This window comes from Epilithonimonas sp., from assembly GCF_036780765.1.
Taxonomy (GTDB): domain Bacteria; phylum Bacteroidota; class Bacteroidia; order Flavobacteriales; family Weeksellaceae; genus Epilithonimonas.
Genome location: NZ_DAIQCG010000001.1, coordinates 503,298 through 560,968, shown reverse-complemented (window position 1 = coordinate 560,968; position 57,671 = coordinate 503,298). Strand labels below are relative to the sequence as shown.

Genomic DNA, 57,671 nt, shown 5'->3' with positions numbered 1-57,671 from the left:
TCCTAAGGATAACCAAGCATTCAATATTTCTGATCTTGCTTCTAGATGGCAAGGACAGTTTGGAGTTAGATATATTTTCTAATTTCAATTAATATTAATTATACTTCAAATCCCGGCAATCTGTCGGGATTTTTTTATCTTTGTCATTCTAAAATCTGAATATGGAAGTTTACAACATTCTTTTGCACGCACACAAAGGTTTCGCTTATCTGGAACTGGCGTTGGTTGCTGCATTTTTAATTCTTCTGCTCGTAACAATGTTTGGTTACAGCGGCAACATTTCAAAGGCTTTACGCAAAGTAACATTGTTTACAATGATCTTTTTTCACGTTCAGTTTTTGCTTGGAATCATTATGTTGATTACCAAAATTACAAAAGGTTTGGATATGGGCGCAGTAATGAAAAATGCTGACCTGAGATTCACTTATGTGGAACACCCATTCTCAATGTTGATCGCAGCAGTGCTAATGACTATCGTCAACAAAAAATTCAAAACCACTGACACCTTAACAATCCGATTGATGTCATTAGGATTAGTAGCAATCGCATTATTCGTGTTTGCATTTCCTTGGGCAAGAGTTTTCGGATAAATATTATTAACAATTTTAATTAATTTAAAACAATGAAAGTAGCTGTAGTAGGCGCAACCGGAATGGTTGGACAAGTTATGCTGAAAGTTTTGGAGGAGAGAAATCTTCCAATCACCGAATTAATTCCTGTAGCATCAGAGAGATCTGTTGGTAAGAAGATTAAGTTTAAGGACAAGGAATTCACTATCGTTAGCATGAACGACGCTATTGCAGCCAAACCCGAGATCGCTATTTTTTCAGCTGGCGGTGGAACTTCTTTGGAATTTGCACCTAAGTTTGCCGAAGTTGGAACAGTAGTGATCGATAACTCATCGGCTTGGAGAATGGATCCGACTAAGAAATTGGTTGTTCCTGAGATCAATGCAAATGTTTTGACAAAAGAAGACAAAATCATTGCTAATCCAAACTGTTCTACAATCCAGCTGGTAATGGTTCTTCATCCACTGAACCTAAAATATGATATCAAAAGAGTTGTAGTTTCTACGTATCAATCCGTTACAGGAACTGGTAAAGCGGCCGTAGATCAATTGAATGCTGAAATAGCTGGCGAAAATCCTGAGAAAGTTTATCCTTACCAAATCTTCAAAAATGCATTGCCACATTGCGATGTTTTTGCGGATGACGATTACACCAAAGAGGAAATTAAATTGATGAAAGAGCCTAAGAAAATCCTAGGCGACGATACTTTCAATTTGACTGCAACTGCAGTAAGAGTTCCGGTACAAGGTGGACATTCTGAAAGTGTTAATATCGAATTCGAAAATGAATTTGATCTTGATGAAGTAAGAAAAATTCTTTCTGAAACTCCAGGCGTTGTTCTTCAGGACAATGTTAAAAATAACGAATATCCAATGCCTTTATATTCTGAAGGAAAAGACGACGTTTTTGTAGGAAGAATCAGACGAGATCTCTCACAGCCAAAAACGCTTAATCTCTGGATTGTGGCAGACAATCTCCGAAAGGGTGCTGCTACCAACGCCGTTCAGATTGCGGAATACTTAGTAGCAAACAACTTAGTATAAACTAACAAAATCTAAAGAATCTTCGAAATTTCGAAGATTCTTTTTTTAGTAATGAAAACAATAAATAAAAAAACAAATTCCAATATTGCTTTTCAGAAGTGGATCGCCGCTGTCGGTATTATTCTTTTCATTGGAAAATTAGTTGCCTGGAAATTGACTAATTCTGATGCTGTTTTCTCCGATGCAATGGAAAGCATCGTGAATGTCATCAGTGCATTTTTGGGACTCTCCGCTTTATACCTTGCCGCAAAACCAAAAGATGAAAATCATCCTTATGGGCACGGAAAAGTCGAATTTGTAACATCTGCCATTGAAGGTTCTTTAATCAGCATTGCCGGAGTAATGATCATCTATGAAGGAACCAACAGTTTGATTTCTGGAAAAGTTCTTAGTAAATTGGATTTAGGAATTTGGATTATTGCAGCAACTGCGATTGTTAATTATATCATTGGTTATATCTCGGTTCAGAAAGGAAAAAGAGAGAATTCCATTGTATTGATTTCTTCTGGGAAACATCTTCAGTCCGATACTATTACAACTTTGGGTGTTGTGGTCAGTTTGGTCTTGGTTTATTTTACAAAAATTGTTTGGATTGATTCTGTTGTAGCATTATTTTTCGGATTCTATATCATGGTTATTGGATACAAAATCATTAGAAAATCTTTGAGCGGAATAATGGATGAAGCCGATCCGGAGATGCTGGAAAGATTGGCTAATTTCCTTAACGAAAACAGGAAACCGGAATGGATTGATGTACATAATATGAAGATTCAGCAATTTGGAAGCCGACTTCATATAGATGCACACATCACTTTGCCCTGGTATTTCGAGTTAAGAACAGCTCACGATGAGATGGAAAGCGTTATAAAATTAATTGCAAAAAATACGGATAGAACAGTGGAATTCAATTTTCATATGGATGATTGCAAACCAACTTCTTGCGCTATTTGTCAGGTTGAAAACTGCCCCGTTCGCCAGCAAGCATTTACAAAAAAGATAGAATGGAACGGTGAGAATATTTCGCAGCCAGATAAACACACGCAGGAAAACTAATTCAGAATCATCTTTTTTCTGTAATAAAAAATCGGAATAATGAGAATCAGCGTTAATGGCTGAATGACAAATCTTCTCACATAAAAAGAAAAAAGATATCCGAATCGGAACTCATCATTGATACAATACAAGTAGATCGGAAAAGTAATGGCAAAAACAAGAAGTATTAATACCAATGCTTGCTTTGTCCAATGTTTATTTTGGAAGATAGAATGAATGATTATCAAAGAAAAAAAAGTGTTCAAGCCGAATCTGAAAAGATAGCTGAAAAATAGTTTTCCCCACACGAATTCTGGAAAAATCTCATTTGGATTAGCTGTTTTGAAGAAACGCAAAAAAGGATCATAGAACAATTTATCTTCTAATCCGCGTATTCCGATTAATCCTAAAACGCCTGTTAAAACCAAAACCCAACTAAGGATCTTCGGCAATTTTATGGATTGCAAAAGTGAAGTTTGTACAATCATTTTTACAAAAATTTAAATTCTTTGATAGATGAATAGCATTATGAAATTCTCAATCCAAAAGTTTGAAAAACACAAAGCCGTTATTTACTGACGAGAGTAAATAATTCTATAAAACGAAGTATTGAATATTAGAATCAGTTTGATTCTGTAAAGTGGTATAGAAAATCCCAGATTGGGTAATAAATTTTTTTTTCATTGTTTCTCGTGTGTTAGACGACAAAATTACAAAATAAATTTGCTTAATTGCTAATAATCAACAATTAAAGTGAAAAAAAATTAAAATTCTGAAATAATAACTAAGATTTATCGTCTTTTTTCAAAGCAAAAAACTGAATCCAGATTAACCAAAGAATAACCACACCGCCATAGATGATCGCCGGAAAAAGATAATTGTGGCCAATTCTCTCGTATTGAGGATATTTTAAGAAAATGATATTAAGTAAAACGATTCTGGAAACATTAAGAATATGAAGTAAAATGATTCCTCCAATAGAAAACAGAAATGTTTTAGTCCCTTTGTAAAATGCAAAAATAAAAGCGGAGAAAAGAATTGCGACCGAGAAAACATTACAACCTTCCACCATTCTTGTTGTGAACTTCCCAGATGTTTGAAACAACACACTATGCAGTTTCATACTATCCACCAAAACAGTTGGAAAACCTAAAACATTTTGCAGAGAAGCAACTTGTTTTGCTACCCATCTAGTAAAAGGATCTACCACTTCGTTTTCATAAGAGTTAAGATAAAATTGATAGAGCAATACCAGAACGATATAGATAACAACGAATCTTAGCAGAATTTTCAGAACTGGTAAAAAATCTTTCATCTGTGGGTGTTTATTTTTAAGGTCGATCAAAATCACACTTTCTTTTTATAAAATTCTCAGACTGTGATTTTAATGCGTAAAATTACAATTTTTAGCGAATCAAAATCTATTATTAATTAACTTTGTTCTATGCAGGAACATCAGGATTTTTTCAAAGAATTTTTGGGTAAAAACCCAGATTCTTTTATTACACTTCCACAAAGTGGTTCATCCAGAATCAATTATATCGGGAGTTTTGAAGAAAAGAAATATGTAATTACTTATAATGAGAATATTCGGGAGAATGAAGCTTTTTTTTATTTTTCTGAGTTGTTTCAAAGCCTAAATCTTAATACGCCGAAGATTTTTAAAATTAATTTTGATAGAGATTTATATGTTCAGGAATTTTTGGGAAACAAAACTCTTTCGGAAGTTATTGCTGAGGAAGGAACTTCTGCCCGAGTAAAAAGTCTGGTCAAAAAAAGTCTGGAGAAGTTGTTTGAACTACAGACCAAAACTTTGGGAAAAGTAGATTTCAAACAGAGTTTTGAGTACGAAATTTATGACGATTTACCGATTACACACGATCTTTATTACTTCAAGAATTTCTTAATTGATATTCTTGAAATTGATTATCACAAATCGACTTTGTTGAAGGAATTCAAAACTATTTCTGAGATAATACAAAAATTGGAACCTAAAACCTTGATGATTCGGGATTTTCAATCCAGAAATATTTTGGTGGATGAAAATGATGAGGTTTTCTTTATCGATTATCAATCGGCGATGGAAGGGCCTGTGACTTATGATGTGATTTCTTTTCTCTATCAGGCTAAAGCTAATTTACCCCATGACTTTAAAGAAGAAATGCTCGAGTACTATTTATCTTTCTGGGAAAAGGATTCTGACAAAGAAGCTTTGAAACAATCTTTTGAATGGATGAAAATGATGCGTTTTCTGCAGGTTTTAGGTGCTTATGGATTCCGAGGTTTGATACAAAGAAAAAAACATTTTTTGGCAAGCTTACTTCAAGGAATTGAGAATATTTATGACTTGAATCAAAACTGGAATGAGATCGCTCTGCAGTTTCCGGAATTATATTTTATCATTCTAAAGTTGAAGAGTAAAGAAATGCAAGCTAAGATTGAGGAATTGATTAATGATTAATTATCTTGTCAATGCAATATTGTCATTAGCTGTCGAGATTCCTAAGGAATGACAAAACTGTTTTAATTGACAAATGTTGTTTGGATGACAAAATCCCTAGCCCCGATTGCAGTGGAAATCCTTTTTTGCAAGGACTTAGGGTCTATTGATGTGGAAACTGTCTGCAAAAAAGATTGCAACGGAAAGCGGGAAATAGCTCCTAAGCATTTTTTAAGATTACTTCGTTCGCAATGGCCTATAAATAAAAAAACCTCAGAATTGCGTCTGAGGTTTTTTCTGAATATTTTCAGTCTCTCTAATTATTTAATACACTTAATGCGTTTTCTTTTACAACTCGCTTAGCGAATCTGAATTTTGGGCCCCAGTAGTTATCGTCTAGTGAAGAAACCATCACACCTTTGGATGTTGCGGCGTGGATGAACTTCACTTCGCCTTCTGGTGTTACATCTTCCACGATTCCTACGTGTGAAATTCTGCTGCCTTTGTGTGAGAAAAATACCAAATCTCCTTTCTGAAGTTCTGCTTTTTCTACAGAATCGCCTTCATTGGATTGTTGAGCTGCTACTCTTGGAAGGTCCACCCCAGCTGCTGCGCCAAAAACTGACAATACAAAAGCTGAACAATCTATTCCGCTTCTGGAAGTTCCTCCGTACCTGTATGGTGTTCCGAGATAACTTTCAGCTTCGGATAAGATATTGTCAATCGTCTTGCTGTGTCTGATTGCATTTTCTATCGCTGACCTTTTGATAACATCGTTTGTATTGGCAATAGATGCTAATACTTGTTGTCCTTTGTTGTTTGATTTGTTAGTTACGGGTTTTACGTTTACATCCAAAGATGCAAATTTGGCATCAGTTTTGTATGTTTGATTGTTAGAAACCACATAGTTAGAAACACAAGACTGAAGTGTGAAAAACGTGGTCACAAATAAGATATAAACTAGAACTCTTTTCTTCATATATATTTAATTATTTGTGTTAAACTTTAGGTTGGTATTTTGTGATTGCATAGCAAAAATAGCCATTACCGTTTAAAGGGTCTGTCTAATCAAATTGACAGCTCTTGAGTTTAACACATTTTAACAGTCTTTTTAAGAATGTTAAAAAAAAACAAACCGCAAAGCCTTTATTTAGACTTTGCGGTTTTATTTTTTATTAAGATTCTTTAACTTTTTAGAAATTGTCTATCTTGTAAATAACAATTCTCTATATTTTGTCATTGGCCAAAGTTCATCATCAACCATCATTTCCAAAGCATCAGAAGCCTCTCTAATGTTCTCAAATAACGGGATTACTTTGTTGCAATATTCTTCAGCTTGTTTCTGACTTCCTGCTGTATTTTTAGCCTTTTCTTTAGCAGTTAATAATGAATCAACACCCACTTTGATTTGAGAAACATTTCCAGAGATATTAGTAATCAAATCCAATTGTTCTTTTGCCAAAGTTTTGAATTCTTTATCTCCAAAGATTTCTTTCAAACCTTTCACGTTCTCAATCAATCTGTTTTGATAATTAAGCGCTGCAGGAATGATATGGTTTCTTGCGATGTCAGCTAAAACTCTAGCTTCGATATCAATTACAGTAGAATATTTTTCCAACTTAATTTCATTTCTAGCTTCAAACTCTCTGTGGGAATAGATTCCTAGTTCTTCATAAAGCTCAACGAATTTTTGGTCTAATTCTTTTTTAAGCGCTTCTGGAGTTGTCTTCAAGTTATTAAGACCTCTTTTCTTAGCTTCTTTCGCCCAATCGTCAGAATATCCATCACCTTCGAACATAATATTCTTGGACTGCTTGATATATTCTCTAAGGATATTGAAAATAGCTTCGTCTTTCTTAAGCCCTTTTTCAATTAAAGCATCTACTTCAACCTTGAAAGTTCTTAATTGTTTTGCAGCAATTACGTTCATTACAGTCATTACTTCAGCACAATTTGCAGAAGAACCAACCGCTCTGATTTCGAATTTGTTTCCGGTGAAAGCGAACGGAGAAGTTCTGTTTCTATCAGTATTATCTAAAAGAATTTCAGGAATTTTCCCAACAACATTTAGTTTCAATTCTGTTTTTTCTTCAGGAGATAGTTTTCCGTCCGTTACTTTTTCTAATTCTTCCAAAACTCCGAACAATTGACTTCCGATGAACGCAGAAATAATTGCTGGTGGCGCTTCGTTAGCTCCCAATCTGTGGTCGTTGCTTGCAGATGCAATTGATGATCTTAACAAATCAGCATAATCGTGAACTGCTTTCAAAGTATTAACAAAGAAAGTCAAGAATTGTAGGTTTTTCTTTGGATTTTTTCCAGGGCTCAAAAGGTTTTCACCCGTGTCAGTTCCAAGAGACCAGTTGTTATGTTTTCCACTTCCGTTAACTCCGGCAAATGGTTTTTCGTGAAATAAAATATGGAAGTGATGCTTATGAGCAATTCTCGCCATAATATCCATTAATAATGAATTGTGGTCAACCGCAACGTTTGCTTCTTCAAACATTGGAGCCAACTCGAATTGGTTAGGCGCAACCTCATTGTGACGAGTTGTTACAGGAATTCCCAACTTCATACATTCGATTTCCAATTCCTTCATATAGTTCATCACTCTTGTAGGAATCGAACCGAAATAGTGATCATCCAACTGCTGTCCTTTTGCCGGAGAATGTCCTAACAAAGTTTTTCCAGTCATAACCAAATCCGGACGAGATTGATACAAAGCCGTATCTACCAAAAAATATTCTTGCTCCCATCCTAATGTTGGAGAAACCTTAGTTACATTCTTATCGAAATAAGACTTCATTACATCTGTAGCCGCTTCGTCAACCGCATTCAACGCTCTTAATAAAGGTGTTTTATTATCTAATGCTTCTCCTGTATAAGAAATGAAAATTGAAGGAATACAAAGTGTTGTTCCCATAATAAAAGCTGGAGAAGTCGGATCCCAAGCTGTATAACCTCTTGCTTCAAAAGTATTTCTGATTCCGCCATTTGGGAAAGAAGAAGCATCCGGCTCTTGCTGAATCAACATTCCACCACTGAATCTCTCAATCGCTCTACCTCCTTCTATTGGCGTGAAGAAAGAATCGTGTTTTTCTGCAGTTGCGCCTGTCAACGGCTGAAACCAGTGTGTGTAATGCGTCACACCTTTTGACAAAGCCCAATCTTTCATAGCCACCGCCACCTGATCTGCAATATGTCTCTGGATTTTTGTTCCTTTTTTAATCGCATCCAAAATGGAATTGAAAGCTTCTTTTGTTAAATATTCTCTCATTGTTTCTTCAGAGAATACGTTTTGACAAAACAATTCGGATAGTTTTGCAGGAACTTCTACGAAATTATCTTTTCTGTAATTTCTGAAAGGAAGCTCGGCTAAGGCTTTAAATCTTAATGTTGACATAAAAATGTGTTATTTTAAACAGGGCAAATTTACAAAAAATACAATTCAAAATAATATGACCCCTTAAAAATTAACGCTATTTATATTTAATTCCAAATCATTAATTAAAATAACCCCAAATTTTAGTGCACTATAGAATTCATCTAACCAAATTTCATATTTAATAAATATTATCAAAATATGAAGAAAAATTTATTTTCCCTTTTATTTTAGAATATTAAAAGGAAAGTTTAACTTTAAAAACTAATACCAATCAATAACCCAAGACTCAACAAAAGACAACAAGTCACTGAAATCCAATTAATTAAATAAAACATTATGATTTAAAATGAATTTCATAACTTTGCAGACTTTTACAAAAATTTTAATATATGGCAAATTCAAGAGCAAGAGAAACCACAGAAGCTATCGAAAGATTATATGTCTCAATGAGACACTTATTCTACAGAGGATTTTTCAAACCTTCAGGAGTTTCCGGTGAGTCATTAAGAAAACTCTTAATGGTTATCAATCCGGAAATCTACGGAAGTATGAGCATTCCTAATAAGATAGAGCTGGATGGTTTGCTTTATGTTCTTGACCGTCTTCCGGAAGGTATTGAGGAATGTTCTTTTATTCACTTAACCTCAGATGAAGGTTTTGACAAAGGAAGTTTTGAACCAATCGTTCCAAAGAAAAGACGTAGAAACTGCTACAGAATCGATGAACATCAGATGAACATCGAGGTTCTTTTGGGTCGTTCTGAGATTTATGATATTTTGACTCACTTAACTTTCCTTTATCTTGAAGCTGACAAAATCAGAAATATCGGTTTTGATTTAACTGATGGAGGAAGACCTAGACGCACTTGGAAAATCATCGAAGAAGTTGCAAAAGGAGAAAAAAAATACAGTAGAAAAGAAAAAGAAGTTGCATTGATTCATCTTTCTTCTTTCCTAGGAAGAACTTTTGATGAAACTCTAAATGCTTATAACAACTTCGGTGACGATAAAAACCCGGATCGTTTGTTCAAAATCATCTACTGGATGGGACAAATAAGTTTCGAGGATTGGAAAGAAGTGAGAGAAAGAGAAATCCATTTCTCAGCAATTCTTCAAGAGAGAGTTGGACATCATCTTTTTGGAGAAAGATGGGCCAACAAAATCAAAAAAGTTCTTGTTGAAAATGACCTTCATATGCGACCACTTCACATCATCAGCGCGAATATGCACTCGGTGAAAAATATGGTTTTCGCTAATGACGCTCTTAATAAAAAAGGAACCAAAGAAGTTGATTACAAATTATTCGCTGACATCAGTAACAAGAAAGACCTTCAGGAAAAAGTTCTTGACCACGCCTTGAAAGAAGGAATGATTTACATCGATGATAACAGCGGAAGTAATATCGACGTTCAAATCATCGACCTTGCTAAAACCGAACTTAAAAATACTGTTTTTGCTGATCAAAAGTATAAAGGAGACGATGTAATTTTGGTTTTCGATTATGCTTTCGGAGAACAAGCTTTCGAAGTAATGGACGAATTACTAAGACCTTATGAAGTGAACGGCGAAGTTTATATGATGAAAGTTAAATCGGTTTCAATAATGGGAAAAGCCGGAATCTTAACCGGAGGAAAAGGCGATATTATGATTCCAACGTCTCATATTTTTGAAGGAACAGCCGATAATTATGTTTTTGACAATGCTTTAAAAGCAACTGATTTTGTTGATGACGAGGTTAAATCTTATGAAGGTCCAATGGTTACCGTTTTAGGAACATCATTGCAGAATAAAGATATTTTATCTTACTTTATGACAACTTCTTGGAAAGCTATCGGACTGGAAATGGAAGGTGCTCATTATCAAAAAGCGATTCAGGTAGCGAGCAAAATCCGTCATCATATTTCTCCAGATTTGTTTGTAATGTATGCTTATTACGCTTCTGATAATCCATTAGAAACAGGAAGTACATTATCTTCCGGTGGACTTGGACTGACCGGAGTTAAACCAACTTATATGATTACGCATAAAATCATCGAGAAAATTCTTGAGAAGAAATAAAAATTGAAAGCCTCCTATTTGGAGGCTTTTTTTATATAAAATTCGCAATCGTGTAAATCAGCAAACCAACCAATCCACCAACCAAAGTTCCGTTGATTCTTATGAATTGTAAATCTTTTCCGACTTCCAATTCTAATTTTCTACTGAGTTCATTGCCCTCCCAATTTCCGACAGTTGTACTAATCAATTCCCCAAAATTCTGCGTATTTTTCAGAATGTATTTATATGCTGTTAATCTAACCCAATTATCAATTCGGTTTTGGAAATGTTCATCATTTTGAAGATTAGAAACAAATTCGTCGATGTTTTTTTTAACATAAGATTTTAATTTAGAATCTTCTTCTGATAATTCTTTAATTAAAGAAGATTTCACAGATTGCCAAATGTCAGATGAATATTGTTTTAGTTTGTCACTATGAAGAAAATCAGATTTTATAGAATCAAATTCTGTTTCCCATTTTGGTTCATCCTTCAGTTCTTGGGAAAAATCCAGAATTTTATTTGTGATTTCTGCTCGTAATGGATGATTAAGATCCTCTTGAACCTCCAAAAAATAATCACTTAAACCTTTCGTTATTTTTTCTGCAATTTTATTATCAACAGATTTTGGAATCAAAAAGAAACTCTCTTTTCCGACCTTTTCAGAAACCAATTCTTGATTTTCCAGAATATAATTTTTGATTTGAGAACTTAGATTCGTAATGATTTTCTGATGGTCATTTTTATTAAGGAGATATTCGATTCCGTTTCCGATAACTGAATTTAATTTGATGGACTCTGTCATTTCCTCCGCTTTATTTGAAATAAATTTCACGACAGATTCATCATCTAACTTATTCAGAATATCCTTAAGAATTGATGACAGTTCATTAATCAAAATATTTTGATTTTTATCTTTAGAAAGCCAATCCCCAACATAAACCGAAACTTTTAGTTTTTGAATGTAAGGTCGAATATTCTGAGGAGAAAGAAAGTTATCAACCACAAAACTTCCGAGATTATCACCAATCTTTTCTTTAGAATTTTCTATCAAATTAGTATGTGGGATTTTTAGTCCCAAAGGATAATTAAACAAAGCAGTAACCGCAAACCAGTCTGCCAAAGCACCAACCATTGCCGCTTCCGAAAAAGCCCGGATATAACCAATCCAATGAGAATGATTTTGTTTTTGAAGAACCGTCATCATTATGAAAGTAACAGCCATCAGAATAAATAATCCTGTTGCAAGAGTTTTGTAACGTTTGAGCTGTTGTTTTTTCAGTTCATCATTCATAAATCAAGAAAATCGAAAATCATTCCAAACAAAATTATTAATATTTGATTAAATTAGATACTTTTACACAAAGTTTTCTGATGTTTAGAAAAGTAATCAATATAGTTTTACTCATAATTGCCGGCGCAATTCTCCTTATTTATATTACTGATTATAATTATCTTTTTCGTGGAATAAAATTGACTTACCTAAGAGGAGAAAGTAGTTCTACAATTAATGATGGAAAATATTTCCCTTCCAATACCATTTCTAAAGGCATTGCCAAACCCTGGAAAACAGACATCAATTACAATCGAAAATCTTTATCAAAAGAATTACAAGATCACTTAGAAAAAACTAAATCTGTTTCTTTTTTAGTTATTAAAAACGGGAAAATTCTACAGGAAAAATATTGGGACTCATATAACAAAACTACCGCTAGCAATTCTTTTTCGATGGCAAAAACAGTCACAGTTTTACTTTTGGGAAAGGCAATTGACGATGGTAGAATCATAAATTCGAATCAAAAATTTTCCGATTTCTACCCAGATTTTTCCAAAAAAGAATTTGGAAATAATCTGACATTAGAAAATCTCGCATCTATGGAAGCCGGTTTGGACTGGAAAGAAGACTATAAAAATCCTTTTCTTCCAAATGCTGCTGCATATTATGGATTTTCATTGGCAGATGTTGTCTTTAATAAAAAACTAATAACGATGCCTGGCGAAAAATTCGAATATCAGAGTGGAGCAACACAGCTTTTAGGTTTTGCTGTTGGGAGATCTGTCGGGATACCCTTGGCTTCTTACGCTTCCAGCAAACTTTGGAAACCTCTTGGTATGGAACAAAATGCAGAATGGTCAACAGACGATCTTGGAATTGAAAAATCGTTTTGCTGCATACAATCTAATGCGCGAGATTTTGCTAAACTGGGCTCCTTGCTTCTTAATCGAGGAAAATTTGAAAATATCCCATTGATTAATGAAAGCTTTGTGAATAAAATGATAAATCCGTCTGAACATTCTAATGGTGTTTACGGAATGGGAATTTGGATTAATAATGATTCCAAAATTCATCATTATTATATGCACGGACTCTATGGTCAATACGTTATTATGATTCCAGAATATGATATGATTGTCGTAAGACTAGGCAACGAAGAAGCTCCTGAAAAAGATTCCAAAAACAGACCGAAAGAAGTGGAATTTTATGTCAACGAAGCTTTAAAATTCGCAGAGAAAAATTAATCTGCGTCGTAGTCCAACAAAGCAAAAACGCTTAATAGTGTACTGTTTTTCAGTTTCTGTTCAGCTTCTTTAATATATTGTGCTTCATTGTTAGCAGGAACATAGATTTCGTAAAAATTTTTATTTCTAATCACAAATAACGTCGAGCCAATAATCATTGTCAAAATATCTTCAGACTTTGGTGCATTGTGAAAAACGCCGGATACAATTCCCCTTTTGATAATCTCTTCCAATCTGCTGACACAAGTTTGGTAAAACTCCAAAAGATCATCTTTCACATTATCCAGAGTACGCATCTCCTGAGTCACAAAACCGTGAAAATAACTGTATTTGAATAACAAAGAAATCACATAATTCACGATTTCTTTCATCTGCATCTCCGGTTTTCCTTCTTTTATAGTCTGTGCAAACTCAGAAAAACTCTCCTTTGTCCTTTGCACACGGTACTGATAAAGATAAGACATCATCTTTTCCTTGGAACCAAAATAATAAGAAATCATCGCAACATTGATTCCCGCTTTGGTACAAATATCCCGCACAGACGTTCCGTCAAAACCTTTTTTAGCAATCAGTTCCTCCGCAACATCCAGAATTTTTGTTTGTTTATCAGTAAATTTTTTCCTCATTCTTTATGAAAGATTTAATGTAAAATTAAACTAATTTTCATCAAAAACAATAGTTATCGATTACAGAATTTAACAAAATTTAACTTTTTATGATTCGCATAATAATTTAGGCAGCTTTATCCGTCCTCCGTTCCCGCTGTTTAGCAAATTGCCAATGCTTTTCCCAAGTCCAATTTGCAAAACGAGCTCCACTCAGGCCGGGCTGCGAGCAATTCATCGTTCAAAAAAATTCATTAATTTCATATCTTTGACTATGGATTTTTTGGATTTTCATCATCACAAACAAAATAAAACCGGGATTTATAACTTGAATCTCAACGAAGAGATTCCACAAGGTAATTTTTCGGTTGGTTTGCATCCAAAAGATATTTCAGAAAACTGGAAATCCGATTTCGAAAAAATCAAAGAAATTTCTTTATCAAAAAACTGCCTTGCTATCGGCGAATGTGGTTTAGACGGATTAATTAACATCGATGAAAATCTTCAAAACGAAATCTTTCAAAATCATATTTCTTGGGCAGAAGAAATCAAGAAGCCAATTATCATCCATTGCGTTCGTAGGTTTTCGCAGATTTTACATTATAAAAAAACTAAAGTTCCATTGGTAATTCACGGTTTCAATAAAAAAGAAAATATTGGAAAAGAGCTTTTGGAAGCGGGGTTTTATCTCAGTTTTGGAAAAGCAGGTTTAGAAAACTTATCTTTGCAAAAATTGATTAAAGATTTTCCCATCCAAAAGATGTTTTTGGAAACTGATGATGCAGATTTTGACATTGCAGAATTATATGAAAAAGTTTCAGAAATCAAATCCATTTCTTTGGAAAACCTGAAAAACCAAATGTGGGAGAATCTTGAAAATGTTGTTAATTATGGATAAATTTTGGTTAGAACGCACCGAATTACTGATAAAAGATGAAGGCATTGAAAAACTGCAAAACGCTAAGGTTTTAGTTGTTGGGTTAGGCGGTGTTGGTTCTTTTGCAGCAGAATTTTTGGCAAGAGCAGGAATCGGAAAAATGATTATTGCTGATGGCGATGTTGTTGACATAACCAATATTAACCGACAATTACCAGCGCTTCATTCTACAGTTGGACAACATAAAGTAGAGTTGGTTGGAGACCGATTAATGGATATCAATCCCAATCTTGAGCTTACAAAAATCAATGAGTTTTTGGAGCCGGAAAGAATGGAAGAATTAATCAAGTCAGAAAAATTCGATTACGTTTTGGACTGCATCGATTCTTTGACCCCGAAAATAGCATTAATGATAACTTGCCGCAGAAACAAAGTCAAATTAGTTTCATCTATGGGAGCTGGTGGAAAGACTGACCCAAGCAAAGTAATGGTTCGCGATCTGCATAAAACAAGAGATTGTCTATTGGCAAGACAAGTAAGAAAACGTTTGAAAAAAGAGAAAATCAACAAAGGTTTCCGTTGCGTTTTCTCAACAGAAGTACAAGATGAAAACAGCTTGAAAATGACTGATGGAAGTAATTTTAAGAGATCTTTCTATGGAACAATCAGTTTCATTCCTGCACTTTTTGGCTTATATGCTGCTGCAGAAGTTATCAATCATTTAACTGGAAGACAATAAATTTTGGATACAAACAGCTACCCTTCTCACGAAAAACTGAAAAAAAAATACGAGATAGATTTGCTTTTTGCTAAAGGGAAGTGGCTTTCTGTAGATAACATCAGAATTATTCATCTAAAATCTTCGGATAAACTTACGATTGATAATCATAAAATAGGTGTTTCTGTTTCAAAGAAATTTTTCAAAAGAGCTGTTGACAGAAACCGCATAAAGCGCTTGTTAAGAGAATCTTATCGACTAAACAAATCTGCTTATATCAATGCTTTTGGAGACCAATCTATCGCAATGCTTTTTTGGGCATCTAAGGAATTGCCCGAAAGTTTTTCAGTAGTTGAAAAACAGTTTCTTAATCTTTGTAAGAAAAGAACTGGATAAACATTTCTATTTAATTTGTAATTTTATTCTCAAAGAAATTACAAATGGAACATATTTTACCTTACCTTCTGAGCACTTTTATCGGAATTGGATTAGCTGCCGCTTCTGGTTTTCGAGTCTTTCTACCTCTATTTGCGGTTAGCCTTTCATCTTATCTTGGATGGATTCCGATGAGTGATAATTTCGAATGGCTTTCTGGATTACCAACTCTTATCACAACTGGCGTTGCAACAGTTATTGAGATTTTGGCTTATTATATTCCTGTTGTTGATAATTTTTTGGATACGCTTTCTATTCCGTTGGCAACTATTGCAGGATCTATACTTTTCGCAAGTCAGTTTATGGAGTTGGGAACATTTCCCCAGTGGGCTTTGGCATTGATTGCCGGAGGAGGAACTGCTGCTACAATTGCTTCTGGATTTGCCGGAACACGAGCCGCTTCTACAGCTACAACTGCAGGAATAGGCAATAATGTTGTCGCAACCACAGAAACTGCCGGAGCTGGATTGATGTCTGTTCTTTCTATTTTTCTTCCCGTTATTGCTTTTATACTGGCAATTGTATTGATTATTGCAGTCTTGTTTTTTGGTCGGAAACTTTGGAGGAAGATGAAGACGCAGAATTCTGGAATATTCTAAAATAAAAAATCCCGCTAATGCGGGATTTTTTATTTTTAATGGATGTAATCTGATTATTAGTTTACAACAATATCGTCAATTTGAACTGTAGTCGTTACACCTGGGTTTACACCCTCATATTTGAACACAATAAATCCATTTCCAGTAACACTCGCAGGGATATTATAAGTTCCTGCAGGAGCTAATGTTCCATATCCAGAAGCTGGTGTTTTAGGCACAGTGAAGTTAGAAGTGATATCAGTCAACGTTGCTGTTGAAATATCAGAACCAGCTGTGTAATTTGTAGTAGTATATACTTTCAAAGCATCTCCGTTATAGAAACCAACATTAACTTTAAATGCAAATGAATTAGCCGCTGTAAAATCAACTGGGACAATAAAGTATGTATGAATAATTCCTGGAGCTGGAGCCGCATTTGCTGATAGCTGAATATACTTATTACTATTAAAAGATCTAATTTCCCAATATCTACTACCAAGTTCAGCATAGTTTATATACTTAGGGAAATTATTAAAATATGGCGCTGCAGCATTAGCAGGATAACTTTCAAAATTTTCCGTAAAAGATCCTAAGAATTTAATATCACTTCCTCCTACGATACCCGTTGCGAATCTCTCTTTAGTAAAATTAATATCATTTAAACTTCTGATCAACATTTGGAATCCAGAATTATATCTACTTACAACAAAGGTTAATTCTCCTGATTCTTTAGGTAATAATTTTGATCCAAAAGTGGAAAATCCAGAGTTTCTAATAAGTGATGTTTCACCTGTTTTGTCTATTATAGCTCTATCAGTATCTTGACCAACACCTGCAATATAATTGATAAAAGTTGTTGGCTGAGGTAACACTAACTCTTTAGCAAACTGAACATTATCTACAGATACTAGAGTATTCAAATACTTTTCTGCACTAGCATCCTTAAGTGATGGTAGTTTTGTTGGTACCAAAGTAGCAATATCCATTCTATTATTTCCGTTACAAACACCTGCAAGATATCTTGTCAAAAGGATACTTGGGATTCTTCCAATAGCATAAGTTGGGTCAATAGAACCAATTTTTCTAGTACCTCTATCCCATCCTAAAACAAGACCGTTAGCCTTGATACGGATATGCGCTCCTACTGGAAAATCTGCATAATTAGAAGCTTTATCAACTTCTAATGACAATCCTACAGTTGGATTTTCTGCTTTATCTTGAAAAGAAATTGTTTTATAAAAGTTACCATTTTCGTCCGATGATACAATATAAGCATCAAAAATTATAGGAGCTCCATCTGCCGGAATTTTGTAAGTACCTGATGTAGGTGCTAAAGCAGCAAAAGCAGCCATTGTGGTTGTAGGTTCATCAAATCTGTTATTGCAAAGAATCTCTGGAGCGTTCCAGTCATCATCTTTAACACAAGAAGTATAGGTCATCGCAACGATTGCAGAAAAGACCAAAGTTTTGATTGTTGTATATGTTTTCATTATTATAATTTTTAAAATCTAACTTGTAAATTAACGAAATAAGAACGCCCTTGTGTATACCAATATTTAGGAGCGAATAATGTTTGGCTTCTGTTAAAATCTTCTTGGAAGCCATCAAATTTAACGTTTCTTGTCTGCTCAAAACCTCCAGTAATATACTTAGTATTATCAAAGATATTATTTACAGATGCAGAGATTAACAAATAATATTTACCAAACATCCAAGACTTACCTACGTTTGCATTGATAAAATAAGCAGCAGGTAATTTGTTTGGCGCCAGTAATCTTCTGAGTTCATCTGGAGTAGCACTCGCATAAGGTGTTCCTGAGTTACTATTTTGTACAAAACTTTGAGATCTTAATAGTGCCGATGGATCTAAATAATTGTTGTCTAAATAATTCCAGTTAGCACCAAACCACCAATATTTTGGAGAATTATATCTAAAACCAGCAGAGAAAGCCATTTGTGGTGTTCCTCCTTGTTTATAATTCTTAAGGTCAGATTTACCAAACTGCACAAAAGATTGTCCGTTTCCGAAAACTCCAATTGCATCAGAAGCAAAATAAACATCTGGATTGTTACGGTAAGTATACTCACCATAACTAGCTACACCTTGTAGGGATAATGTAGGTAATACTTTGAAATCAACGCCAAGTTCTGCGCCCATATTTCTCTTCTCTACATTAGACATTACCTGTGTTACAAAAGCACTCTGAATGTATTGTCCACCTGTATTAGTATCTGTAGTTCCTCCACTTGCAGAATTATCAATTTGGATACCGTCTGCAAAGAATCTCTGTACACTTGTTTCATTTTGAGTATCAATTAAAAATACTGATGCTCTTATTTTGAACAATGGAGAATTAATCACATAACTCAAGTCATTAGCATTGATAACTGTATTTTTAATATTTGGTGCAACAGAAGAATTAAGTCTTGGGTTGATGAATAAATCTTCTAAATATGGTGCTTGGGAAAAGAATGAACCATTATAAACCAAGAAGTTTCTCCCGTTTATTTTATAGATAATCTGTCCTTTCAAACCAAAATTCCAGAAGTCATAATCTTTGCTTTTTCCAAATGAATCAGCATAAAGATAGTGCTTGAATAATCCTTCTCTGCTAGATGTTGAATAGCCTGCAAGTGCAGAAACAAAAACATCAAATTTGCCTTCTGAAAACTTAAGTCCTGGATTAACTTTTACCTCTTGTCTTCTGAAGATATAGTTATAAAGTAATCTGTCACCAACTTTTTTAGCAACATCTGTTTCTCCTTCATTATATAAAGCTGATGTTCCAGGGTTATTAGTTGCCGCAAACGGATCTTTGTTGAATACAAAATCAGCTCCTAACAAATCATTAACTTCTCTGTAAAGCTCTGATCTATAGTTCTGATAAGAGACATTCAACATAAATTTTGTCTTATCCGTAAAGTTGTAAGTATAATGCGTTGCAGCATTCCAGATTTTATCATCACTTACATCATTTACTAGATAATACAATGCTCTGTTACCTGTTACTCCATATTGTGTTACAGGAGACTGTCCCATATTGGCAGCATATAATCTGTTCCAATTGATTTGAGTTACATTTGGGTCTCCATTTTGCCAAGCAGTACGAGATGCCTGATAAGCATCTCCTGCCGCTAGATAAGTTCCAGAATTTGGATCCCATGTGAAAGCATCTTCATTCAATGATCCGAAATAACTTGGTAGATTTCTGTAATATGTAGGAGAAGGGTTTGGTACACTTTGCCAATCTAGCCTAGATCCTTTATCTTTTCCAAATTGATAAGATAATGATGTCCATAAGTTTGATTTCTTATTAATTTTCCAAAAATCCTGTAATTGGAAAACTGGTTGGAAACCTTTTCTTACTCTTTCACTTCTTTTTTCTCCATCTTGCCATCCCCAATAAGAATTATAATGCACACCTCTGTAGTCATAAACTTCTTGAGTACTTGGACTTGCGGTAGATCTTCTGTATGGAGAAGCAAAAGCATTGAAAGTCATTGTGTGACTATCGCTGAATTTTTTCTCAACACCTAGATAAGTTCCATAAGCATCATAGAAAGTTCCTTCTTGGATGCCTTCTTCAGCCCATCTTTTAGCTCCCATCAAAGTGAAAGCCCAGCCACTCTTAGACATTCCAGAAGAATATCTTAAAGAAACTCTTTGTCTGTAATTTCTGTTTGTAATAGAATAAACTGCTTGGAAACCTTTTCTGTACTCGCTAGCTCTGGTATTTTTGTAAATAACACCAGTTGCTCCACCAAATGCATATTCTGAAGGAGAATGGTTAGCAGCGATTTCTGGATATCTTACAATCTCATTCAGACCTCCCCAGTTTGAGAAATCCACATTACCATTATCAGATTTTACCATAGAAACTCCATTCAACATGTTTTCTGAAGTTCTACCATCTACACCTCTAGGTCTGAACCAATAAGCTCCCAAGTCAAAACTTGCAATTCTATTGAAAACATCCTGAGAAGACTGTAAAAGACCAACTGTAGAAGATTGTCCGCTATTTTCATCATCACCAGTATCAAGGATTGCAAGACCTTGATCTGCTCCTGTCAATGTAGAATAAAGGGTAATAACCCCCAAGTCTTTTCTTTTTTCAGTAGTAATATCAAATTCCAAAGTTTTTGTCTCGAAATTTGACTTTGATACCACAATTTGATAATGCCCGGTCTTCAAATCTACAAATTGGAAATAACCAATTTTGTCTGCCGTAACATCATTACCTTCTCCTTTTAGATCTACTCTTGCTTTTTCTACTGGTTTTCCATCAGCATCTTTCAGGTATGCAAAAACCGTAGTCTGTGCAAAATAAAATGACGCTGGAAGCACTGTAAACAAGGAGATTAATGATAATTTTTTAATCATAAATCAATTAGGTTTTGTTTGCTCTTTTTTCTAATATACAGTCCGTTAAACACGGAAGGCAAATGTATATAAATTTTTGATAATTATAACTTTTTAACATTTTTTTTATTTTAACAAATCATCAATTATTTAAAACATAATTATGAATTTTCAAAAACATCAAATTTTTATTTTGCAACTATTCAAAAAAAATTACTTTTGTAGCCTTACATTTTTTTATATATGAAAAATATTTTAAGCTTGATAGCTATCTTAAGTATTTCCTTATTATCTGCACAACAAAAAAGACAAGTTCGTGCGGCGACAGTTGGATTCTTAAACGTTGAAAACCTTTGGGATACCGTTCGTTCCGCAGATTATATAGATGGAACAAAAGATAGAAGCAACCCTGCATTTCACAGAAGCGTACCTTTGGATTCTATAAAATATCTGGAAGTTACAGAAAAAGATTACAAAGGTCCTTGGAATGATGAGTCACTTGTGGGAAAAAAAGTGGTAAGAATCCAAGGTGGTTCAGAAGAGTTCACTCCAAAAAGCAGTAAGAACTATACATATAAAGTATATAAACAAAAACTGGAAAATGCCGCAAAAGTAATTTCCGAAATGGGAAAATCTTACACCAATACAGCTCCTGTGGTTGTAGGTCTATTAGAAATTGAAAATAGACAAGTGGTTGAAGACCTTGTAAAAGAACCAGCTTTAGCTAAGTATGATTATGGTGTCATTCATTATAATGGATATGATTATAGAGGTATAGATCCTGCATTTATTTATCAGAAAAGAAGGTTTACTCCTAGCAAATCTTGGACTAAAGAAGTGAAAATTTTTGGTGAAAGTGGAAATAGAGAATATACAAGAGACATTCTTGTTGTTACTGGTTTTTTAGATAACGAAAAGGTAGCCTTTTTCTTAAATCACTGGCCATCTAGAAGAGGAGGAGAAGCTGTTTCTTTACCAAAAAGAAATCTTGCAGCCACTGTTCTTAGAAAAGAAATGGATAGTGTGAAAGCTTTGGATCCTTCTACAAAATTGTTTGCAATGGGAGATTTTAATGACGATCCTATAAGTCCTAGTCTTAAAAACTATCTAAAAGCTGTGGGTAACCCTAAAAATTTAACAGAAGAGAATCATTACCTTAACCTTATGTATCCTTTATATAAGAAAGGAATTGCATCGTTAGCTTATCAAGATGCTCCAAACTTGTTTGATCAGATTATTGTTTCTTCAAATCTTTATGCTCCTAGTAATGAGATTAGAAAAGATTATACAATATTTAAAACCGAAATATTTGCTCCCGCATATCTTGTAACCAAGGAAGGAAATTACAAAGGTTATCCTTTTAGATCCTGGGCTGGAGATCAATTCACAGGTGGTTATTCCGACCACTTCCCAGCATTTGTGATTTTGCAAAAAGATCCAACACCTTAAGAAAAATTCTATCATATATCAACCGTTTCAAAATTTGAAACGGTTTTTTGTTTATGATAGTTGAATTATTTGGGCAGCTTTATCCGCCTTCCGCTCCCAAACCTAACGAAGCGGTTCGACGTAGTCAATCTTTTTGCCATTGCGAACGAAGTGAAGCAATCTGTTGTACTTTTGTACCATCGCAATAACAAAAAGGATTTCCGCTCAAGTTGGGCTGCAAGCCATTCATCTGGTTATAAAATATGTTATAACTTTAAAGAAATCATTAAAAAATGAAAAACCTCATCGCCATATTAATTATTTCAGGATTTATCTGGTCTTGTTCCACAACCTCAAAACCATCGCCTGAAAATCAAAATCATTCTTTATCAACCCAGAAAAAGACAGATTCTGCGGATGAATGGGAAATCACCGTTTTCGATACCGAATATGAAACCTTTGTAACAACAAAAGCTCAACCAAAATCAATGTTCACGGAAAGTAGTTTAAAATCTCGAAATCAAATTCTTGTTATCGAATGGAACAGTAGGTTCTATTCAGGAATCAATCCGAATTTTTATGAAGTCGCCATAAATTATGACCAAAAAGAAAATTATGGCTTTGACTTCGAATACAGATTATATCAGTTCTTCGCTTATTGCAACTGGAAATACGGAATCCAATTTAATGGATTAAGAGGAGTCGATAAAACAAAATAAAAAAGACTGCAAAACTGCAGTCTTTAATTTTTATAGTTAAAGAGAAATTATGCAATTCCTTCTTCTTCTCCTTTTAGCTTTTCTGCATTTTCTGCCATTATCACAGCATCCATCATTTCCTGTATATCGCCGTTCATATAAGCATCCAGATTATACATAGATTTGTTGATTCTGTGGTCTGTAACCCTTCCCTGAGGATAATTATAAGTTTTGATTTTTGCAGAACGGTCACCTGTGGAAACCATTGTTTTTCTTTGTGCCGCAATATCACCAACCACTTCCTGAAGTTTGATGTCGTACAATTTTGCACGCAGCATTTCCATAGCTAACTCTCTGTTAGCCAACTGAGAACGGGCTTGCTGGCAAACTACAACCAATCCAGAAGGTTTGTGTGTTAACTGAACTTTAGTCTCAACTTTGTTTACGTTTTGTCCACCAGCACCTCCTGAACGAGAAGTCTGCATTTCTATATCAGCAGGATTGATTTCAACGTCCACTTCTTCAGCTTCCGGTAAAACGGCAATCGTGATTGCAGAAGTATGTACACGACCTTGAGATTCGGTTTCAGGAACACGCTGAACACGATGAACTCCAGACTCGAATTTCATAATTCCGTAAACGCTTTCCCCTTGAACTTTCATTATGAGTTCTTTATAACCTTTAGACGCTTCACTGGAATCGGTAACTTCGTGCTTCCAACCTCTTGTTTTGAAATACATCGTGTACATTCTGTACATATCCTCCACAAAAATAGCAGCTTCGTCTCCTCCAGTTCCAGAACGCATTTCCAGAATGATGTTTTTATCATCAGCGGGGTCTTTCGGAATTAGAAGGTATTTCAATTCTTCCTCAAAAGCAGGAAGTTTTTCCATAGCTTCATATTTTTCTTCCTTGGCCATTTCCACGAATTCTTTATCAGAACCGTCAGCAATGATTTCGTCAGATTCAGCAATTGTATCCAAGGCATTTTTATATTCATCAAAAACTTTCACGATTTTTCCCAAATCGCTGTATTCTTTGTTGAGTGTAGAGTATTTTTTTTGGTCAGAAATAACATCCGGCTGGATGATAAGGTCTGCAACCTCGTTATATCGTTGTTTTATCGCTTCCAGTTTCGGAATTAATGACTTAGACATAGGTAAATTTTAGTTTGCAAAGATACGGATTTAACTTTTAAGATGGAAGCGGGATGATGGATGATGGAAGTTTCCAAATTATATTCACCAAAGACTCTATCTATTATTAGTAATTTAATTATTCTCCTTATGAATCTTTTTTTGTCTTTGTGGTTAAAAACAGAAAAGTCCATTCCTTAAAGGATGGACTTTTTTATATATTGTTTCGCTTTGAGTGCAATCTCTCACGAAAAGAAAATTGCCAAATTAGTGGTGATGACCGTGAGAAACTGGTTTTTCTCCTGCAGGTCTTTGGTAGATAACTTCCACACCTTCTTGTTCATACAATTTTTTGTATCGTACTTTTTCCGGGTCAAAGTTTTTGTTGATTTTCCCAAAATATTCCGCAACACCTTCAGTTAACCAAAGTGGTACGATAAATCCGAAAAACATCAAAATACACCAGAATCCGCACAACATCATTGTGAAGAAATAAACGGTCCAAAGAAATTGGTAAAACGGCCAAAAAGCTGATAACATCATAATGCTATATATTTTGAGCAAAAATAGGACTTTTTCTTTTTAAGACAAAAGATAAAAGCTGATTTTTACTATTTATTTTAAATTTAAATTAACTAATGCGCAAGATTTGCGAAGAAATCATTGCCTTTATCATCTGTAATAATGAACGCAGGGAAATCTTTCACTTCGATTTTTCTTACTGCTTCCATTCCTAATTCTGGGAAATCTACCACCTCAACAGAAAGAATATTATCCTTTGCTAAAATTGCAGCGGGACCTCCGATAGAGCCTAAATAAAAACCTCCATATTTGTGGCAGGCATTGGTCACATCTGCTGTTCTGTTACCTTTCGCAAGCATAATCATACTTCCGCCGTGACTTTGGAACTCATCTACATATACATCCATTCTTCCTGCCGTTGTTGGCCCGAAACTTCCTGAAGCCATTCCTTCCGGAGTTTTAGCCGGTCCTGCGTAATAAATGGGGTGGTTTTTAAAATATTCAGGCATTGGCTGTCCAGCATCCAATAATTCTTTAATCTTTGCGTGAGCAATATCTCTTGCAACAATCAAAGTTCCGGTCAACTTCAATCTTGTTTTGATGGGATATTTGGAAAGCTCGGCTAGAATTTCTGGCATTGGTTTATTCAGATCAATCTCAACCGCTTCTTCCAAATGAGGTGGCGTTGCAGGCAAAAATCTTTTTGGATCTTGTTCTAATTGCTCCAGAAAAATACCTTCTTTCGTAATTTTTCCTTTGATATTTCGGTCTGCTGAACAGGAAACGCCCATTCCAACCGGACAAGAAGCGGCGTGACGCGGTAATCTGATTACTCTGACGTCGTGTGTTAAATATTTTCCGCCAAACTGTGCTCCAATTGCACTTTCCTGGCAGATTTTCTGAACTTTTGCTTCCCATTCCAAATCTCTGAAAGCCTGTCCAGCTTCATTTCCTTCGGTCGGAAGATTATCATAATATTTCGCTGATGCTTTTTTAACGGCTGCTAAGTTAGCCTCTGCAGAAGTTCCACCAATCACCAAAGCCAAGTGATAAGGAGGACAGGCAGCTGTTCCCAAATCTGAAATTTTCTCTTTGATAAATTCTTCAAGAGATTTTTCATTCAGTAAAGATTTTGTTTTTTGATAAAGGAATGTTTTGTTGGCAGAACCTCCTCCTTTTGTTAGGAATAGGAATTCGTAGTAATCTCCTTTTTTAGCATAAATATCAATCTGCGCCGGAAGATTTGAACCCGAGTTTTTCTCATCAAACATCGTCAAAGGAACCACCTGAGAATATCTTAAGTTTCTTTTTTGATAAGTATTAAAAATCCCTTTGCTTAGATATTCAGCATCATCAACACCAGTGTAAACATTTTCTCCTTTTTTACCCATCACAATTGCTGTTCCTGTATCTTGACAAGACGGTAAAGCGCCTTCTACTGCAACCGCTGCATTTTGCAATAAGTTATAAGCCACAAATCTGTCGTTATCAGTCGCTTCAGGATCATCAATAATTCTTCTAAGACTTTCCAAATGTGAAGAACGGAGCATAAAAGAAACGTCTGCCATTGCTTCTTCCGCCAAAAGTTCGAGTCCTTTCGGATCGATGGTTAAAATTTCTCTGTCTCCTAATTTTTCAACTTTTACGAAGTCCGAAGTCAATTTTTTGTAAACCGTATCATCTTTTAGAATCGGATACGGATCCTGATATATGAAATCCATTATTTTATTTTAAAACCGCGTAAATTTACTCCGACCAGAAAAATATTTGCTAAAATCTGATGATAATCATTTGTTTTGCTCGTTATTTGTAATGGTTTTAAATAACTTTATACAATTATTATCTAAATAAAAATTATAATGAATTACAGAATAGAAAAAGACACGATGGGCGAAGTGCAAGTGCCTGCTGATAAATTTTGGGGTGCGCAAACAGAGCGCTCTAGAAATAATTTCAAAATCGGTCCGGAAGGAAGTATGCCTCGCGAAATCATCGATGCATTTGCTTACCTAAAAAAAGCGGCAGCTTATACCAATGCGGAATTGGGCGTTCTTTCTAATGAAAAAAGAGATGCAATCGGAAAAGTTTGCGACGAAATTCTTGCAGGAGAATTGTATGACCAATTTCCATTAGTGATTTGGCAAACCGGTTCGGGAACACAATCTAATATGAACGTTAACGAGGTTGTTGCCAATAAATCTCACGTAAACGGTGGAGGACAATTAGGCGAAAAAACGGAAGTTCATCCCAATGACGACGTCAACAAATCTCAGTCTTCCAACGATACTTATCCAACAGCGATGCATATTGCAGCTTATACTAAGGTTGTAAAAGACACGCTTCCAGCTTTGGAAAAATTGAGAAATACATTGGATGAAAAAGCGAAAAAATTCCAGAATATTGTAAAAATCGGCAGAACGCACCTTATGGATGCGACGCCTTTGACACTTGGACAAGAATTTTCCGGTTATGTTGCTCAATTGGATTATGCTAAGAAAGCAATTAATAATACGCTTGACCATTTGAAAGAGTTGGCTCTTGGTGGAACTGCGGTTGGAACTGGACTTAACACTCCAAAAGGCTATGATGTTGCGGTTGCTAAATATATTGCAGACTTCACAGGTCTTCCTTTTGTAACGGCTCCAAATAAATTCGAGGCTTTGGCAGCGCACGACGGAATTGTGGAAACTCACGGTGCGTTGAAACAATTGGCGGTTTCTCTTTATAAAATTGCTCAAGATGTTAGATTACTAGCTTCTGGTCCACGTTCTGGAATTGGCGAAATTCACATTCCAGAGAACGAACCTGGTTCTTCTATTATGCCCGGAAAAGTAAATCCTACACAAAACGAAGCTTTGACTATGGTTTGCGCTCAGGTTCTTGGAAATGATACGACTATTTCTTTTGCAGGAACGCAGGGAAATTATGAACTGAATGTTTTCAAACCTGTAATGGCGGCGAACTTCTTGCAATCTGCTCAATTGTTGGCTGATGCGATGATTTCTTTCAACGACCATTGCGCCGTTGGAATTGAGCCAAACAAACCGAGAATCAAAGAATTGGTTGACAAATCATTGATGTTGGTAACTGCGCTTAACACGCACATCGGTTACGAAAACGCAGCGAAAATTGCTAAAACAGCTCACAAAAATGGAACTACTTTGAAAGAAGAAGCGGTTAATCTTGGATTATTGACTGCTGAACAGTTTGACGAGTGGGTGAAACCAGAGGATATGGTTGGAAGTCTTAAATAGATGATAGACTTTTAGACAAACGATAATAGACAGACTCCGAGGTAATGCTCGGAGTTTTTATTTTTATTAAATTTCGCTTATGAATATTGATACAATTCTGGACCAAATTTTCAAACTTCCAGAAAACTCTAAATCCGTTTTAAAGAATTTGATTTCAGAAATTGAGTTACCGAAAGACAGCATTATCATAAAATCCGGAAAAGTTGAGAAAACGATTTATTTTATTAAAAAAGGAATTGTAAGAGCTTTTGTTCCTCAGGAAAGTCAGAATTTGACATTTTGGTTTGGGAAAGAAGGCGACGTGGTTTTGCCGATGAAAAGTTATGTTGATAATCATCAGAATTATGAAAACATTCAGCTTTTGGAAGATTGTGTTTTGTACCAATTGAAAATAAATGATTTGCGAAAACTATTTGAAACAGATATCAATATCGCGAATTGGGGAAGGAAACTAGCAGAGAAAGAATTGGTAAAAACGGAAGAACTATTCATTTCCAGACAGTTCAGAACAGCTAGTCAACGTTATGAAGAGCTTTTGACAAAACAACCCGAGATTATTCAGCGAGTTCAATTGGGTTACATCGCTTCTTATTTAGGAATTACTCAAGTTAGTCTGAGCAGAATCCGAAGTGAAATTTGATTATTTTTTTAACATTTGTAAAAAAATCCTTAGCATCCAATTCGGAAATTTGCATTATTAAAATTGATAAATAAATGAACTGGATTTTTTTAATTCTTGGCGGTCTTTTTGAAGTTGGATTCACATCTTGTTTAGGAAAAGCCAAAGAAACATCAGGAACCGAATCTTACCTTTGGTACGCAGGATTTGGAATATCATTAATTGCAAGTATGCTTCTGTTAATCAAAGCAACACAAACACTTCCGTTGGGAACAGCTTACGCAGTCTGGACGGGAATCGGAGCGGTGGGAACTGTTCTGGTTGGAATTTTTATCTTCAAAGAACCGGCAACATTCTGGCGATTATTTTTTATTTTCACTTTAATTGCTTCCATCGTTGGACTGAAAGCCGTTTCTTCACATTAATAAAAAAGCCTCAGAAATTCTGAGGCTTTATTTTCTGAGAAAATTCTCGCAGATTTCGCAAATTGAGCAGATGAAATTTTAAATAAGCATTATCTGCAACATCAGCGAGATATTAAATTCAACCAACCGAAACTTGGTCTGCAAAATATTGCTCCAAATCTCTCAGCGTTTCCGGTGAAGTTTGGATATCTCTTACCAATTCGCCTTTGTTGATGACTACAATTCTTTCGCAAACTTCTGTCGTGTGAGCCAAATCGTGGCTGGAAATTAGGAATGTAGAATCTGAGTTTTGTGACCAATCTCTGATGAGGTTTTTCAATTTAATTTGTGTTGAAGGGTCAAGATTCGCAAAAGGTTCATCCAAAATAATAATCGCAGGCGTTCCGATTAGCGCTCCGATAATTCCGACTTTTTTCATATTTCCTTTGGAAAGGTCGCGGATGTATTTTTTGGCATTCAGTATTTCTCCGTTGAAAAAATCGTTGAAGTTTTTCAGGAATTCGTCTACATTAGCTTTGCTTTGTCCTCTGAGTTCTCCTAAGAAATAAAAATATTCTTCCGGAGTCAAATAGCCAATCAGAAAAGTTTCATCGATAAACGCACCGACTTTATTTTTCCAATTTTCAGACTCGTTGACTTTCTCTCCGTCAATGGAAACAAATCCTGAACTTGGTTCTATCAAATCCAGAATCAAACTGAATAATGTGGTTTTTCCTGCACCGTTGTTCCCAACCAAACCAATGGTTTGACCTTTTTGGAAATCGAGGTTTTCTATGGATAAGACTTTTTTGGTTTCGTAAACTTTGGAAAGGTTATTTATTGTTATCATTTTTATAGATGTTAGAAGTGAGATTTTAGATGTTAGATTTAATTAACAGAGAATTGCACGCAGCCCGGCTTGAGCGGAAATCCTTTTTGTTTTTTGCAAAAAAAATAAAAAGATTGACTTCGTCGAACCACTTCGTTAGGTTTGGGAGCGGAAGATGGAAATAGCGGCCCAAATTATATTAATTTCCTTTGAATGCTTTGATGGTTGAGTATTTTTCTTTTTTGTACAACTTGACAATAAAATCGAAGAATTTTTCTCTTAGGAAAAAGCCAATCAATCCCAAAACGCCTAAACTTGCTACAGCTGCAGTTGTTCCGAAAAAATATTTTGAAACTCCGAAAACTGCCATTGGCAAAACCATTTGTGGCAAAAGAAGTAGGATATTTTTGAAACTGAAGTTATTTTTCTTTCCCAATGTTTTTCCTCTCGCATTGAGGTCAATCGGGTTTTTGTTAAATGCGCCGGACAACAAAACGACCTGAGAATTGACACCGACATTGTAAAGTCCAGCCGCCAAAAACGTGAAATACAAATCCCAACTCACGAATGCATAACCAACTGCCAAAATCATACTCACGGCCACAGCACTCACAATCATCCACCATTTGGCATTCAGATATTCTTTGTAAGGAACGTTCAGCGTCATCATCAGCGGATAATAGGAACTATCAAAAGAAGGAACTCTTTGCCCGAACAAAAACAGAAATCCACCAGTTACGAAAAGCCCCATAAATAGTTGCATATATGCGGTTTTGTAAGCGGGAGAACTGAACAAAAGCAATCCATAAAACAAGAATAGAAAACTTCCCAAAGCGATAGATTTTGCAGCCTTGCTTCGTTTTATCATTCGGATATCGTTGTTGATAAAAGTTCCAAGAACTCCATATTTATTCAGAAATTGGATGTTTTCTGTTTTGCCAACTTCCTGTTTCATTTCAAGACCTTTGTCAAGATAGAAATTATCGTAAATGAATTTTCTACAGAAACCATAAAGAAGACCAAATATCACAATAGGTATTGCAACCGAATACCAATGGTTATAAAACATCATAAAAAATTGTTCAGAAGCTGATGAAAGCGCAATAATATTGTAGTAATCCAATCCGCCTGCAAGAACCAAAAGTCCACCAATAACCCAAACGGCTAAATCTTTACCATTGAGAAGAATATTAATCAAGTTAATGCTAAAGCTCAGAATAATTACTGCCAAAATCCAAGAGAAACTGCCCAAAACTGAATAACCGTTATAAAGCAAAATTCCTAATAACGGCAGATAAATAAAAAGTCCACCCCAACTGAAAAATGACAGAAACGTCTTGCTAATCATATAATTGACGAGCGTAGTTTTCTTTATGTTCATCGTCAGGAAAGGTTTGATATTCTGTGTTGGCATTTGCTGGAAAAAATATCTCAGGAACAAATCTGCTATCAGCCAATAAATCATAAACTTGCTGATGAATGGCAATGGGTCGATATGCAATTCTTTTTTCGGAAAATAGTACGCTCCGAAAGCTATAAACACAAACATCGCCAGAAAATACAACATTCCCAAAAGCTGGAAAATCTTAACAACAATATTAGTCGCCAAAGAACTGGATCTGAAAAAACTTTTGAATTCTAATCTTATAAATCGTTGCAGCATAGAGATTTCTTTTTTTGTTAAATTTAATGAAATTTAGAATTTGCTAATGTTTATATCTATTAAGTTCGATATTACAGTGAAATGTTACAAATAATTTTGATTTACTAACATTATGTCCCGATAAATGTTAGTTGTTTTCTCATAACTAAAATTATTGAAAGTCATAAAAATTCTATCTTTGTACAATGGCACAGAAAGATACATTATCGAGTTTGATTCACGGTAATTTTGCAAAGGAACTCTCTATTTCAGATGGCAAAATGCCGCCCAATGCTTTGGATTTTGAAAGGATTGTAATCGGAACTTTTCTAATAGACAGAAAAGGGCTTGACCATTCCATCGATTTATTAACGCCTGATGTTTTTTACGACCCAAGGCATCAGACGATTTTCGCATCAATTTTAAAATTGTATGAGAGCAACTCTCCTATCGATTTGATGACGGTGATTCAGGATTTGAAAAAGAATGAAAAACTGAATCTTGCCGGGGGCGACCATTATATCATAGATTTGACAATGGGTGTAAGTTCTTCTGCCCATATAGAATATCACGTGCGTGTGATTTTGGAGAAGTTCATTCTTCGTTCATTGATTAATGTTTCTGCAAATGTTATCGAGAGTTCTTACAAAGAATCAACCGATGTTTTCGAATTGTTGGACAAAGCTGAACAATCTTTTTTTGAAATCACGAACGGAACCATCAAAAAAGGATTCGACACTGCCAATTCATTAGTAAAAGAAGCGATTGACAAAATCAAATCGTTAAAAGATAAAGAAGGTTTATCTGGTGTTCCTTCTGGATTTACAGCCCTTGATAAAGAAACCGGAGGTTGGCAAAACTCTGACCTCATCATTATTGCGGCAAGACCGGCGATGGGAAAAACAGCTTTTATCCTATCGATGGCAAGAAATATTTGCGTGGACCACAATATCCCAATGGCACTTTTCTCTCTGGAGATGGCATCGGTTCAGTTGATTACAAGGATGATTTCTTCTGAAACCGGAATTTCTTCTGAGAAATTAAGAAAAGGTCAAATGTCTGATGATGAGTGGCAAAGGCTCTTCACCAACGTTTCTGCATTAGAAAATGCGCCACTTTATATTGATGAAACACCTTCACTTTCGATATTCGATTTCCGAGCAAAGTGCCGAAGACTGGTCATGCAACACGGCGTGAAGATGATTATGGTCGATTATCTCCAACTGATGACCGCTAGCTCCGGAAAAGGTGGAGGAAACCGTGAGCAAGAGATTTCGATGATTTCTCGTTCCCTAAAAGCCATCGCAAAAGAATTGAACGTTCCTGTAATTGCACTATCTCAGCTTTCCAGAAGTGTGGAAACACGTCCAGGAAAAAGACCAATGCTTTCTGACCTTAGGGAATCCGGAGCAATTGAGCAGGATGCCGATATCGTATCTTTCATCTTCCGACCAGAATATTACAAAATCGCGGTTTGGGATAATGATGAGGATGGTGCCGAAACCAGTACAGAAAATCAAGCAGAGATTATCATCGCTAAACATAGAAATGGTGCAACGGCAGATGTTCGCTTAGCCTTCCATAAGAATATCGGTAAGTTTGCCGACCTTGGAACTAATTACGAATACACGCCTTCTAACTTCGGACAGAAAGATGAACCTTCTGGGTTTGATAGAATTACCATTACAAGTGACCCGCATTCAGCATTTGGATTGCCCAGTAACAATCAAGTTTCCGGCTCAGCGATGAATGATGACGATGATGATATGCCTTTCTAATTTTTTGGTTTGAGTTTAAAAGTCGAAATCTTTACAGACGGTGCGTGCAGTGGAAATCCCGGACCTGGCGGTTACGGAATACTGATGCGTGTACCCGAAAAAAAATATCAGAAAACCTATTCTAAAGGCTTTCGAAAAACCACCAACAACCGAATGGAACTGATGGCGGTGATTGTTGCCTTGGGAAATCTGAGAACGTCTGACAATGATGTGCATATCTATACGGATAGCAAATATGTTGCTGATGCCATTAATCAAAAATGGATTTTCGGATGGATAAAACGAGGCTGGAAAAACGTGAAAAACCCTGACCTTTGGAAAGCTTTCTACAAACTCTATCAGCTTCATCAACCCAAATTTCATTGGATCAAAGGTCACGCCGGTCATCCTGAAAATGAAATCTGTGACCAATTAGCTGTTGCTGCTTCTAAATCTGGAAACTTAGAAATCGATACTTTCTTTGAGAATCCGATTGAAGGCGCAATGTTTTAGGCGTTCCAAAAATCACGATCCAAACTTCTGTACTGTATCGCTTCCGAAATATGATCGCCTTGGATATTTTCTGAGTTTTCCAAATCGGCAATTGTTCTGGCAACCTTCAAAATCCTGTCATAAGCTCTTGCAGAAAGATTGAGCTTTAGCATTGCTGTTTTAAGTAATAATTGTGAATAATCATCCAGTTCGCAATGTTTTTCTATCTCTTTTGGACCCATCTGCGCATTATAATTGATGTCGAGATCTTTATATCTCTCAGTTTGCTTATTTCTTGCTCCAATCACTCTTTCACGGATCTTCAGACTGCTTTCACCTTTTCTTTTTTCAGCTAATTGTTCGTATTCAACCTTTGAAACTTCTATATGGATATCAATCCTGTCTAAAAGAGGTCCCGATAATTTGTTCATATACCGTTGCATTTCCAATGGCGAAGAAGTATTATTAGGATCATCTGGAAAATACCCGCTGGGACTAGGGTTCATACTCGCTACAAGCATAAAACTTGCTGGATATTCGATGGTAAATTTAGCTCGAGAAATTGTAACTACTCTATCTTCCAAAGGCTGTCTCATTACTTCGAGAACTGCACGTTTAAATTCAGGCATTTCATCCAAAAATAAAACGCCATTATGAGCTAAAGAAATCTCACCTGGTTGAGGATAGCTTCCTCCGCCAACAAGTGCTACATCCGAAATGGTATGATGCGGTGAGCGAAAAGGTCTTATTGTCATCAACGAAGTTTCTGCTCCAATTTTTCCAGCTACCGAATGGATTTTTGTAGTTTCCAAAGCTTCTTTCAAGTTTAAAGGTGGAAGAATGCTCGGTAGTCTCTTTGCAATCATCGTTTTTCCACTTCCAGGAGAACCAATCAGAATGATATTATGACCGCCGGCTGCTGCAACTTCCATGGCGCGTTTGGCCGCTTCCTGTCCTTTAACTTCATCAAAGTCAAATGGAAAATGATCTATTTTATCCTGAAATTCTTTCCTTGTATCAATCTCAAACTTCTCTAAAGGGACTTCATCATTAAAAAACTCAATAACTTGTTTGATATTCTCCACCCCGTAAACATCCAGATTGTTTACAATTGCTGCTTCTCTTGCATTTTGTTTTGGAAGAATAATGCCTTTGTAACCATCTTCTCTGGCTTTGATGGCAATTGGTAAAACACCTTTTATCGGCTGAAGTCCGCCATCAAGGGACAATTCTCCCATAATAATGTATTCTCCTAAATTGTCTGCTTTGATCAAATCCGACGCTGCGAGAATCCCCAAAGCAATACTCATATCATAAGCAGAACCTTCTTTCCTAAGATCTGCTGGCGCCATATTAATTGTAATTTTCTTGCCCGGAATTTTGAACCCAGAATTCTTCAAAGCTGCAGAAATCCTGTAACTGCTTTCTTTGATAGCATTATCCGGCAAGCCGACTAAATGATAGCCAACGCCTTGATCTACATTAACTTCTATCGTAATAATCTGAGCAGAAACGCCGTGTATGGCGGCTCCATAAACTTTAACAAGCATTTGTTTTTTATTTGTCTTAAAAATAAAAAAACTCTTTGATAAATACAAAGAGTTGCTAAATTCTTATTGATTTTTTTTTAAAATCACATAAATCTATCGCCTTTTTTAAGATTCTTCAAATCTAGAACATAATCTTTGATAAGCTGATCGTTTTCTCTTGGACAGATTAGTAAGGCTTTTTCTGTATCTACAATAATATAATTTTTCAAACCATCGATTATTGCAGCTTTGTTCTGATTTTTGATTCTGATAACGTTTCCTTTGGAGTTGTAAGTCAACACATTTTTGGAGTTGATGGCGTTATTATCATCATTTTTATCTGCATTGGTGTAAACCGACGTCCAAGTTCCTAGATCGCTCCAGCCAATATTTGCCGGAATTACATAAACATTATCAGCTTTTTCCAAAATCCCGTTGTCTATAGAAATTTTGCTAACGATTGGATAAATCACATCAATGTATTCTTTTTCTGCTGCTGTATTGTATTCGCAACCATTGAATTGGTTGGACATTTCGGGCAAATATTTTGTGAAGGCAGACAAAATGCTTTTTACACGCCACACAAAAATTCCTGCGTTCCAAAGGAAATCTCCAGACTCGATAAAACTTTTAGCTATTTCCAAATTTGGTTTTTCTGTAAACGTTTTAACCTTAGAAATAACTTCATCTTTCTCCGGAATGAATTGGATGTAACCATAACCCGTATCAGGTCTTGTTGGCGTAATTCCTAATGTAATTAAGTAGTCATTTTTAGAAGCCAACTCAAAAGCCAACTCAACTTTATCAAGAAAAGTTTTTTCTTTCAAAATCAAATGATCTGCAGGCATTACAATGATATTAGCCTCATTATTAACATCATGTATTTTTTTTGCCATATAAAGATTACACGCAGAAGTATTTTTCATCGCTGGTTCACCAACGATATTATTTACCGAAACATCTGGTAATTGCTGCTGGGTTAATTCTGTATACTCCTGATTGGTAATAACATAAATATTCTCTGCTGGAATTAACTGACTGATTCTGTCAAAAGTCTGCTGAATCATTGTTCTTCCCGTCCCTAATATATCTTGAAATTGCTTTGGAAATTTCTGGGTACTCATCGGCCAAAAACGGCTTCCAATACCTCCCGCCATTATAACGCAATAATTATTATTCTTCATTTAATGTTAATTTTTCTACTTTCGCTAAAGCACGAAAGAGATATTTTTTTGAGTTTTTCAAGTTAACGCAAAGATATAACTTTTTCTTTTTTTCTAATAACCTGTAACCGTCTCCTTTGTAGTGAAATTCTTCATTAATTAACAAATCCTCAACAAAAACAAAATTATCTTCAGGATTTTCGATATGAAAATAACGAACTAATTCTGGACTTGCCATAAAGTTGGCTTTGGGGTTTTTAGAAAACTTTGCAATAATAGGTTTTAGGTCTTCTGTATAAATATCAATGCTTTCCACAAGCATATCCCGAAAAGTATCCTTCCATTCTTTCCCATGTGCGCTGATTCTGAAATTAAACTTCTCAAAAGCAATAAGATGCGCCAACTCGTGGGTTAATACAAAAAAGAACAATTGTTTATCTAAAGTAGAATTAACTGTTATCTGATGTGATTGGTCTGGCAATTTGCTGTAATCTCCTAATTTGCTGTTTCTATTCTTCGTAATCTTGATATGGATGTAATAATCCGAGAACCACTTTTTCAGAAAAGGAAAAGTATTATCGGGAAGATATTGCTCTAAAGTGTTGATTGACATTAATAAAATTGAATGTTGCACAAAATTAATCATTCCAATCATTTAATACTATTTTATTGGAGGATAATCGGTTTTTTCTTAAATTTCGAATAAATTATGATGTTTGCAAAAGTCGATTTTTTGTTTTTTGTTATTGCTTCTGTTTTCCTGCACAGAAAAAACTGAACAACACAAAGACACAACCAAAAAAAAAGAGCTGAATCCTTTTTATGAAAGGGCTTTTGTTTTGATGGATAAAAATCAGACAGACAGCGCTTTCTATTATTTGAACAAAGGCAAAGATCTTTTCCAAAAGAGAAAAGATAGTTTTGGAATGGCAAAAAGTTTTGTTAATATGGCCATTATCCAAGAAAACACTGGTGATAATTTTGGAAGTATTGAAAGCAGTTTGATAGCCTTAAAATTTCTTAAAGAAAAAGACACTGCACATTATTATTCTCTATTTTGCAATTATAACAATTTGGGGGTTGCTTCCGACAATCTAAAAAATTATAATAATGCAAGGCGCTTCTATAACAAAGCTTTACTTTTTACAAAAGATCCTATTGATAAATTGATGTTATTCAATAATTTGGCAATTGCGCATCATAATGAAAAAGATTTTGCCAAAGCGATTTCTATTTACAAAAAACTCATTGACAGTATTGGTTCAAAAAGTGAGTTTTATCCACGACTTTTACTCAATTATTCCAGATCCAAATGGTTTCAAAATAATAATTACAATCCTGTTAATAATTATTTACAAGCAGAAAAGCTAAGCAAGAATTGGGACGATGATTGGGACAAAGATGCAGCTTACGCTTATCTAGCGGCTTATTATCTCAATAAAAAACCAGACTCCGCCAAGTTTTATGCAAAAAAAATGCGGACACTTGCTAAAAAATTACAATATCCTGCAGATGAGTTAGAAGCTTTAAAAACCTTAATAAAATCATCAGACGGAACTGAGGCACAGCACTATTTTGAACAATATTCCAAAACACAAGATAGTTTGGTTAATGCGCAGAACAAAGCCAAAAACCAATTTGCACTGATCCGTTTTGATAGTGAAAAGGCTAAAACCGAAAATCTAATTCTTCAAAAAGAACACGCTTCTCACGACTATCAGGTTCAGATTCAAAAAATAATCATCAGTGTTCTGATTTCAGTTTTCATCATCATTGTAGTTATCTCATATTTTTGGATCAAAAAAAGACGAGAAAGATTACTATTAGAATCCAATAATAAGCTACAAGAACAGAGATTAGATTTATCAAAAAGAGTTCACGATGTTGTAGCGAATGGGATTTATGAAGTTATGACAACGATCGAAAATCAAAAAGATTTGCCAAAAGAAAAACTCTTGGATAAGTTGGAATTGATGTACGAAAAATCCCGAGATTTGTCTTATGATGATAACACTCAGCAAGATTTTCAGGATAAAATTTTTGGATTGGTAAGCTCTTTTGACAATGATGAAACAAAAATTATTATCATTGGAAACGACTCCGATTTTTGGGATAATTTAAGTTCAAAATTCAAAGAAGAGATCTATCAGATTATTCGAGAATTACTCGTTAATATGAAAAAGCACAGTTCTGCGACACAGATTATTTTAAGATTCAGTCAAGAGAATCATAATTATGAAATTGTTTATTCTGATAATGGGGTTGGATTACCGAAAAATTTCGTTGAAAAGAACGGATTCAACAATATAAAATCTCGCTTGAAAGAAATAAATTCAGACTTGATTATAGAAAAAAATCATTCAGGAGGTTTAAAATTATCAATAAAACATTGTTTTTATGTTCAGTAAAATATTAATTGCAGAAGATCACGAAAGTAGCAATTTCTCTGTCCAAAAAGTATTGGAAGATTTACAAATTCCTAATGTAGATCACGTTTATTATTGCGATGATGCTCTTGAACAATTGAAAAAAACATTGGCTATAGGATCTCCTTATGAAGTTCTGATTACCGATCTTTCTTTTGAAGAGGACCATAAAAAACAAATGATAAAAGATGGTCGGGAGTTGATAAAATGTTGTCGGGATTTATACCCAGAACTGAAAGTGATTGTTTTTTCTGGAGAACACAGGATTGGTGTTATTGATTTGCTATTCAAAGAGTTTGGCATTAATGCTTATGTAAAAAAAGCAAGATCTGATTCTAAAGAATTAAAAAAAGCAATAGAAGCAGTTTACAACGGAAACACTTACTTTTCTCATGATTTAAAACTTCCTACAAAAAGTGCTAACACAATAGAATTCAGTAATTATGATATTATTTTATTGAAATTATTATCGGACGGAATTTTACAAAAAAATATTCCCAAAAAACTACAAGAGCAGAATATCTATCCCAACAGTTTGAGTAGCGTAGAAAAAAGAATTAATATGATGAAGCTGTCATTAGCCGTGAAAAATACCGAAGAATTAATTGCTTCCAGCAAGAATATTGGAATAATTTAAGAAAAAAGTAATTTTTATTGAATTTTACGGTTTTCCCGTAAAGAAATGTGATTTTATGTAATTAATTTTGCAACAGATTAATAACCGTAAAAACACAAATCAAGAATACTTTCATTTTTCAGAAAGAGTCTAAAGTGCAACTTCAGGCTCTTTTATTATGCTCTAAACATTTCTGTATGAGGAAGATTATCTTCCAAATATTTCTTCTCAGTTTCTTTAAAACCAAATCCAGAATAAAACTTCAATAAATAATCCTGAGCAGAAATCCGCACTTCAGTAGTTCGGAATCTATTCTCAATAACATCAACAGCGTAAGCAATCAGTTGTTTTCCTAAACCTGTTCCTCTTCCTTTTTCTGTAGTAATTACTCTTCCAATGGACGTTTCCGCATATTTGATTCCTTTGTCAAAAATTCTGCAGTAAGCCAAAACTTTGCCTTCTTTTTCTGCCCAAAGATGAATCGCTTTTTGGTCATAATTGTCCAAATCTGGGTAAGGACAATTTTGCTCTACTACAAAAACATTGATTCTGGCTTTGATGATTTCGTAAAGTTCTGTCGTATCTAGCTCAGAAAACGTCTTGATTTTCCAAACTACACTAGTCATCGAATCTGATTTTATTTTTAGCCAAAAAAGCATTGGTCTGTTCGATATACTTCAAAATCTCATCGGTACCGGTTTTCTTTTCCGCAGATGTCACATAAATATCAGGAAGTTCTTCCCAAGTTTGCAACAGTTCATTTTTATAGATTTCTACATTTCTGTCTGCTGCACCAGATTTCAGTTTATCCGCTTTTGTAAAAACGATGGAAAAAGGAACACTGCTTTCGCCAAGCCATTGCATAAATTCCATATCGATTTTCTGTGGTGTATGACGGGCATCAACCAAAACAAAAAGATTGACAAGATTTTTTCTGTTGAGGATATAATTGGTAATCAATTTCTCAAAATCCTTTCTTTGGCTTTTAGAAACTCGCGCATAACCGTAACCTGGAAGATCGGTAAGCGACCAAGTTTCATTAACCAAAAAATTATTGATTAATTGGGTTTTTCCTGGTGTTTGGGAAGTTTTTGCAAGGTCTTTATGATTCATCATCGCATTGATGAGAGAAGATTTTCCAACATTGGAACGTCCGATGAAAGCATATTCTGGCATTGTCGGTTCTGGACAATCCTGCCATTTCTGACTGCTTTTTACAAATTCTGCGGTTTTGATTACCATATTTTTATAATTTAAAAACCATTAAGAATCCAATTTATTTAAAATAATTCAAATTCTTAATGGTCTGAAAAGTTTTTATTAATTAATTGGTTTACATCACTTTCTGCAACCAAGTATAAAGAATCTCATTGAACTCATCCGGCTTTTCCATCATCGCAGCGTGCCCACATTTGTCGATCCAATGCAATTCGGAATTGGGGATGAATTTGTGCATATCTTCTGCCACTTCCGGCGGAGTTACATTATCTTGTTTTCCCCAGATGATACAAGTCGGACAAGTGATTTTCGGAAGGTCGTTAAGCATATTATGTTTGATAGCACTCCTTGCCAACATCACGGTTTTGATGCCTTTCATTCTGTCATTCACCACCGCAAAAACTTCATCTACCAACTCATCTGTCGCTACAATAGGGTCGTAGAAAACATCTTGAGTTTTTTTCTTGATATAATCTTTATCACTTTTTCTCGGGAAACTGTCTCCAAAAGTTCTTTCGTACAAACCAGAACTTCCTGTTAAGACAAGATTTTTCACTAATTCTGGACGAGAGGTTGTTAAAATCAATCCGATATGTCCGCCCATAGAATTACCAACAATTGTTACTGGTTTCCCAATAACGTCTGTAATGAACTTAGCAACAAACTTAGAAATTGAAGCCAAATTGGTATTCAGAATTGGTAAATCGTAGATAGGCAACTGTGGCACAAAGACCTGGTAACCTTTATCCGAAAAGAATTTAATCATCTTATCGAAGTTGCTCAATCCACCCATTAGTCCGTGCAGAAGCACCATTGGATGACCTTCACCCGCTTCTACATAACTATATTTCGTGTCCTTTTTTGTCTTAAAAATCATAATGCTCTTTCGATAACGCGCAAAAATACAAATAAAAGAATTATTTTTTTATTTTAATCCTACTAATGTGGTCAAAATTAAATTATTTTAACACTGATGTCAAATTATTGATATGGTTATAATAATATTTTAATATTCGATTATTATTTCAAAGCAATCTGTCTTTTCGCTTCTCCAACAACAAACGCCACAGAATTAGCAATATTGAAGCTTCGTATCAACTTTGACATTGGAATGGTCAAATGATTTTCGAATAAATCCAAAACCTCTTGACTTAGTCCACGACTTTCTTTTCCAAAAACGAGCCAATCTCCATCTTGGAATTCATTTTCATATATAGAATTGGTTGCGTGCGAACTCATTAGGAAAACTCGGGATTTATCTGGAATTACATTCATCCATTCCTCCACGTTTTGATATTCTGTAACATTCAGATGAACCCAATAATCTAAGCCAGAACGCTTCAAATTAGCATCATTAATGACAAATCCGAACGGATGAATCAAGTGCAACTTACTTTCTGTCCCTACGCATAAACGACCAATATTTCCTGTATTATTAGGAATTTCTGGTTCTACTAAAACTACATTTAACATTTTGAAATTTAATTTAAAACGGCTTTCGGTTCATTGATTCTATTGATGATTGGCAAAGCAAAAATTCCGCTGGTTTGCAGATATAATTCGTAGAATGTTTTGGCTTTGTCTGCAAAATCTTTTGTTCCTTCTAATCGATAATGAAACATAAAAACATTGCCCAGCATCTCATAATAATCTGCGTGGTCTTTAGGTTCCCGAAGTTTTACTATTTCTATAATTTCTTCTTCTGATTTCGAAGCTAATTCTTTGAAATCAATTTTAAAAATATCTTTCATCAAAGAATCAAAATCCAATTCTTTTTGCATCAGACTTTCCTCCGGTTTACCAAGCAATAATTTTTCTAAAGCTTGTGTTAATTGCCGAATTAATCGAAGTGTAAAATCTTTATCTTGAATCATTTTGTAGGTTTTAATTGTTCGAATTTAGTTTGGCAAATTATTAACCAAAAAACAAATAAGCCAAAATTACCGATACAACAACCCCTACCAAATCTGCCAACAACATAGAACCAACTGTATACCTTGTATTTTTAATTCCTACGGCACCGAAATAAACGGCAATAACATAGAATGTCGTATCAGAACTCCCTTGTAAAATGGCGGATAATTTCCCTGCAAAACTGTCTGCTCCAAAAGTTTTCATTGTGTCAACCATCATTCCGCGGGCTCCAGAACCTGAAAGTGGTTTTATCAAAGCTGTCGGTAAACCATCTACAAACCTAGTATCGAGATGTGATGCGCTGGCAATCCATTTCATTCCATCGATAATGACATCAAAAACGCCACTTGTTCTCAATAATGAAATAGCGATTAACATTCCAACTAAATATGGAATAATCTTCACGCAAACCGTAAATCCTTCTTTTGCACCATCAATAAACGCATCGAAGATGTTGATTTTTTTGTAAACTGCGCCAAGGACAATTGCTAAGAAAATCAGCAGAATAATTCCGTTGCTCATTACTTTGCTGAAAGAGTCTAATTCTTCTTTATTCAACTGAACCAGATAAATTACTAGTAATGCAATAATTGCTGAAATTCCACCAACGTAAGCCAAAACTATTGGCTGAAAAAGATTGATTCTTTGTCTGATTGAAACGATTGTCATCGCTGCGAGAGTCGCACAAAAAGTCGCAATCATACAAGGCAGGAAAATATCTGTCGGTGTTTCCGAACCCATTGAAGAACGAATTGCGATGATTGAAACCGGAATTAATGTCAATCCGCTGGCGTGCAGACATAGAAACATAATTTGGGCGTTGCTCGCTTTATCTTTATCAGGATTCAAAGTTTGGAGACTTTCCATTGCTTTGAGTCCGAAAGGTGTTGCAGCATTATCAAGACCGAGAAGATTGGCACTGAAATTCAGCATCATATGTCCAAACGATGGATGATTTTTTGGAATCTCCGGAAATAATTTTGAGAAAAATGGTTGAATTAATCGGCTTAGAAAATTAATTCCGCCCGCTTTTTCGGCGATGCTCATAAAGCCCATAAACAAAGCCATAATCCCGATGAGTTTTAAACAGATATTAACAGCTGTTTCGCTGGTTCCAATTACGCCATCAGTTTCTGCAACTCGGTAAGTTTTGACATTTTGAAGAGAATCCATTTTGTAATGGATATGACTGTCTTCGAAATTTGGATTTGTTAATAACACTTTCTGAATATCCGGAGAAATCTGAGCCAATGGTTTCTGCGAGATCTGTATCGTGTCGCCACCTTTCCCAACAACCATATCGTTGAAAATCTGACTGTAATTTTCTGAACTGAAATATTTAACTGATGCAACCGCAATTGCAATGATGATGAAGGCTGACCAAATCCTGCTTAAAACCATTCGGAAAATTAATTTTTAGTAAATGTATGAAAAAAGCGAATAAATTGAAGAAGTTAGATTTTAGAAATTAGAAGTTAGATTGGAACAGCGAATATGCAGCCCGAGCTGAGTGGAGCTCATTTTTTTGTTTGGCAAATGCTTGGCAAAAAAATAGCGGGAACGGAGCACGGATAAAGCTGCCCAAATCAACATCTGGAAAACTGACATTTGTCATTTAATACAAATTATACTTGTTTAGTATGAATTGAATTTTATAGTTTTGCAAAGGCTTTTTTTAAAACACTATGACAATGTTGAAATTTGTTTGTTGCATAAGATTTATATGAAGAAGAAATAGTGTGTTTATTTTGAAAACCTTTCATAACTCATTTGAAAGGTTTTTTATTTTTTAATAAATGAATAAAAATGATTGAACTACAGAACGTTACCAAACGTTTTACAACTAAAAATAAAACCATCCAAGCCTTGTCCAATGTTTCTCTGACTGTAGAAAAAGGAGAAATTTTTGGCGTGATTGGAACTTCTGGTGCGGGGAAAAGTACACTTATCCGTTGCGTGAACCTTCTGGAAAAACCAAATGAAGGAAAAGTGATTGTCGATAATGTAGAATTGACAAAATTATCTGAATCCCAACTGACTTTGGAAAGAAGAAAGATTGCAATGATTTTCCAGCATTTTAATTTGTTATCATCAAGAACTGTTTTTGACAATATTGCTTTTCCATTAGAATTAGAAGGAAAATCGAAGTCGGTAATAAAGGAAAAAGTGGATTCGCTTTTGGAATTGGTTGGGCTGAAAGAAAAAGCAAAAGATTATCCTGCAAATCTTTCTGGCGGACAAAAACAGAGAGTTGCGATTGCGAGAGCTTTGGCGAATGACCCAAAAGTTTTGTTGTGTGATGAAGCCACAAGCGCTCTAGACCCAGCAACCACGAAATCGATTTTACAACTTCTGAAATCTATTAATCAAAAACTGAATCTTACGATTCTTCTCATCACGCACGAGATGGAAGTGATTAAAAGTATTTGCGATAAAGTAGCTGTGATTGATAATGGAGAATTAGTAGAACAAGGAAAAGTGGAACAGATTTTCATTCATCCGGAAAAGGAAATAACGAAAGGTTTTATCCAGGCTTCTCTGAATGTAGAATTGCCCTTGATTTATCAAAATTCTATCCGTAAAATCGCCAGCGAAAATGATTATCCTTTGGTTAAAATTTTGGTTGGAGGCAATGATGAGCAGAGTTTTGTAATTCTTAATCTTTTTGAAAAATTTCAGGTTAAAGCTAAGATTATCAGTGCTCAATTGGAATATGTTGGTCATTTGAATTTTGGTGTTTTGATTTTGGAATTACAAGGAAAAAATATCAATGAAGCATTATCTTATTTGGAAAATGAATATACAAACACAGAAATTTTAGGTTATGTCGGATAGTATCATCAATTTGTTATTTCAAGGGACGATTGAGACAATTGTAATGACTTTGGTTTCAGGATTTTTCGGATTTGTTTTAGGATTACCGACGGGAATTTTCCTTTTCCTCACAAGAAAAGACCAATTATTGGAAAATAAGATATCACACCAAATCGTATCAATTATAGTCAATATTTTCCGTTCGATTCCGTTTATCATTCTCATTGTTTGGATGATACCTTTCACAAGAACTATTGTTGGAACATCGATTGGCGTTTCTGCAGCATTGGTTCCGCTGAGTGTGGGTTCTGCTCCATTCATTGCGAGATTGGTAGAAAACAGCCTGTTGGAAATACCGTCAGGATTGATAGAAGCAGCGAGAGCAATGGGCGCAAAACCGCTTCAAATCATCCGAAAAGTCCTTTTACCAGAAGCTTTACCTTCACTAATCAACAACGTAAGTATTACATTAATTACACTTGTCGGATATTCTGCAATGGGCGGTGCAGTTGGCGCGGGTGGATTAGGACAAGTTGGTTATCAGTACGGCTATATCGGATATAATTTTGCGGTAATGAATTCAGTTTTGATTTTATTAATTGTACTGGTTTTCATTATCCAGATTTCCGGAGACTTTCTCTCAAAAAAATTCAATCATAGATAAAATTCTTATGGTTGATTATTTTTAGTTGTCATTTGATAGACTAAAATCAAACGTCTTAAAAATATAAAATACAACTTTATATCATTTAAAATACTTACAAGTATGAAACACAAAATATTTGCTTTAGCATTGGCTATTATCACTTTATCAGCCTGCAACAAAAAAGAATCGAATCCGAACGTTTTAAGAGTCGGAATCGCAACCGGACCAGAACAAAATCTTGCCGAAGCTGCGAAAAAAGTAGCAAAGGAAAAATATGGTTTGGATGTAGAATTGGTTAGTTTCAATGATTATGTTGTTCCCAATGAAGCCTTGAGTCAAGGTGACGTGGACGTGAACGCTTTTCAGCATTTGCCTTATTTGGAAGAACAATCCAGACAGCGCGGTTATAAATTGGCAGTTGTGGGAAAAACTTTTGTATTCCCGATTGTGGCTTATTCTAAAAAAATAAAATCACTTTCCGAATTGCAGACTGGTCAAACTATTGTGATTCCTAATGACCCAACCAATGGCGGACGTTCTTTATTATTATTACAAAAACAAGGTATTCTGAAATTGAAAGACGGCGTTGGATTGTTGCCAAAAGTAACTGATATCATCGCAAATCCGAAAAATCTGAAAATCTTAGAATTAGAAGCACCACAAATCCCAAGAGTTTTAGAAGATAAAAAAGTGGTTTTGGCCATTATCAATAATAATTTTGCTGCTCAGGCTGGTCTTGACCCTGAAAAAGAAGGCTTGTTTTCTGAAGATAAAGACTCGCCTTACGCTAATCTAATTGTTTCCAGAGAAGATAATAAGAATGAAGAAAAAGTGAAAAAATTTGTACAAGCATACCAATCTCCGGAAGTAGAAACTGCAGCGAAACAAACCTTCAAAGGAGGCGCTGTGAAAGCGTGGTAAAACTTCTATTCTATATCTAATTTTGATTGACAAATCTTTTGGTTTGTCAATTTTTTATTCCAGATATATCAATTGATTTTCATCAACTTCCTCATCCACAGACTTTATAAGAACCGCATTTTCCGTCCTCTTCTGCAATTCCTCGATGAAAAAACTGCTTTCAAAAAACTGACGATGAACGCCCGGAATCAAACTCATAAAATAATCCATTCCGACTCTGTTATTATGCAAATCCATTTTAGTTTCCAAAGGTTTGTTGGGAAAAAGATCTTCGTGCATATTGGTAAGTTTTTCACACCATTTCAATGATTTTTCTGGCGAAGATACTTTGCAGAAATACATCATAATCAAACAACACCAATATGAATGTCGGAAAGCATTTCCTTTGCCATTATTAGAGTTGGTTTCAGGATATAACTCTTTTGCTTTAGCAAAGGTTCTGAAGCTTGCGTAAGTGTATAAAATGGCGAACAAAGGATGCATCAATCCAATAGAAAAAACTTTAAACAGTTTTCCAAAGGTTAATGATTTGAGCGTTCTGAAAAATATACCTATAAATCTCATCAATAAAAAACTCTCCCAAATTTGAGAGAGTGAATTTTGTATTTAAGTTTAATTAATGATACTCGTGTACCAATAATTTTACGATTCTTGAAATCGACTCTTTGATTTCTGTCCTTTTCACGATAAAATCAACAAAACCTTTTTCCTGCAAGAATTCTGAAGTCTGGAAACCTTCTGGCAAATCTTTACCTATTGTCTCACGGATAACTCTAGGTCCTGCAAATCCAATCAAAGCGCTTGGTTCTGCAATAATCACATCAGCAGTCATTGCAAAAGAAGCTGTGATTCCACCAAAAGTTGGATCTGTCAAATAAGCAATATAAGGCAATCCCGCATCAGAAAGCTGAACCAACTTAGCTTGAACTTTCGCCAATTGCATTAATGAATAAGCCGCTTCCTGCATTCTCGCTCCACCCGATTGGCAGATAATCATATAAGGCAAATTATGTTTGATACAATAATCGATGGCTCTTCTGATTTTTTCTCCCATTACTGAGCCCAAAGAACCTCCAATAAAAGCAAAATCCATACAAGAAACCACCATTTCTACACCGTTTACTTTTCCGGTTGCATTTCTGATAGAGTCTGTCAGTTTAGTTTTTGATTTCACTTCTTTCAGACGGTCTGTGTAAGATTTTGTATCCTTGAATTTAAGAATATCCACACTTTCCACATCCGCATCCAATTCCTTGAATTTGTGGTCGTCAAAAAGCATATCGAAATATTCTCTACTTCCGATTCTTACGTGGAAACCATCTTCCGGAGACACAAAATTATTAGCTTTAAGTTCTTCAGCTTCTATAATTTTCCCAGTAGGCGTTTTGTGCCAAAGTCCTTTTGGAACATCTTTTTTGTCCTCTGTAGAAGTGGTAATGTTTTGGGTTTTTCTTTTAAACCAATCAAATGCCATTGATATAATTTTAGATTTTAGATTTTAGATTATAAAAATTAAGCATCATTAACATTTAAAATTTATAATCTAAAATTTACAATTTAATTAAAGTGTATTGATATTGTTCAGGTCTTCGAAAGCCTGAGTCAATCTCTTGATAAACGTTTCCTCTCCTTTTCTTACCCAGATTCTCGGGTCGTAGAATTTCTTGTTTGGAGCATCTGCGCCAGTTGGATTTCCGATTTGATGTCTCAGATATTCAATCTGTTCTATCATATAATCTCTGATTCCTTCTGTGTAACCGAACTGTAAATCTGTATCGATGTTCATTTTTACAACACCGTAACCAATCGCTTCACGGATTTCTTCTACTGTAGAACCAGAACCTCCGTGGAAAACGAAGTTGATTGGCTTCTCAGCAGTTCCGAATTTCTCCTGAACAAATTTCTGAGAATTGTCAAGAATTTTTGGAGTCAATTTTACGTTTCCTGGCTTGTAAACACCGTGTACGTTTCCGAAAGCCGCTGCGATTGTGAAATTGTCAGACACTTTTTTAAGGATTTCGTAAGCGTATGCTACTTCTTCTGGCTGCGTGTAAAGCTTTGAGCTGTCTACATCAGAGTTGTCAACACCATCTTCTTCACCTCCAGTTACTCCCAATTCGATTTCAAGAGTCATTCCCATTTTGTTCATTCTCTCGAAGTATTTTGCAGAAACTTCTAGGTTTTCTTCAATTGGTTCTTCTGAGAAATCTAACATATGAGAAGAGTAAAGAGACTTTCCGTTTTGCTTGTAAAATTCTTCACTTGCATCCAAAAGTCCGTCAACCCAAGGTAACAATTTCTTAGCACAATGGTCAGTGTGAAGGATAACAGTCGCTCCGTAAGCTTCTGCCAAAGTGTGGATATGTTTTGCACCAGCAACAGCTCCTAGAACTGCAGCTTTTTGTCCGTCGTTACTCAATCCTTTTCCAGCGTTGAAGATAGAACCTCCGTTTGAAAACTGGATAATTACTGGAGCATTAAGTTTTGCAGCAGTTTCTAACGTCGCGTTGATATTACTAGAACCAATCACATTAGCTGCCGGAAGTGCAAATTGCTTCTCTTTGGCATAATCAAATATCTCTGTTACTAAAGAACCAGTGGCAACTCCTGCCGGAAATTTTCTGCTCATTTTTATTATATTTTTTAAGATTTTTTAGACTGTAAACTTACGAAATTATTAACAATTCAAATTTCATTTTTACAAATCCTATGTTGTAGATAATATTTTTTGTTTTTAATTCCGTTTATCATTTCCCCAAAGCAGTTTTTGACGAATAGTTTCGTAGAAACTGAAATTTTTTGGTTTGATGAGAAATAAGGAAAATTCAGCTTTCTCAATTATAACTTCGCTACCCACATCCATATGATAAAGTCTCGAATCCAAAGCCAAAGTATATTGCGGAACACGGCTTTTTACTGTCAATTTTATCTTGGAATCGTCTTTTACGATGAGCGGACGAACATTCAAATTATGAGGTGCAATTGGTGAAATTGCAAAATTATCATTGGATGGAGAAATAATCGGTCCTCCACAACTTAAAGAATAAGCTGTTGAACCTGTAGGTGTTGACACAATCAACCCATCGCCCCAGAAAACATTCAGGAATTCATCATTAATATAAGATTCCACCGTAATCATCGATGTTGTTTCTTTTCTGGAAAGGCTGACATCATTTAAGGCAAAAGGAAAATCAATCTGAGAATTATCGTCTGTTGTAATTTTTATGACGGAACGTTCGCTGATATTATAATTTTTGTCAAGAATAATCGAATCTAACTCATCAAAGATTTGGTCTTTTCGGAAATTCGCCAAAAATCCTAGTCGCCCTGTATTGACGCCAATAATCGGAATCTCAAGGTCTTGAATAAAGGTCAAAGCATTCAGAATCGTTCCATCACCTCCGAAACTGAAAACGATAGTCACATTTTTACTTTTAAGTTCTTCTTTTCCGGAAAATGTATCAAATTCTTTAGAAAAATTCAGATTCTCCGCCATTTCTGCGTGAAGAACAACCGCTACTTCTCGCAGCGCCAATTCGGAAATGAATCGGTTGAGATACAAAAATGTATCGAGGTCTTTTTTTTGAGAATAGATAGCTGCCTTCATCAATTATATTTCTAAAAATTTCTGGAAAAATCCAAAACGGTCTTTCAACAGTTCTTCTTTCTCGTCATCATAATGTTTATTGATAACATTATAGCCATATCTTTCAAAGGTTTCATCTATTGAACTTAGATTTTCATTACTGATTTTGAGCGTAATTTCTATGGTGTCTTCTTTTATTGCACTGATAAAAGTTCCATAGATTTTCCCATTATTACTTTCTACAATCTGAGAAATCTCTGTCATAGAATAATGTAATCCCGTTGTTTGAATTGTCAAAATCGCTCCGTTTTCGGAAAACAAAGGGTATTTGGAAAACTCATTGAAAATATCGTCACAAGAGATGTAACCCAAATATTTTTCTTCTTTGGAAATCACAGCAACTACATTCGCATTGAAGGTATGGAAAAGCTTTATGCTGTCCAACAAGCTGCTGTCTTCCATAATCGCAAAACGCTCGTAATGGATGTTAAGCGAATCCAGATTGCCTTCCGGACTATCTTCCAAAAATGGTTGACTCAATCCACCGAGAAAAATGCCTTTGCTTACAATGAAAACGTGCGAATATCCAAATTCCTTAGCAACCTCAGAAGCCTCTTCTATAGAATCTCTGACGCCGAAAGCGGGATAGTCTTTGGAAATGTAATCTTTGATAAACATTATGCTAATTTACAAAAATTACTTATCCACAAAAGATTTTAAAAATTTTTATATTTTTTTACAACAACTATTGCTTTATATATCAATAAAAATATATCTTTGTCGCCTTTCATTTTTACTTTTTATTAGATTTATTTCAAACTGCAGCACTTTTTTGTGTTTGCAGTTTTTTTATTTTTTAATTCCAAGGTTCTTCGCAAATTCCCATATTACAACGCCACCACAGACACTTACGTTCAGAGAATGTTTTGTTCCGAGTTGTGGGATTTCTAGAAAAGTATCAATATTCGGTAAAGCTTCATCACTAATTCCATCAACTTCATTTCCGAGAATCAAAGCATATTTTTTGTCAGAATTAATTTCAAAATCCGTTATCAATTGGCTTGATGAAGTCTGTTCAATCCCGATAATTTCGAAGTTTTCTTTTCTAAGATTGTCTATTGCAACATTGATATCTTGCTCATAAATCCAATCCACGCTTTCGGTTGCGCCAAGCGCTGCTTTATGAATTTCGCGATGAGGCGGTTGAGGCGTGATTCCGCAAAGCACCATTTTTTCTATCAGAAAAGCGTCGCCAGTTCTGAAAATAGCACCAACATTGTGCATACTTCTCACGCTATCCAAAATCACAACCAAAGGAATCTTTGCTGTTTTTTTGAAGGTTTCTACATCTATTCTTCCTAGCTCTTCTAGTTTCAGTTTCTTTGTCAAAATCAGGCTTTATTTAAAATTAAATCGATATTTCTCTCGATATTTTGTGCGATAGATTCCATTGGGATATCATTCTCATCGTTATTGAAAGGGTCTTCTATTTCTTCCGCAATAAGCTCCAAACTCATCAGAACATAATATACAAACATCGTAATCGGAATCATAAAAAATCCAAGATTCACAACATTGGCAATTGGCAAAGCCAAAACATAGAAAACGATAAACTTTTTGATGAATGATGAATAAGAATAAGGAATTGGCGTATTTTTAATTCTTTCACAACCTCCGCAAACATCCAAAAATCCTGACAATTGCGTATCAAGAAACAACATTTCCGTATCAGAAATTTTATTTTCTTTTTTGAGTTGATAAAGTTTCTTAGTCAGTAAAAAAACCAATTCTGCAGGTCCGTGATGTTTCAGTTCTTTTTTAAGGTCTGTAAAATCCTCATCCAAAAGCAATCTCGTCGATTCTTTGGAAAGATGCGTTGCCAGCAAATGAGGAAAAAATTTAAGATAACGTGCAATCTGACTTTTGGTTTTAACATCTCTATCATCCAAGATACTACTTATTTTAATCATAAAATTCCGGCTGTCATTGACCAGTTTTCCCCAAAGCTTTCGCCCTTCCCACCAACGGTCATAAGCAGTATTGGTCCTAAAAACCAATAGCAAAGACAAAACAAATCCCAGCAAAGAATGAATCATTCCAATATTAATCACCGAAGATTTGGACGTCAAATGTAGATATTCTACTTCCAAATAATAGATGCCGTAAGAATAAGCTCCCACGAGCAGCATCGTTGGAAAAAGGATACTCAGCGTGTCACTTTTATGAAGACTGATGAGTATTTTGAGGAAATTTTTTGTGTTGTAAGCGCGCATACAAAAAACTTTAGATGACAAAGATAATTGATATCAGCTAAAATCTTGTGATAACTTTATAATTCCCTAAAGTTTTAAATTGTTTCTGAAAATTATTTTTAAATTTAAGGATTGAAAAAAAACAATCGATGTCAAATAAAGAAAAATTCATAACCGACCTGAGCGCAAAATACAATCCTAAAGGCGAACACATCATCCTCGGAAAAGGTATGCTGGACGGCGAAGTTATAACAGAAGTCAATGTTTCAATTCCTCTGAAAACAGTCAACAGACACGGATTGATTGCCGGCGCTACTGGAACCGGAAAAACCAAAACACTTCAGGTTTTTGTAGAGCAGTTGTCTCACGCCGGAATCCCGACTTTGGTAATGGACATCAAAGGTGATTTATCCGGAATTGCTGAAGCAGGAACGGAAAACGACAACATCAAAGACCGATATTCTAAAACGCAATTACCATATTCGCCACAGAGTTTTCCTGTAGAATTGATGACAATTTCCGGTGCAAAAGGCGTTAAACTTCGTGCAACAGTTTTAGAATTCGGCCCAATTTTACTGAGTAAAATCCTTGAATTGAATGACACACAGCAAAGCATTATGTCAATCGTTTTCAAATATTGTGATGACAAAGCTTTGCCTTTGGTTGACTTGCAGGATTTGAAAAAAGTGTTGCAATATGTGACAGATAATCCGATTGGTAAAAAAGAATTGGCTGATAATTACGGCTCGATTGCTCCCGCATCTTTGGGTGCTATTTTACGTTCAATTGTAGCAATGGAACAGCAAGGCGCAACAACTTTCTTTGGAGAACCAAGTTTTGAAGTGGATGATTTGCTAAAAACCAGAGATGGAAAGGGTGTTGTGAATATTTTCAGAGTTGATGACATTCAAAATAAACCTAATCTTTTCTCGACCTTTATTTTATCGTTGTTTGCCGAGATTTATATGACTTTTCCAGAAGAAGGCGACAGTGGAAAACCGAAGTTAGTTTTATTTATTGATGAAGCGCATTTACTTTTTAACGAAGCTTCGAAAACCTTGCTTTCTCAAATCGAAACGATGGTAAAACTGATTCGTTCCAAAGGAATCGGAATTTATTTTATTACTCAAATTCCTGGAGATGTTCCTGAGAATATTTTGAGCCAATTAGGATTGAAAATTCAGCACGCTTTGAGAGGTTTCACCGCAAAAGACAGAAAAGAAATTGACAAAGCGGTAGAAAATTATCCAACGACAGAGTTTTACAAAGCTAACGAACTCATTCAAAATCTAGGAATTGGAGAAGCTTTTGTAACCGCATTGGATGAGAAAGGAATTCCAACACCTTTGGTTCAAACGTATTTGATTTCGCCGGAAAGTAGAATGGATATTTTAACTGCATCAGAAATTGATGAACTGACAAGAAATTCTGACCTTGTCAAAAAATACGAACAAGACCTCGATAAAGAAAGTGCTTACGAAATTCTGACCAAAAGAATCGAAGAACATACACAAACTGCCATTCCAACACCAACCAGAGGAAGAACCGCACAACCAAAACCAGAGCAAGGAATGTTTGAGCAAGTTATCGAAAGCCGAGCCGGAAAAACTTTCCTGAATACTTTAGCAAGAGAAGGCGCCAAGTTTATTTTGGGAATGTTTAGTATGAAAAAGAGAAGGTAACTATGGATTACAAATTGATTACCAGACTACAGACACTCCTTCCATTGGGATATTTTTACCTGATTATTTTGGGGATTTTGAAAGATGGCGTTTTCTTCTATATGCTGGGAATTAATTTTATCAAATTTTCTTCAATTACGGATGTTTTGATGAGTCCTATTGCGGATTTGACTCGTTATCCAATTCTATTAATTGCTGTTGTAGGCATCAATTATGCACTGTTTCTATATAATAGATTTCAAGTGAGCAACAGTCATAAAAATTGGGTTCGCAGTTCTATGATTTACAAGAATTTTTGGACTAAGAATGAAAATGCGACAGACCACGATTTCAAAAATCATATTAAAAATCAATTCTTAAATTCACTTTTGATGATGATTGCCTGTTTTTTCTTGGGCGGAGGAATTGGATTTGGCATTACCGCAAGAGACAGAATTGAAAATAATAAGATGACTTTTAATCATAAAATAACTTACGATTCTGGAAAATCTGTCGAAGTTTATATGATTGATTCTAACAGCGTCTATTATTTTTTCGTCGAAAAAGGAGGGAAAAACATATCTATTTCTCCAACAGGTTCTATAGAAAAAGTAGAATTGATTAATAATCGTATGCTAAAATGAACCGTTGGATTACAATAATTAAAATTAACTTTGTAGAACGAAAAATGTAGATGTACTCAATAATAGATATAGAAAGTAACGGCGCACCATTTAGGAAAGAAAGCATTATTGAGATTGCTATCTATCGTTATGACGGTCACGAGATTACTGACCAATTTATCTCTCTCGTGAATCCCGAAAGTGAGATTTCTGCCTTTGTGCAAAAGTTGACTGGAATTACCTCAAAAATGGTAATTACAGCTCCGAAATTTCACGAAATCGCCAAACGCGTTGTTGAAATAACCAAAGATTCTGTACTAGTTGGTCATAATATCGATTTCGATTACAGGATGCTTCGCCAATCGTTTAAACGTCTCGGTTACGACTTCACAATCAAAACTTTAGACACCATTCCTTTGGCTAAAAATCTGATTCCGGATGAGAAAAGTTATTCATTAAGTAAACTTTGTAAGTCAATCGGAATTCCTTTGAGTGAAGCGCATCGTGCAAGTGGCGACGCGAGAGCGACTTTGGACTTGTTTAAATTATTGATTATCAAGGATAAAAACAACGAAATAATTCAATCACAACAAGAGGAAAATCTGGAGAAAAATTACATCAGTAAAGTTCAGATTTTGACGGAAGATTTGCCAAACGAAAGAGGAATTCTCTATTTCCAAAACTCGGATGGAAAAATCATCAGTTCCGATGTTGTAGAAGACTTATATAAATCTGCCAAGAAAATTTTCGATTCTGATAAAGCGAAGTATAAAAAAATACAGGAAGAGACAGAAAAAATCTCCTACGAACTGACTGGAACTGATTTGATTGCCAAACTAATGATGCAAAACAAAGGCTTCCACAAAAGGCAACAATTGACTTTCGGACTGTTTTACAGAAAGAACAAATATATTCTTGAGAAAATTAAACTTCAGGAAGATAAACCTTTACTGAGATTCAAGAGTTTTACGCAAGGTTTGAAGGCGATTAATTACATCAAATCCCGAGAAGAATTGAAAGATTTGGTAGAATTTACTCAGAAAATTAATATCAAGGGAAGAAATGAGATCTGGTCTTCATCCGGACGAACTTTGGGAGAAAAATCGTTTTTGGTTTTGGAAAAAGGTAAATTAATTGGTTTTGGTTTTTATGAATTGTATCATCAGATTCAGTCTTTGGATAAAATTAAAAAACTGATGTTGCCTGTACCAAGATTTACGCAAGATTTGCTAAATGATTTGCAGTTGGCACTTTTGAGGAATGAGTTTGAGGTTTCTGCGCTTCCTGAAAAATAAAAATCAACCTAAAACATTGCAGGATTTACAGATAAACTCTAATTTTGCGAAAAATTTTAAACAAAGCAATGCAATATTTTAAACAAAGCAAAATCGGAAAAAAGGGAGCTGTAAGGTTCTCTAAGGTTTGGAATGTATAAAGAGTTGCGTGCATAAGATATCTATTGCGGCAGACTCTTTTTATAAGAATCTGCCTTTTTATTTTTAAAAATCTACCTTATGACAAATCAGGACTTGCTGGCTATAGCAAAAGAATTCGGGACACCCGTTTATGTTTATGACGTTAATTCGATACGCGAACAATATGAAAAACTGACTTCTTCTTTCTCGAAGAACACAAGATTTTTCTACGCAGCCAAAGCTTTAACCAATATCAACATCCTGAAATATGTCGAAAAGTTAGGCGCTTCTCTTGATTGCGTTTCTATCAACGAAGTGAAATTGGGCTTGAAAGCCGGTTTTTCAAACGACAGAATCCTTTTCACACCTAATTGCGTTGACCTAGCAGAAATCGAGGAAGCAATGTCTCTGAATGTTCATATCAACATTGATAATATTTCGATTTTGGAACAATTTGGAAATAAATTCGGAGGTTCTTATCCGATTTTTGTGAGAATCAATCCACATATTTTTGCTGGAGGAAATTACAAAATCTCAACTGGACATATTGATTCTAAATTCGGGATTTCTATTCATCAGCTTCGTCACATCGAGCGTGTTATGAAATCTACCAACATCAATGTGGAAGGACTTCATATGCATACGGGAAGCGAAATCAAAGACCCTGATGTTTTCCTTCAAGGTTTGGAAATTATGTTCGAATTGGCTGAACATTTTCCAAATCTAAAATATCTGGATATGGGAAGCGGTTTCAAAGTTCCTTATCAAGACGGCGACATCGAAACGGATGTGAAATCTCTTGGGAAAAAAGTTAACGCTGCGATTAAAAAACACGAAGAATCTACAGGAAAAAAATTCCAGCTTTGGTTTGAACCAGGGAAATTCTTGGTAAGTAAAAGCGGACATTTCCTTGTAAAATCGAATGTTATAAAGCAAACAACTGCGACTGTTTTTGTTGGTGTTAATTCAGGTTTTAATCATTTGATTCGTCCGATGTTCTACGATTCTTATCATATTATCGAGAATCTTTCGAATCCAAAAGGTCCAGAAAGAATCTATACTGTGGTTGGAAACATTTGTGAGACAGATACTTTTGCTTGGGACAGAAAAATCAATGAAGTGAGAGAAGGCGATATTATTGTTTTCAGAAATGCCGGAGCTTATGGTTTTGAAATGAGTTCTAATTTCAATTCCAGACTGAAACCGGCAGAAGTGATGTTTCTTGACGGAAAAGCTCACCTTATCAGAAAAAGAGACGAGTTTGAAGATTTATTAAAAAACCAGATTGAAGTTTTGTAATCTATTGCTAATCAGAATCATTTTGGAATAAAATTTCAATCTAATTTAAACAAATCAAAATACTATGAAATCAATCCTATTTTCATTAGGCTTGTTAATCTCCTCTTTGGCTTTTGCTCAAAATGGCGATGTAGAAGAATCTTTGAATATCGATATTCCAATGGCAGATGTTTCTACAAGTTCTGTGACTTACAGCGTGCGAGGCATTT

At 35.1% G+C, this 57,671-nt stretch carries 57 protein-coding genes (2 of these 57 cut by a window edge); 28 read left to right on the top strand and 29 right to left on the bottom strand.

The genetic code is table 11. The features are described from left to right. The 4 genes from V7P73_RS02685 to V7P73_RS02670 form a co-directional block, all read left to right on the top strand. Window positions 1-82, top strand: partial view of a TonB-dependent receptor gene (locus tag V7P73_RS02685; RefSeq protein ID WP_333851261.1) — the 3' end only. Its footprint begins 3,038 nt before the window's first position; 82 of the gene's 3,120 nt are visible here — the last part of the coding sequence; the start codon falls outside the window, past its left edge; it ends in the stop codon at window positions 80-82. Window positions 83-161: 79 nt separating this feature from the next. Next, complete coding sequence (locus tag V7P73_RS02680) at window positions 162-590, top strand: hypothetical protein (protein WP_124985471.1); 429 nt, start codon at window positions 162-164, stop codon at window positions 588-590. 32 nt (window positions 591-622) lie between these two features. Then, window positions 623-1,612, top strand: coding sequence for an aspartate-semialdehyde dehydrogenase (locus V7P73_RS02675; RefSeq protein WP_333851259.1), 990 nt, complete (start codon window positions 623-625; stop codon window positions 1,610-1,612). Window positions 1,613-1,663: 51 nt separating this feature from the next. Further along, entirely contained in the window at window positions 1,664-2,665 is a 1,002-nt protein-coding gene (locus tag V7P73_RS02670) for a cation diffusion facilitator family transporter (RefSeq protein ID WP_333851257.1), read from the top strand. Here the strand turns inward: V7P73_RS02670 and V7P73_RS02665 are convergent. Further along, window positions 2,662-3,132, bottom strand: coding sequence for an exosortase F system-associated membrane protein (locus tag V7P73_RS02665; RefSeq protein ID WP_333851256.1), 471 nt, complete (start codon window positions 3,130-3,132; stop codon window positions 2,662-2,664). The two genes, V7P73_RS02670 and V7P73_RS02665, sit on opposite strands and share 4 nt — an antisense overlap. A gap of 296 nt (window positions 3,133-3,428) precedes the next feature. Beyond that, on the bottom strand, window positions 3,429-3,959 hold the full coding sequence (xrtF, locus tag V7P73_RS02660) for an exosortase family protein XrtF (protein ID WP_333851254.1): 531 nt from the start codon (window positions 3,957-3,959) through the stop codon (window positions 3,429-3,431). Between the two features lie 129 nt (window positions 3,960-4,088). Here xrtF and V7P73_RS02655 point away from each other — a divergent pair, with 129 nt between their 5' ends. Beyond that, window positions 4,089-5,105 carry an aminoglycoside phosphotransferase family protein gene (locus tag V7P73_RS02655; protein ID WP_333851252.1) on the top strand — a complete coding sequence of 339 codons (1,017 nt, stop codon included), beginning with the start codon at window positions 4,089-4,091 and terminating at the stop codon, window positions 5,103-5,105. Between the two features lie 295 nt (window positions 5,106-5,400). Here the strand turns inward: V7P73_RS02655 and V7P73_RS02650 are convergent, their stop codons facing one another. Together V7P73_RS02650 and V7P73_RS02645 are read right to left on the bottom strand one after the other, a co-directional pair. Further along, window positions 5,401-6,063, bottom strand: a complete 663-nt coding sequence (locus tag V7P73_RS02650; protein WP_333851251.1) for a C40 family peptidase — start codon at window positions 6,061-6,063, stop codon at window positions 5,401-5,403. A 225-nt stretch (window positions 6,064-6,288) separates the two neighbouring features. Continuing rightward, a complete protein-coding gene (locus tag V7P73_RS02645; protein WP_333851249.1) occupies window positions 6,289-8,487 on the bottom strand; it encodes a glutamine synthetase III family protein in 2,199 nt (732 codons plus the stop codon). Between the two features lie 371 nt (window positions 8,488-8,858). Between V7P73_RS02645 and V7P73_RS02640 the strand changes: the two genes are divergently transcribed. After that, a complete protein-coding gene (locus tag V7P73_RS02640) occupies window positions 8,859-10,526 on the top strand; it encodes a DUF6909 family protein (protein WP_333851247.1) in 1,668 nt (555 codons plus the stop codon). 31 nt (window positions 10,527-10,557) lie between these two features. Here the strand turns inward: V7P73_RS02640 and V7P73_RS02635 are convergent, their stop codons facing one another. Beyond that, window positions 10,558-11,799, bottom strand: a complete 1,242-nt coding sequence (locus V7P73_RS02635; protein ID WP_333851245.1) for a DUF445 domain-containing protein — start codon at window positions 11,797-11,799, stop codon at window positions 10,558-10,560. 80 nt (window positions 11,800-11,879) lie between these two features. Between V7P73_RS02635 and V7P73_RS02630 the strand changes: the two genes are divergently transcribed. Beyond that, window positions 11,880-13,025: a serine hydrolase domain-containing protein gene (locus V7P73_RS02630; protein WP_333851244.1), complete on the top strand. Its 1,146-nt coding sequence runs from the start codon at window positions 11,880-11,882 to the stop codon at window positions 13,023-13,025. Here V7P73_RS02630 and V7P73_RS02625 read toward each other — a convergent pair. Beyond that, the gene (locus V7P73_RS02625; RefSeq protein WP_333851242.1) at window positions 13,022-13,651 is read right to left on the bottom strand and encodes a TetR/AcrR family transcriptional regulator; all 630 of its coding nucleotides are present in this window, start codon (window positions 13,649-13,651) and stop codon (window positions 13,022-13,024) included. The genes V7P73_RS02630 and V7P73_RS02625 overlap by 4 nt on opposite strands. Window positions 13,652-13,904: 253 nt before the next feature. Here V7P73_RS02625 and V7P73_RS02620 point away from each other — a divergent pair, with 253 nt between their 5' ends. Genes V7P73_RS02620 through V7P73_RS02605 form a run of 4 tightly spaced genes read left to right on the top strand, consistent with a single transcriptional unit; the run spans window position 13,905 to window position 16,259 of the window. Beyond that, window positions 13,905-14,528, top strand: coding sequence for a TatD family hydrolase (locus V7P73_RS02620; protein WP_333851240.1), 624 nt, complete (start codon window positions 13,905-13,907; stop codon window positions 14,526-14,528). Next, window positions 14,521-15,246 carry a tRNA threonylcarbamoyladenosine dehydratase gene (locus tag V7P73_RS02615; protein WP_333851238.1) on the top strand — a complete coding sequence of 242 codons (726 nt, stop codon included), beginning with the start codon at window positions 14,521-14,523 and terminating at the stop codon, window positions 15,244-15,246. The genes V7P73_RS02620 and V7P73_RS02615 overlap by 8 nt, the downstream gene beginning before the upstream one ends. 3 nt (window positions 15,247-15,249) lie before the next feature. Beyond that, window positions 15,250-15,621 (top strand): ribonuclease P protein component, encoded by a 372-nt coding sequence (gene rnpA, locus V7P73_RS02610; protein WP_333851236.1) that lies wholly within the window; start codon window positions 15,250-15,252, stop codon window positions 15,619-15,621. A 44-nt stretch (window positions 15,622-15,665) separates the two neighbouring features. Beyond that, window positions 15,666-16,259, top strand: a complete 594-nt coding sequence (locus V7P73_RS02605) for a DUF4126 domain-containing protein (protein WP_333851234.1) — start codon at window positions 15,666-15,668, stop codon at window positions 16,257-16,259. 56 nt (window positions 16,260-16,315) lie between these two features. Here the strand turns inward: V7P73_RS02605 and V7P73_RS02600 are convergent, their stop codons facing one another. Together V7P73_RS02600 and V7P73_RS02595 are read right to left on the bottom strand one after the other, a co-directional pair. Then, the gene (locus tag V7P73_RS02600; protein WP_333851232.1) at window positions 16,316-17,728 is read right to left on the bottom strand and encodes a DUF5689 domain-containing protein; all 1,413 of its coding nucleotides are present in this window, start codon (window positions 17,726-17,728) and stop codon (window positions 16,316-16,318) included. Window positions 17,729-17,739: 11 nt separating this feature from the next. Continuing rightward, complete coding sequence (locus V7P73_RS02595) at window positions 17,740-20,619, bottom strand: carboxypeptidase-like regulatory domain-containing protein (protein ID WP_333851230.1); 2,880 nt, start codon at window positions 20,617-20,619, stop codon at window positions 17,740-17,742. Between the two features lie 222 nt (window positions 20,620-20,841). Between V7P73_RS02595 and V7P73_RS02590 the strand changes: the two genes are divergently transcribed. Beyond that, window positions 20,842-22,047, top strand: a complete 1,206-nt coding sequence (locus V7P73_RS02590; protein WP_333851228.1) for an endonuclease/exonuclease/phosphatase family protein — start codon at window positions 20,842-20,844, stop codon at window positions 22,045-22,047. A 272-nt stretch (window positions 22,048-22,319) separates the two neighbouring features. Further along, the gene (locus V7P73_RS02585) at window positions 22,320-22,745 is read left to right on the top strand and encodes a DUF6146 family protein (protein ID WP_333851226.1); all 426 of its coding nucleotides are present in this window, start codon (window positions 22,320-22,322) and stop codon (window positions 22,743-22,745) included. A gap of 47 nt (window positions 22,746-22,792) precedes the next feature. Here V7P73_RS02585 and prfA read toward each other — a convergent pair whose 3' ends face one another. The 3 genes from prfA to V7P73_RS02570 form a co-directional block, all read right to left on the bottom strand. After that, on the bottom strand, window positions 22,793-23,881 hold the full coding sequence (gene prfA / locus V7P73_RS02580; RefSeq protein ID WP_333851224.1) for a peptide chain release factor 1: 1,089 nt from the start codon (window positions 23,879-23,881) through the stop codon (window positions 22,793-22,795). 246 nt (window positions 23,882-24,127) lie between these two features. Continuing rightward, window positions 24,128-24,403: a hypothetical protein gene (locus tag V7P73_RS02575; RefSeq protein WP_312420306.1), complete on the bottom strand. Its 276-nt coding sequence runs from the start codon at window positions 24,401-24,403 to the stop codon at window positions 24,128-24,130. A gap of 92 nt (window positions 24,404-24,495) precedes the next feature. Further along, window positions 24,496-26,103 carry a fumarate hydratase gene (locus V7P73_RS02570; protein ID WP_333851222.1) on the bottom strand — a complete coding sequence of 536 codons (1,608 nt, stop codon included), beginning with the start codon at window positions 26,101-26,103 and terminating at the stop codon, window positions 24,496-24,498. A 138-nt stretch (window positions 26,104-26,241) separates the two neighbouring features. On the opposite strand from V7P73_RS02570, the gene fumC reads away from it, so the two are divergent. The 3 genes from fumC (at window position 26,242) to V7P73_RS02555 (ending at window position 28,680) form a co-directional block, all read left to right on the top strand. Continuing rightward, window positions 26,242-27,636 carry a class II fumarate hydratase gene (gene fumC / locus V7P73_RS02565; RefSeq protein WP_333851220.1) on the top strand — a complete coding sequence of 465 codons (1,395 nt, stop codon included), beginning with the start codon at window positions 26,242-26,244 and terminating at the stop codon, window positions 27,634-27,636. 79 nt (window positions 27,637-27,715) lie between these two features. Next, window positions 27,716-28,276 (top strand): Crp/Fnr family transcriptional regulator, encoded by a 561-nt coding sequence (locus V7P73_RS02560; protein WP_333851219.1) that lies wholly within the window; start codon window positions 27,716-27,718, stop codon window positions 28,274-28,276. Window positions 28,277-28,350: 74 nt separating this feature from the next. Next, window positions 28,351-28,680 (top strand): DMT family transporter, encoded by a 330-nt coding sequence (locus V7P73_RS02555; protein ID WP_089873615.1) that lies wholly within the window; start codon window positions 28,351-28,353, stop codon window positions 28,678-28,680. Window positions 28,681-28,798: 118 nt separating this feature from the next. Here V7P73_RS02555 and V7P73_RS02550 read toward each other — a convergent pair whose 3' ends face one another. Together V7P73_RS02550 and V7P73_RS02545 are read right to left on the bottom strand one after the other, a co-directional pair. Beyond that, a complete protein-coding gene (locus V7P73_RS02550; RefSeq protein ID WP_333851217.1) occupies window positions 28,799-29,509 on the bottom strand; it encodes an ABC transporter ATP-binding protein in 711 nt (236 codons plus the stop codon). Between the two features lie 178 nt (window positions 29,510-29,687). Further along, on the bottom strand, window positions 29,688-31,151 hold the full coding sequence (locus V7P73_RS02545) for a DUF5687 family protein (protein WP_333851215.1): 1,464 nt from the start codon (window positions 31,149-31,151) through the stop codon (window positions 29,688-29,690). A gap of 185 nt (window positions 31,152-31,336) precedes the next feature. Here V7P73_RS02545 and dnaB point away from each other — a divergent pair, with 185 nt between their 5' ends. Together dnaB and rnhA are read left to right on the top strand one after the other, a co-directional pair. Continuing rightward, window positions 31,337-32,908 (top strand): replicative DNA helicase, encoded by a 1,572-nt coding sequence (gene dnaB / locus V7P73_RS02540; protein WP_333851213.1) that lies wholly within the window; start codon window positions 31,337-31,339, stop codon window positions 32,906-32,908. A 9-nt stretch (window positions 32,909-32,917) separates the two neighbouring features. After that, window positions 32,918-33,400 carry a ribonuclease HI gene (gene rnhA / locus V7P73_RS02535; RefSeq protein WP_333851212.1) on the top strand — a complete coding sequence of 161 codons (483 nt, stop codon included), beginning with the start codon at window positions 32,918-32,920 and terminating at the stop codon, window positions 33,398-33,400. Here the strand turns inward: rnhA and V7P73_RS02530 are convergent. Genes V7P73_RS02530 through V7P73_RS02520 form a run of 3 tightly spaced genes read right to left on the bottom strand, consistent with a single transcriptional unit; the run spans window position 33,397 to window position 36,684 of the window. Further along, window positions 33,397-34,953 carry a YifB family Mg chelatase-like AAA ATPase gene (locus V7P73_RS02530; protein WP_333851542.1) on the bottom strand — a complete coding sequence of 519 codons (1,557 nt, stop codon included), beginning with the start codon at window positions 34,951-34,953 and terminating at the stop codon, window positions 33,397-33,399. The two genes, rnhA and V7P73_RS02530, sit on opposite strands and share 4 nt — an antisense overlap. A gap of 59 nt (window positions 34,954-35,012) precedes the next feature. Then, window positions 35,013-36,092: a mannose-1-phosphate guanylyltransferase gene (locus V7P73_RS02525; RefSeq protein WP_333851210.1), complete on the bottom strand. Its 1,080-nt coding sequence runs from the start codon at window positions 36,090-36,092 to the stop codon at window positions 35,013-35,015. Next, a complete protein-coding gene (locus tag V7P73_RS02520) occupies window positions 36,082-36,684 on the bottom strand; it encodes a SprT-like domain-containing protein (protein ID WP_333851208.1) in 603 nt (200 codons plus the stop codon). Before V7P73_RS02520 ends, V7P73_RS02525 begins: the two co-directional genes overlap by 11 nt. Window positions 36,685-36,913: 229 nt before the next feature. On the opposite strand from V7P73_RS02520, the gene V7P73_RS02515 reads away from it, so the two are divergent. Further along, on the top strand, window positions 36,914-38,479 hold the full coding sequence (locus V7P73_RS02515; RefSeq protein WP_333851206.1) for an ATP-binding protein: 1,566 nt from the start codon (window positions 36,914-36,916) through the stop codon (window positions 38,477-38,479). Further along, window positions 38,469-39,134, top strand: coding sequence for a response regulator (locus V7P73_RS02510; RefSeq protein WP_333851204.1), 666 nt, complete (start codon window positions 38,469-38,471; stop codon window positions 39,132-39,134). Before V7P73_RS02515 ends, V7P73_RS02510 begins: the two co-directional genes overlap by 11 nt. Before the next feature lie 155 nt (window positions 39,135-39,289). Here the strand turns inward: V7P73_RS02510 and V7P73_RS02505 are convergent, their stop codons facing one another. The 6 genes from V7P73_RS02505 to V7P73_RS02480 form a co-directional block, all read right to left on the bottom strand. Further along, window positions 39,290-39,739, bottom strand: a complete 450-nt coding sequence (locus V7P73_RS02505) for a GNAT family N-acetyltransferase (protein ID WP_333851202.1) — start codon at window positions 39,737-39,739, stop codon at window positions 39,290-39,292. After that, window positions 39,732-40,355, bottom strand: a complete 624-nt coding sequence (gene yihA / locus V7P73_RS02500; protein ID WP_333851200.1) for a ribosome biogenesis GTP-binding protein YihA/YsxC — start codon at window positions 40,353-40,355, stop codon at window positions 39,732-39,734. The genes V7P73_RS02505 and yihA overlap by 8 nt, the downstream gene beginning before the upstream one ends. 91 nt (window positions 40,356-40,446) lie before the next feature. Then, window positions 40,447-41,208, bottom strand: a complete 762-nt coding sequence (locus tag V7P73_RS02495) for an alpha/beta fold hydrolase (protein ID WP_333851198.1) — start codon at window positions 41,206-41,208, stop codon at window positions 40,447-40,449. Window positions 41,209-41,351: 143 nt separating this feature from the next. Continuing rightward, window positions 41,352-41,804, bottom strand: coding sequence for a tRNA (cytidine(34)-2'-O)-methyltransferase (locus V7P73_RS02490; protein ID WP_333851196.1), 453 nt, complete (start codon window positions 41,802-41,804; stop codon window positions 41,352-41,354). Between the two features lie 8 nt (window positions 41,805-41,812). Continuing rightward, window positions 41,813-42,205, bottom strand: coding sequence for a hypothetical protein (locus tag V7P73_RS02485; protein ID WP_333851194.1), 393 nt, complete (start codon window positions 42,203-42,205; stop codon window positions 41,813-41,815). A gap of 40 nt (window positions 42,206-42,245) precedes the next feature. Next, window positions 42,246-43,646, bottom strand: coding sequence for a nucleoside recognition domain-containing protein (locus V7P73_RS02480; protein ID WP_333851192.1), 1,401 nt, complete (start codon window positions 43,644-43,646; stop codon window positions 42,246-42,248). 405 nt (window positions 43,647-44,051) lie between these two features. Here V7P73_RS02480 and V7P73_RS02475 point away from each other — a divergent pair, with 405 nt between their 5' ends. The 3 genes from V7P73_RS02475 (at window position 44,052) to metQ (ending at window position 46,626) form a co-directional block, all read left to right on the top strand. Beyond that, complete coding sequence (locus V7P73_RS02475; RefSeq protein ID WP_333851191.1) at window positions 44,052-45,080, top strand: methionine ABC transporter ATP-binding protein; 1,029 nt, start codon at window positions 44,052-44,054, stop codon at window positions 45,078-45,080. Next, window positions 45,070-45,723: a methionine ABC transporter permease MetI gene (gene metI / locus V7P73_RS02470; protein ID WP_333851189.1), complete on the top strand. Its 654-nt coding sequence runs from the start codon at window positions 45,070-45,072 to the stop codon at window positions 45,721-45,723. Before V7P73_RS02475 ends, metI begins: the two co-directional genes overlap by 11 nt. A gap of 102 nt (window positions 45,724-45,825) precedes the next feature. After that, window positions 45,826-46,626: a methionine ABC transporter substrate-binding lipoprotein MetQ gene (gene metQ / locus V7P73_RS02465; protein ID WP_333851187.1), complete on the top strand. Its 801-nt coding sequence runs from the start codon at window positions 45,826-45,828 to the stop codon at window positions 46,624-46,626. Window positions 46,627-46,680: 54 nt separating this feature from the next. Here the strand turns inward: metQ and V7P73_RS02460 are convergent, their stop codons facing one another. The 7 genes from V7P73_RS02460 to V7P73_RS02430 all read right to left on the bottom strand — a co-directional run bounded on the left by V7P73_RS02460 (window position 46,681) and on the right by V7P73_RS02430 (window position 52,485). Then, window positions 46,681-47,190, bottom strand: a complete 510-nt coding sequence (locus tag V7P73_RS02460; RefSeq protein ID WP_333851186.1) for a DUF6973 domain-containing protein — start codon at window positions 47,188-47,190, stop codon at window positions 46,681-46,683. Window positions 47,191-47,242: 52 nt separating this feature from the next. After that, window positions 47,243-48,100, bottom strand: coding sequence for an acetyl-CoA carboxylase, carboxyltransferase subunit beta (gene accD / locus V7P73_RS02455; RefSeq protein ID WP_333851185.1), 858 nt, complete (start codon window positions 48,098-48,100; stop codon window positions 47,243-47,245). 87 nt (window positions 48,101-48,187) lie between these two features. Beyond that, window positions 48,188-49,255 (bottom strand): class II fructose-bisphosphate aldolase, encoded by a 1,068-nt coding sequence (gene fbaA / locus V7P73_RS02450; RefSeq protein WP_333851183.1) that lies wholly within the window; start codon window positions 49,253-49,255, stop codon window positions 48,188-48,190. Between the two features lie 105 nt (window positions 49,256-49,360). Beyond that, window positions 49,361-50,233 carry an NAD kinase gene (locus V7P73_RS02445; RefSeq protein WP_312420252.1) on the bottom strand — a complete coding sequence of 291 codons (873 nt, stop codon included), beginning with the start codon at window positions 50,231-50,233 and terminating at the stop codon, window positions 49,361-49,363. 3 nt (window positions 50,234-50,236) lie between these two features. Then, window positions 50,237-50,890 (bottom strand): CBS domain-containing protein, encoded by a 654-nt coding sequence (locus V7P73_RS02440; protein ID WP_333851181.1) that lies wholly within the window; start codon window positions 50,888-50,890, stop codon window positions 50,237-50,239. A 171-nt stretch (window positions 50,891-51,061) separates the two neighbouring features. After that, window positions 51,062-51,601, bottom strand: a complete 540-nt coding sequence (locus tag V7P73_RS02435; RefSeq protein WP_333851180.1) for an RNA methyltransferase — start codon at window positions 51,599-51,601, stop codon at window positions 51,062-51,064. 2 nt (window positions 51,602-51,603) lie between these two features. Next, window positions 51,604-52,485 (bottom strand): bestrophin family protein, encoded by an 882-nt coding sequence (locus V7P73_RS02430; protein ID WP_333851179.1) that lies wholly within the window; start codon window positions 52,483-52,485, stop codon window positions 51,604-51,606. A gap of 128 nt (window positions 52,486-52,613) precedes the next feature. Between V7P73_RS02430 and V7P73_RS02425 the strand changes: the two genes are divergently transcribed. The 5 genes from V7P73_RS02425 to V7P73_RS02405 all read left to right on the top strand — a co-directional run. Then, complete coding sequence (locus V7P73_RS02425; RefSeq protein ID WP_333851177.1) at window positions 52,614-54,146, top strand: helicase HerA-like domain-containing protein; 1,533 nt, start codon at window positions 52,614-52,616, stop codon at window positions 54,144-54,146. 2 nt (window positions 54,147-54,148) lie between these two features. Next, a complete protein-coding gene (locus tag V7P73_RS02420; RefSeq protein ID WP_333851175.1) occupies window positions 54,149-54,769 on the top strand; it encodes a hypothetical protein in 621 nt (206 codons plus the stop codon). A gap of 50 nt (window positions 54,770-54,819) precedes the next feature. Further along, window positions 54,820-56,043 (top strand): 3'-5' exonuclease, encoded by a 1,224-nt coding sequence (locus tag V7P73_RS02415; RefSeq protein ID WP_333851173.1) that lies wholly within the window; start codon window positions 54,820-54,822, stop codon window positions 56,041-56,043. A gap of 219 nt (window positions 56,044-56,262) precedes the next feature. Next, on the top strand, window positions 56,263-57,462 hold the full coding sequence (gene lysA, locus V7P73_RS02410) for a diaminopimelate decarboxylase (protein WP_124801238.1): 1,200 nt from the start codon (window positions 56,263-56,265) through the stop codon (window positions 57,460-57,462). Between the two features lie 64 nt (window positions 57,463-57,526). Then, a protein-coding gene (locus V7P73_RS02405) for a hypothetical protein (protein WP_333851168.1) crosses the window boundary here: on the top strand, window positions 57,527-57,671 show its start. 362 nt of this gene lie beyond the right edge of the window; the window shows 145 of its 507 coding nt (coding positions 1-145); it begins with the start codon at window positions 57,527-57,529; its stop codon lies beyond the right edge, outside the window.

What these genes read in the sequence shown, in the direction of transcription:
- V7P73_RS02680 (WP_124985471.1), top strand. Translation starts at nt 162, where the DNA reads ATGGAAGTTTACAACATTCTTTTGCACGCACACAAAGGTTTCGCTTAT.
- V7P73_RS02675 (WP_333851259.1), top strand. Translation starts at nt 623, where the DNA reads ATGAAAGTAGCTGTAGTAGGCGCAACCGGAATGGTTGGACAAGTTATG.
- V7P73_RS02670 (WP_333851257.1), top strand. Translation starts at nt 1,664, where the DNA reads ATGAAAACAATAAATAAAAAAACAAATTCCAATATTGCTTTTCAGAAG.
- V7P73_RS02665 (WP_333851256.1), bottom strand. Translation starts at nt 3,132, where the DNA reads ATGATTGTACAAACTTCACTTTTGCAATCCATAAAATTGCCGAAGATC.
- xrtF (WP_333851254.1), bottom strand. Translation starts at nt 3,959, where the DNA reads ATGAAAGATTTTTTACCAGTTCTGAAAATTCTGCTAAGATTCGTTGTT.
- V7P73_RS02655 (WP_333851252.1), top strand. Translation starts at nt 4,089, where the DNA reads ATGCAGGAACATCAGGATTTTTTCAAAGAATTTTTGGGTAAAAACCCA.
- V7P73_RS02650 (WP_333851251.1), bottom strand. Translation starts at nt 6,063, where the DNA reads ATGAAGAAAAGAGTTCTAGTTTATATCTTATTTGTGACCACGTTTTTC.
- V7P73_RS02645 (WP_333851249.1), bottom strand. Translation starts at nt 8,487, where the DNA reads ATGTCAACATTAAGATTTAAAGCCTTAGCCGAGCTTCCTTTCAGAAAT.
- V7P73_RS02640 (WP_333851247.1), top strand. Translation starts at nt 8,859, where the DNA reads ATGGCAAATTCAAGAGCAAGAGAAACCACAGAAGCTATCGAAAGATTA.
- V7P73_RS02635 (WP_333851245.1), bottom strand. Translation starts at nt 11,799, where the DNA reads ATGAATGATGAACTGAAAAAACAACAGCTCAAACGTTACAAAACTCTT.
- V7P73_RS02630 (WP_333851244.1), top strand. Translation starts at nt 11,880, where the DNA reads ATGTTTAGAAAAGTAATCAATATAGTTTTACTCATAATTGCCGGCGCA.
- V7P73_RS02625 (WP_333851242.1), bottom strand. Translation starts at nt 13,651, where the DNA reads ATGAGGAAAAAATTTACTGATAAACAAACAAAAATTCTGGATGTTGCG.
- V7P73_RS02620 (WP_333851240.1), top strand. Translation starts at nt 13,905, where the DNA reads ATGGATTTTTTGGATTTTCATCATCACAAACAAAATAAAACCGGGATT.
- V7P73_RS02615 (WP_333851238.1), top strand. Translation starts at nt 14,521, where the DNA reads ATGGATAAATTTTGGTTAGAACGCACCGAATTACTGATAAAAGATGAA.
- V7P73_RS02605 (WP_333851234.1), top strand. Translation starts at nt 15,666, where the DNA reads ATGGAACATATTTTACCTTACCTTCTGAGCACTTTTATCGGAATTGGA.
- V7P73_RS02600 (WP_333851232.1), bottom strand. Translation starts at nt 17,728, where the DNA reads ATGAAAACATATACAACAATCAAAACTTTGGTCTTTTCTGCAATCGTT.
- V7P73_RS02595 (WP_333851230.1), bottom strand. Translation starts at nt 20,619, where the DNA reads ATGATTAAAAAATTATCATTAATCTCCTTGTTTACAGTGCTTCCAGCG.
- V7P73_RS02590 (WP_333851228.1), top strand. Translation starts at nt 20,842, where the DNA reads ATGAAAAATATTTTAAGCTTGATAGCTATCTTAAGTATTTCCTTATTA.
- V7P73_RS02585 (WP_333851226.1), top strand. Translation starts at nt 22,320, where the DNA reads ATGAAAAACCTCATCGCCATATTAATTATTTCAGGATTTATCTGGTCT.
- prfA (WP_333851224.1), bottom strand. Translation starts at nt 23,881, where the DNA reads ATGTCTAAGTCATTAATTCCGAAACTGGAAGCGATAAAACAACGATAT.
- V7P73_RS02575 (WP_312420306.1), bottom strand. Translation starts at nt 24,403, where the DNA reads ATGATGTTATCAGCTTTTTGGCCGTTTTACCAATTTCTTTGGACCGTT.
- V7P73_RS02570 (WP_333851222.1), bottom strand. Translation starts at nt 26,103, where the DNA reads ATGGATTTCATATATCAGGATCCGTATCCGATTCTAAAAGATGATACG.
- fumC (WP_333851220.1), top strand. Translation starts at nt 26,242, where the DNA reads ATGAATTACAGAATAGAAAAAGACACGATGGGCGAAGTGCAAGTGCCT.
- V7P73_RS02560 (WP_333851219.1), top strand. Translation starts at nt 27,716, where the DNA reads ATGAATATTGATACAATTCTGGACCAAATTTTCAAACTTCCAGAAAAC.
- V7P73_RS02555 (WP_089873615.1), top strand. Translation starts at nt 28,351, where the DNA reads ATGAACTGGATTTTTTTAATTCTTGGCGGTCTTTTTGAAGTTGGATTC.
- V7P73_RS02550 (WP_333851217.1), bottom strand. Translation starts at nt 29,509, where the DNA reads ATGATAACAATAAATAACCTTTCCAAAGTTTACGAAACCAAAAAAGTC.
- V7P73_RS02545 (WP_333851215.1), bottom strand. Translation starts at nt 31,151, where the DNA reads ATGCTGCAACGATTTATAAGATTAGAATTCAAAAGTTTTTTCAGATCC.
- dnaB (WP_333851213.1), top strand. Translation starts at nt 31,337, where the DNA reads ATGGCACAGAAAGATACATTATCGAGTTTGATTCACGGTAATTTTGCA.
- V7P73_RS02525 (WP_333851210.1), bottom strand. Translation starts at nt 36,092, where the DNA reads ATGAAGAATAATAATTATTGCGTTATAATGGCGGGAGGTATTGGAAGC.
- V7P73_RS02520 (WP_333851208.1), bottom strand. Translation starts at nt 36,684, where the DNA reads ATGTCAATCAACACTTTAGAGCAATATCTTCCCGATAATACTTTTCCT.
- V7P73_RS02515 (WP_333851206.1), top strand. Translation starts at nt 36,914, where the DNA reads ATGGATAAAAATCAGACAGACAGCGCTTTCTATTATTTGAACAAAGGC.
- V7P73_RS02510 (WP_333851204.1), top strand. Translation starts at nt 38,469, where the DNA reads ATGTTCAGTAAAATATTAATTGCAGAAGATCACGAAAGTAGCAATTTC.
- V7P73_RS02505 (WP_333851202.1), bottom strand. Translation starts at nt 39,739, where the DNA reads ATGACTAGTGTAGTTTGGAAAATCAAGACGTTTTCTGAGCTAGATACG.
- yihA (WP_333851200.1), bottom strand. Translation starts at nt 40,355, where the DNA reads ATGGTAATCAAAACCGCAGAATTTGTAAAAAGCAGTCAGAAATGGCAG.
- V7P73_RS02495 (WP_333851198.1), bottom strand. Translation starts at nt 41,208, where the DNA reads ATGATTTTTAAGACAAAAAAGGACACGAAATATAGTTATGTAGAAGCG.
- V7P73_RS02490 (WP_333851196.1), bottom strand. Translation starts at nt 41,804, where the DNA reads ATGTTAAATGTAGTTTTAGTAGAACCAGAAATTCCTAATAATACAGGA.
- V7P73_RS02485 (WP_333851194.1), bottom strand. Translation starts at nt 42,205, where the DNA reads ATGATTCAAGATAAAGATTTTACACTTCGATTAATTCGGCAATTAACA.
- V7P73_RS02480 (WP_333851192.1), bottom strand. Translation starts at nt 43,646, where the DNA reads ATGGTTTTAAGCAGGATTTGGTCAGCCTTCATCATCATTGCAATTGCG.
- V7P73_RS02475 (WP_333851191.1), top strand. Translation starts at nt 44,052, where the DNA reads ATGATTGAACTACAGAACGTTACCAAACGTTTTACAACTAAAAATAAA.
- metI (WP_333851189.1), top strand. Translation starts at nt 45,070, where the DNA reads ATGTCGGATAGTATCATCAATTTGTTATTTCAAGGGACGATTGAGACA.
- metQ (WP_333851187.1), top strand. Translation starts at nt 45,826, where the DNA reads ATGAAACACAAAATATTTGCTTTAGCATTGGCTATTATCACTTTATCA.
- V7P73_RS02460 (WP_333851186.1), bottom strand. Translation starts at nt 47,190, where the DNA reads ATGAGATTTATAGGTATATTTTTCAGAACGCTCAAATCATTAACCTTT.
- accD (WP_333851185.1), bottom strand. Translation starts at nt 48,100, where the DNA reads ATGGCATTTGATTGGTTTAAAAGAAAAACCCAAAACATTACCACTTCT.
- fbaA (WP_333851183.1), bottom strand. Translation starts at nt 49,255, where the DNA reads ATGAGCAGAAAATTTCCGGCAGGAGTTGCCACTGGTTCTTTAGTAACA.
- V7P73_RS02445 (WP_312420252.1), bottom strand. Translation starts at nt 50,233, where the DNA reads ATGAAGGCAGCTATCTATTCTCAAAAAAAAGACCTCGATACATTTTTG.
- V7P73_RS02440 (WP_333851181.1), bottom strand. Translation starts at nt 50,890, where the DNA reads ATGTTTATCAAAGATTACATTTCCAAAGACTATCCCGCTTTCGGCGTC.
- V7P73_RS02430 (WP_333851179.1), bottom strand. Translation starts at nt 52,485, where the DNA reads ATGCGCGCTTACAACACAAAAAATTTCCTCAAAATACTCATCAGTCTT.
- V7P73_RS02425 (WP_333851177.1), top strand. Translation starts at nt 52,614, where the DNA reads ATGTCAAATAAAGAAAAATTCATAACCGACCTGAGCGCAAAATACAAT.
- V7P73_RS02420 (WP_333851175.1), top strand. Translation starts at nt 54,149, where the DNA reads ATGGATTACAAATTGATTACCAGACTACAGACACTCCTTCCATTGGGA.
- V7P73_RS02415 (WP_333851173.1), top strand. Translation starts at nt 54,820, where the DNA reads ATGTACTCAATAATAGATATAGAAAGTAACGGCGCACCATTTAGGAAA.
- lysA (WP_124801238.1), top strand. Translation starts at nt 56,263, where the DNA reads ATGACAAATCAGGACTTGCTGGCTATAGCAAAAGAATTCGGGACACCC.